The sequence below is a fragment of the Mesorhizobium sp. M0037 genome (assembly GCF_040323635.1).
Classification (GTDB): domain Bacteria; phylum Pseudomonadota; class Alphaproteobacteria; order Rhizobiales; family Rhizobiaceae; genus Mesorhizobium.
On the sequence record NZ_JAMYVB010000004.1, the window covers coordinates 169944 to 226783 of the forward strand.

The 56840-nt window shown below is 62.7% G+C and carries 49 protein-coding genes, 1 tRNA gene, 1 other RNA gene and 1 pseudogene (2 of these 52 cut by a window edge); 23 read left to right on the forward strand and 29 right to left on the reverse strand.

The window, feature by feature from the left end; genetic code table 11:
- The 4 genes in view from NKJ78_RS09340 to NKJ78_RS09355 are tightly spaced (at most 59 nt apart) and all read right to left on the reverse strand, a layout consistent with a single transcriptional unit that may run on beyond the window.
- Nucleotides 1-167, reverse strand: partial view of a di-heme oxidoreductase family protein gene (locus tag NKJ78_RS09340; protein ID WP_352562423.1) — the 5' portion only. Its footprint begins 1423 nt before the window's first position; only the first 167 of its 1590 coding nucleotides appear in the window; it begins with the start codon at nucleotides 165-167; its stop codon lies off the left edge, out of view.
- Nucleotides 168-179: 12 nt separating this feature from the next.
- Nucleotides 180-665: a bacterioferritin gene (gene bfr, locus NKJ78_RS09345; protein ID WP_023669537.1), complete on the reverse strand. Its 486-nt coding sequence runs from the start codon at nucleotides 663-665 to the stop codon at nucleotides 180-182.
- Complete coding sequence (locus NKJ78_RS09350) at nucleotides 631-942, reverse strand: (2Fe-2S)-binding protein (RefSeq protein ID WP_023751927.1); 312 nt, start codon at nucleotides 940-942, stop codon at nucleotides 631-633. Before NKJ78_RS09350 ends, bfr begins: the two co-directional genes overlap by 35 nt.
- Before the next feature lie 59 nt (nucleotides 943-1001).
- Entirely contained in the window at nucleotides 1002-2294 is a 1293-nt protein-coding gene (locus NKJ78_RS09355) for an imelysin family protein (protein WP_352459202.1), read from the reverse strand.
- 490 nt (nucleotides 2295-2784) lie between these two features.
- On the opposite strand from NKJ78_RS09355, the gene NKJ78_RS09360 reads away from it, so the two are divergent.
- Complete coding sequence (locus NKJ78_RS09360) at nucleotides 2785-4038, forward strand: NAD(P)/FAD-dependent oxidoreductase (protein ID WP_023696740.1); 1254 nt, start codon at nucleotides 2785-2787, stop codon at nucleotides 4036-4038.
- Nucleotides 4039-4160: 122 nt separating this feature from the next.
- Here NKJ78_RS09360 and NKJ78_RS09365 read toward each other — a convergent pair whose 3' ends face one another.
- A complete protein-coding gene (locus tag NKJ78_RS09365) occupies nucleotides 4161-5438 on the reverse strand; it encodes a 4-aminobutyrate--2-oxoglutarate transaminase (protein WP_023738174.1) in 1278 nt (425 codons plus the stop codon).
- A gap of 195 nt (nucleotides 5439-5633) precedes the next feature.
- Here NKJ78_RS09365 and NKJ78_RS09370 point away from each other — a divergent pair.
- A pseudogene (locus NKJ78_RS09370) lies at nucleotides 5634-6417 on the forward strand (efflux RND transporter permease subunit); the annotation flags it as partial.
- Nucleotides 6418-6603: 186 nt separating this feature from the next.
- Here NKJ78_RS09370 and NKJ78_RS09375 read toward each other — a convergent pair.
- From NKJ78_RS09375 to ffs, 12 genes are all read right to left on the reverse strand, one after another.
- Entirely contained in the window at nucleotides 6604-6768 is a 165-nt protein-coding gene (locus NKJ78_RS09375; protein ID WP_023749158.1) for a hypothetical protein, read from the reverse strand.
- A 38-nt stretch (nucleotides 6769-6806) separates the two neighbouring features.
- Complete coding sequence (locus NKJ78_RS09380) at nucleotides 6807-7556, reverse strand: ABC transporter ATP-binding protein (protein WP_023669527.1); 750 nt, start codon at nucleotides 7554-7556, stop codon at nucleotides 6807-6809.
- Entirely contained in the window at nucleotides 7553-8389 is an 837-nt protein-coding gene (locus NKJ78_RS09385) for an ABC transporter ATP-binding protein (RefSeq protein ID WP_023669526.1), read from the reverse strand. Before NKJ78_RS09385 ends, NKJ78_RS09380 begins: the two co-directional genes overlap by 4 nt.
- Before the next feature lie 10 nt (nucleotides 8390-8399).
- Nucleotides 8400-9320, reverse strand: coding sequence for a nickel transporter permease (gene nikC / locus NKJ78_RS09390; RefSeq protein WP_023738173.1), 921 nt, complete (start codon nucleotides 9318-9320; stop codon nucleotides 8400-8402).
- Nucleotides 9317-10384, reverse strand: a complete 1068-nt coding sequence (locus NKJ78_RS09395) for an ABC transporter permease (protein ID WP_023738172.1) — start codon at nucleotides 10382-10384, stop codon at nucleotides 9317-9319. The genes nikC and NKJ78_RS09395 overlap by 4 nt, the downstream gene beginning before the upstream one ends.
- 19 nt (nucleotides 10385-10403) lie before the next feature.
- On the reverse strand, nucleotides 10404-12047 hold the full coding sequence (locus NKJ78_RS09400; protein ID WP_023738171.1) for an ABC transporter substrate-binding protein: 1644 nt from the start codon (nucleotides 12045-12047) through the stop codon (nucleotides 10404-10406).
- 262 nt (nucleotides 12048-12309) lie between these two features.
- Nucleotides 12310-13587, reverse strand: a complete 1278-nt coding sequence (locus NKJ78_RS09405) for a lytic murein transglycosylase (protein ID WP_352562424.1) — start codon at nucleotides 13585-13587, stop codon at nucleotides 12310-12312.
- Between the two features lie 194 nt (nucleotides 13588-13781).
- Complete coding sequence (recR, locus tag NKJ78_RS09410; RefSeq protein WP_023696745.1) at nucleotides 13782-14387, reverse strand: recombination mediator RecR; 606 nt, start codon at nucleotides 14385-14387, stop codon at nucleotides 13782-13784.
- A 97-nt stretch (nucleotides 14388-14484) separates the two neighbouring features.
- On the reverse strand, nucleotides 14485-15453 hold the full coding sequence (locus NKJ78_RS09415; RefSeq protein WP_023688761.1) for a cell wall hydrolase: 969 nt from the start codon (nucleotides 15451-15453) through the stop codon (nucleotides 14485-14487).
- Between the two features lie 218 nt (nucleotides 15454-15671).
- Complete coding sequence (locus tag NKJ78_RS09420) at nucleotides 15672-15995, reverse strand: YbaB/EbfC family nucleoid-associated protein (RefSeq protein WP_023682030.1); 324 nt, start codon at nucleotides 15993-15995, stop codon at nucleotides 15672-15674.
- Nucleotides 15996-16026: 31 nt separating this feature from the next.
- Complete coding sequence (locus NKJ78_RS09425) at nucleotides 16027-17838, reverse strand: DNA polymerase III subunit gamma/tau (protein WP_352459203.1); 1812 nt, start codon at nucleotides 17836-17838, stop codon at nucleotides 16027-16029.
- Between the two features lie 204 nt (nucleotides 17839-18042).
- Nucleotides 18043-18139: signal recognition particle sRNA small type (gene ffs / locus NKJ78_RS09430), an RNA gene on the reverse strand.
- A 157-nt stretch (nucleotides 18140-18296) separates the two neighbouring features.
- Here ffs and NKJ78_RS09435 point away from each other — a divergent pair.
- From NKJ78_RS09435 to NKJ78_RS09445, 3 genes are all read left to right on the forward strand, one after another.
- Entirely contained in the window at nucleotides 18297-18716 is a 420-nt protein-coding gene (locus NKJ78_RS09435; RefSeq protein ID WP_023669517.1) for an HIT domain-containing protein, read from the forward strand.
- Nucleotides 18717-18751: 35 nt separating this feature from the next.
- The gene (gene nudC / locus NKJ78_RS09440) at nucleotides 18752-19693 is read left to right on the forward strand and encodes an NAD(+) diphosphatase (RefSeq protein WP_023751922.1); all 942 of its coding nucleotides are present in this window, start codon (nucleotides 18752-18754) and stop codon (nucleotides 19691-19693) included.
- A gap of 74 nt (nucleotides 19694-19767) precedes the next feature.
- On the forward strand, nucleotides 19768-20073 hold the full coding sequence (locus NKJ78_RS09445) for a Dabb family protein (protein WP_023669515.1): 306 nt from the start codon (nucleotides 19768-19770) through the stop codon (nucleotides 20071-20073).
- Nucleotides 20074-20080: 7 nt separating this feature from the next.
- Here NKJ78_RS09445 and NKJ78_RS09450 read toward each other — a convergent pair whose 3' ends face one another.
- The gene (locus tag NKJ78_RS09450; protein ID WP_352459204.1) at nucleotides 20081-20944 is read right to left on the reverse strand and encodes a prephenate dehydratase; all 864 of its coding nucleotides are present in this window, start codon (nucleotides 20942-20944) and stop codon (nucleotides 20081-20083) included.
- A 23-nt stretch (nucleotides 20945-20967) separates the two neighbouring features.
- Complete coding sequence (locus tag NKJ78_RS09455; RefSeq protein WP_023669513.1) at nucleotides 20968-21693, reverse strand: 3-deoxy-manno-octulosonate cytidylyltransferase; 726 nt, start codon at nucleotides 21691-21693, stop codon at nucleotides 20968-20970.
- Between the two features lie 192 nt (nucleotides 21694-21885).
- On the opposite strand from NKJ78_RS09455, the gene NKJ78_RS09460 reads away from it, so the two are divergent.
- From NKJ78_RS09460 to NKJ78_RS09490, 7 genes are all read left to right on the forward strand, one after another.
- Nucleotides 21886-22551 (forward strand): c-type cytochrome, encoded by a 666-nt coding sequence (locus NKJ78_RS09460; RefSeq protein ID WP_023669512.1) that lies wholly within the window; start codon nucleotides 21886-21888, stop codon nucleotides 22549-22551.
- Between the two features lie 151 nt (nucleotides 22552-22702).
- Nucleotides 22703-24580 (forward strand): extracellular solute-binding protein, encoded by a 1878-nt coding sequence (locus NKJ78_RS09465; protein ID WP_352459206.1) that lies wholly within the window; start codon nucleotides 22703-22705, stop codon nucleotides 24578-24580.
- The gene (locus NKJ78_RS09470; protein WP_352459207.1) at nucleotides 24580-26448 is read left to right on the forward strand and encodes an extracellular solute-binding protein; all 1869 of its coding nucleotides are present in this window, start codon (nucleotides 24580-24582) and stop codon (nucleotides 26446-26448) included. Before NKJ78_RS09465 ends, NKJ78_RS09470 begins: the two co-directional genes overlap by 1 nt.
- Before the next feature lie 174 nt (nucleotides 26449-26622).
- Nucleotides 26623-27720 carry a microcin C ABC transporter permease YejB gene (locus NKJ78_RS09475; protein ID WP_023688770.1) on the forward strand — a complete coding sequence of 366 codons (1098 nt, stop codon included), beginning with the start codon at nucleotides 26623-26625 and terminating at the stop codon, nucleotides 27718-27720.
- A complete protein-coding gene (locus NKJ78_RS09480) occupies nucleotides 27720-28859 on the forward strand; it encodes an ABC transporter permease (RefSeq protein ID WP_023682037.1) in 1140 nt (379 codons plus the stop codon). Before NKJ78_RS09475 ends, NKJ78_RS09480 begins: the two co-directional genes overlap by 1 nt.
- Nucleotides 28856-30487, forward strand: coding sequence for an ABC transporter ATP-binding protein (locus NKJ78_RS09485; protein ID WP_023826839.1), 1632 nt, complete (start codon nucleotides 28856-28858; stop codon nucleotides 30485-30487). The genes NKJ78_RS09480 and NKJ78_RS09485 overlap by 4 nt, the downstream gene beginning before the upstream one ends.
- A gap of 19 nt (nucleotides 30488-30506) precedes the next feature.
- On the forward strand, nucleotides 30507-31448 hold the full coding sequence (locus NKJ78_RS09490; protein WP_023669506.1) for a 2-hydroxyacid dehydrogenase: 942 nt from the start codon (nucleotides 30507-30509) through the stop codon (nucleotides 31446-31448).
- A 12-nt stretch (nucleotides 31449-31460) separates the two neighbouring features.
- Here NKJ78_RS09490 and NKJ78_RS09495 read toward each other — a convergent pair whose 3' ends face one another.
- Complete coding sequence (locus tag NKJ78_RS09495; protein WP_023669505.1) at nucleotides 31461-31820, reverse strand: hypothetical protein; 360 nt, start codon at nucleotides 31818-31820, stop codon at nucleotides 31461-31463.
- Nucleotides 31821-31924: 104 nt separating this feature from the next.
- Nucleotides 31925-32857 (reverse strand): class I SAM-dependent DNA methyltransferase, encoded by a 933-nt coding sequence (locus tag NKJ78_RS09500; protein ID WP_023669504.1) that lies wholly within the window; start codon nucleotides 32855-32857, stop codon nucleotides 31925-31927.
- Between the two features lie 105 nt (nucleotides 32858-32962).
- Here NKJ78_RS09500 and NKJ78_RS09505 point away from each other — a divergent pair, with 105 nt between their 5' ends.
- Together NKJ78_RS09505 and NKJ78_RS09510 are read left to right on the forward strand one after the other, a co-directional pair.
- Complete coding sequence (locus tag NKJ78_RS09505; RefSeq protein ID WP_023712591.1) at nucleotides 32963-33973, forward strand: ligase-associated DNA damage response exonuclease; 1011 nt, start codon at nucleotides 32963-32965, stop codon at nucleotides 33971-33973.
- Nucleotides 33974-34217: 244 nt separating this feature from the next.
- Nucleotides 34218-35816, forward strand: a complete 1599-nt coding sequence (locus NKJ78_RS09510) for a cisplatin damage response ATP-dependent DNA ligase (protein WP_023738162.1) — start codon at nucleotides 34218-34220, stop codon at nucleotides 35814-35816.
- Nucleotides 35817-35823: 7 nt separating this feature from the next.
- Here NKJ78_RS09510 and NKJ78_RS09515 read toward each other — a convergent pair whose 3' ends face one another.
- On the reverse strand, nucleotides 35824-37029 hold the full coding sequence (locus NKJ78_RS09515; RefSeq protein WP_023738161.1) for a hypothetical protein: 1206 nt from the start codon (nucleotides 37027-37029) through the stop codon (nucleotides 35824-35826).
- 351 nt (nucleotides 37030-37380) lie between these two features.
- Here NKJ78_RS09515 and NKJ78_RS09520 point away from each other — a divergent pair.
- The 5 genes from NKJ78_RS09520 (at nucleotide 37381) to NKJ78_RS09540 (ending at nucleotide 43264) form a co-directional block, all read left to right on the forward strand.
- Nucleotides 37381-37456 (forward strand) — tRNA-Thr (locus NKJ78_RS09520).
- A gap of 678 nt (nucleotides 37457-38134) precedes the next feature.
- Entirely contained in the window at nucleotides 38135-39316 is a 1182-nt protein-coding gene (locus tag NKJ78_RS09525) for an acyltransferase family protein (RefSeq protein WP_023738160.1), read from the forward strand.
- Nucleotides 39313-40425: a glycosyltransferase family 2 protein gene (locus NKJ78_RS09530; protein WP_023682047.1), complete on the forward strand. Its 1113-nt coding sequence runs from the start codon at nucleotides 39313-39315 to the stop codon at nucleotides 40423-40425. The genes NKJ78_RS09525 and NKJ78_RS09530 overlap by 4 nt, the downstream gene beginning before the upstream one ends.
- Nucleotides 40422-41468, forward strand: a complete 1047-nt coding sequence (locus NKJ78_RS09535; RefSeq protein ID WP_023738159.1) for a glycosyltransferase family 2 protein — start codon at nucleotides 40422-40424, stop codon at nucleotides 41466-41468. Before NKJ78_RS09530 ends, NKJ78_RS09535 begins: the two co-directional genes overlap by 4 nt.
- Complete coding sequence (locus tag NKJ78_RS09540; protein ID WP_352459229.1) at nucleotides 41468-43264, forward strand: ABC transporter ATP-binding protein; 1797 nt, start codon at nucleotides 41468-41470, stop codon at nucleotides 43262-43264. The genes NKJ78_RS09535 and NKJ78_RS09540 overlap by 1 nt, the downstream gene beginning before the upstream one ends.
- 124 nt (nucleotides 43265-43388) lie before the next feature.
- Here the strand turns inward: NKJ78_RS09540 and NKJ78_RS09545 are convergent, their stop codons facing one another.
- From NKJ78_RS09545 to NKJ78_RS09565, 5 genes are read right to left on the reverse strand one after another with little or no spacing between them, the layout of a single operon-like run.
- Nucleotides 43389-44219, reverse strand: a complete 831-nt coding sequence (locus NKJ78_RS09545; protein WP_023682050.1) for a dipeptide ABC transporter ATP-binding protein — start codon at nucleotides 44217-44219, stop codon at nucleotides 43389-43391.
- On the reverse strand, nucleotides 44219-45064 hold the full coding sequence (locus tag NKJ78_RS09550) for an ABC transporter ATP-binding protein (protein ID WP_023738158.1): 846 nt from the start codon (nucleotides 45062-45064) through the stop codon (nucleotides 44219-44221). Before NKJ78_RS09550 ends, NKJ78_RS09545 begins: the two co-directional genes overlap by 1 nt.
- Nucleotides 45064-45948 carry an ABC transporter permease subunit gene (locus NKJ78_RS09555; protein WP_050485757.1) on the reverse strand — a complete coding sequence of 295 codons (885 nt, stop codon included), beginning with the start codon at nucleotides 45946-45948 and terminating at the stop codon, nucleotides 45064-45066. The genes NKJ78_RS09550 and NKJ78_RS09555 overlap by 1 nt, the downstream gene beginning before the upstream one ends.
- Nucleotides 45949-45974: 26 nt before the next feature.
- Nucleotides 45975-46982: an ABC transporter permease subunit gene (locus tag NKJ78_RS09560; protein ID WP_023703511.1), complete on the reverse strand. Its 1008-nt coding sequence runs from the start codon at nucleotides 46980-46982 to the stop codon at nucleotides 45975-45977.
- Nucleotides 46983-47029: 47 nt separating this feature from the next.
- Nucleotides 47030-48628, reverse strand: coding sequence for an ABC transporter substrate-binding protein (locus NKJ78_RS09565; protein ID WP_023669491.1), 1599 nt, complete (start codon nucleotides 48626-48628; stop codon nucleotides 47030-47032).
- Between the two features lie 477 nt (nucleotides 48629-49105).
- Here NKJ78_RS09565 and NKJ78_RS09570 point away from each other — a divergent pair, with 477 nt between their 5' ends.
- Together NKJ78_RS09570 and NKJ78_RS09575 are read left to right on the forward strand one after the other, a co-directional pair.
- Nucleotides 49106-51097 carry a long-chain fatty acid--CoA ligase gene (locus NKJ78_RS09570; RefSeq protein ID WP_023738157.1) on the forward strand — a complete coding sequence of 664 codons (1992 nt, stop codon included), beginning with the start codon at nucleotides 49106-49108 and terminating at the stop codon, nucleotides 51095-51097.
- 29 nt (nucleotides 51098-51126) lie between these two features.
- Nucleotides 51127-51864, forward strand: coding sequence for a class I SAM-dependent methyltransferase (locus NKJ78_RS09575; protein ID WP_050593122.1), 738 nt, complete (start codon nucleotides 51127-51129; stop codon nucleotides 51862-51864).
- Nucleotides 51865-52211: 347 nt separating this feature from the next.
- On the opposite strand, the gene NKJ78_RS09580 is transcribed toward NKJ78_RS09575, so the two are convergent.
- Together NKJ78_RS09580 and pgi are read right to left on the reverse strand one after the other, a co-directional pair.
- Nucleotides 52212-52943 carry an HAD family hydrolase gene (locus NKJ78_RS09580; RefSeq protein ID WP_023709202.1) on the reverse strand — a complete coding sequence of 244 codons (732 nt, stop codon included), beginning with the start codon at nucleotides 52941-52943 and terminating at the stop codon, nucleotides 52212-52214.
- Complete coding sequence (pgi, locus tag NKJ78_RS09585) at nucleotides 52940-54583, reverse strand: glucose-6-phosphate isomerase (RefSeq protein ID WP_502896811.1); 1644 nt, start codon at nucleotides 54581-54583, stop codon at nucleotides 52940-52942. Before pgi ends, NKJ78_RS09580 begins: the two co-directional genes overlap by 4 nt.
- A 427-nt stretch (nucleotides 54584-55010) precedes the next feature.
- Between pgi and pdxR the strand changes: the two genes are divergently transcribed.
- Nucleotides 55011-56504, forward strand: a complete 1494-nt coding sequence (gene pdxR / locus NKJ78_RS09590) for a MocR-like pyridoxine biosynthesis transcription factor PdxR (protein WP_023669484.1) — start codon at nucleotides 55011-55013, stop codon at nucleotides 56502-56504.
- Between the two features lie 207 nt (nucleotides 56505-56711).
- Nucleotides 56712-56840, forward strand: the 5' end (the start) of a protein-coding gene (locus NKJ78_RS09595; RefSeq protein WP_023696769.1) for a trimethylamine methyltransferase family protein. It continues 1476 nt past the right edge of the window; 129 of the gene's 1605 nt are visible here — the first part of the coding sequence; its start codon is at nucleotides 56712-56714; the stop codon falls past the right edge of the window.

The following is a 56840-nucleotide window of genomic DNA, read 5'->3' on the forward strand; positions in this document are numbered from 1 at the left end:
CTCGTGGCGAGGCCGACCGGTTCCGACGATCCGGCCAGGGCCGGGGCCAAAATTGCCGCCAGGGTTACAACCGAAAGCCCGCGAAAGGCCTGATATCGCGGGTTTTTGAGGAGCAGCGGGCCGGCGGCCCGCCGCAAGCGGCGCAGAATATCTAGGGGGCGCCGCATTCCTGCATGGTCCTATTCCGCCTCGTCCGCCGATGCGGCGTTGAGCTGGCCGTATTTTTCCTCACCGATCGAGGCAAGGAGGTCGAGCTGCGTCTCGAGGAAGTCGATGTGACCTTCCTCATCCGCCAGCAATTCCTCGAACAGCTTCATCGTCACGTAGTCGCCGGCTTCGTTGCAGATCTCGCGCGAACGCTTGTAGGCGGTGCGTGCGTCATATTCGCCGGCGAGATCGGATTCGAGCACTTCCTTGACGTTCTGGCCGATGCGCAACGGCGCCACGGACTGCAAATTGGGATGCCCTTCGAGGAAGATGATACGGGCCACCAGCCGGTCGGCATGGTGCATCTCCTCGATCGATTCGGCGCGTTCCTTCTTTGCCAGCTTGGCATATCCCCAATCTTCGAGCAGGCGGAAATGCACCCAGTATTGATTGACGGCGCCAAGCTCCAGGAACAGAGCCTCGTTAAGCCGCTCGATGATCTGCGGTTCGCCTTTCATGGATTCTGCTCCCATATTGGACGCGCAGGCCTCTGACGCGATCCAGGTGTGAAACGATGTCCACGCCGCTCGCCTCCGAACGGGCGTGGTAATTTTCGGTGACCCGAATGATCGTTTCGACCACATTTGGGAAGCAGCCGCAACAGCGACCGCGCTTTTGCATCGTGTGATAGACCTTCGCCGGCACGATCAGTTGCCAGGGGTCCTGATCCAGCAGATCGACGATCGTCTGCTCAATCTCCTTTTCGGTGATGATGTTGCAATGGCAGATCAGCATGGATTGGCTCTGGCTGACGGCGCCCCTCCGCGCCGTTTGGCTGGTGGTTGGTTGGGGTGCTACTTGAACACCTTGTCCGGTGCGTCGAGGCTGTCGGACCCCTCGAAGGCTATGTTGTTCAGCTTCAGCGCGCCGACGGCGCGTTCGATCGACTTGGTCTGGTCGACCAGCGCGTCGATTGCCGCCTGCACGGTAGCATTGCCTTCGGTGTTGCCCTCGGCGATCTGCTGGTCATAGGCCTCGCCGGCCACTCCCCGCGCCTTGATCGCCTCCATCTTGGCGACCGAGACGTCGAGCTTGTCGGACAGTTCCTTGTCGATCGCCGGATCGGCCGCCTTGACCATATCGTGCACCGACGGGCCTGAAACGACGGTGCCGTCCAAGCGCGTGTAGCTGGCGAGATAGGCGGCGCGGATGCCGATGGCGTCATAGAGATGCGAGTTGTAGGTATTATCCGAGAAGCAGTCGTGCTCCTCTTCGGGATCGTGCAGCAGCAGGCCGAGTTTCATGCGCTCCCCGGCCAGTTCGCCGTAGGACAGCGAGCCCATGCCGTTGAAGATCACCGAGATAGCGGTGTTCGGCTGGCCATCGACGAGGTTCTTGCGGGCGGCGCCGTCTTCCTTCCAGTTGCCGACCATCTCCTGCAGGTCGGAGACCAGAAGATCGCTGGCCGACTTCAGATACTCGGCCCGGCGATCGCAATTGCCGCCGGTGCAGTTCTTGAGGTCGTAGTCGGTGTACGGACGCTCGCCGGCGCCCGGGCCGGTGCCGTGCAAATCCTGGCCCCAGAGCAGGAATTCGATGGCGTGATAACCGGTGGCGACATTGGCCTCGATGCCGCCGGCCTCCTGCAGCGTGCCGGCGAGGAACTCCGGCGAAAGCTTCGAGGCGTCGACCTTCTTGCCGTCGATCTCGATGTCCTTGTTAGCGATGACATTGGCGGTGTAGAGCGCGTTGGCGTCGGACTCGGTGCCGTAGCTCTTGGCGACGTAGTCGATCAGGCCTTCGTCGAGCGGCCAGGAGTTCACCTTGCCTTCCCAGTCGTCGACGATCTTGTTGCCGAAGCGGTAGACCTCGGTCTGCTGGTAGGGCACGCGCGACGCCTTCCAGGCATCGCGGGCGGCATTCAGCGTGTCCGCCGACGGGTTGGCAAGCAGCGCGTCGACAGCCTTGTCGAGCGCCTGCGCCGTGGTCAGCGAATCCTCGTACTTGGCCAGCGCGATGTCGGAATAGGTCTTGATGACCGCCTTGGCATCGATCTCCGCCGCCTTGGCCGGCAGGATGAAAACCGCCGCCGTCAACATAGCCGTGGCACCGATCGCAGCCAGTCTGCCGCCATATCGCGCTGTCATCATCAGTCTCCAGTTCAAAGGGGATTCGGTAAAAGGCGCGCGTGCCAAACGGTGCCGGGACATAGGCATGCCGTAGGACACCACAGATGCCGCGCCGCTCTGCGGCTCACGGGAGAAAGACACCAAATGCCTCCAATCGAACGGGTTCAAGGCCCAAACATCAAAGGGATGCGCTGACGCGCGAGCCTCCATAAAACGATGGCGAGGCCGGAAGTCAACTGGTGAACCCTAGAAAATTCAATTGAAACAACAGTTTAGAATTATTCTAAACTAGCACTATCAACTTTAAATCGTAGCCAGCAGCCAAGGTGAGAGACGCCGCGATTGACAAGCGACCGTTCCGGGTGCGACCCGGACCGGGGCTCTTGCGACGGCGGCAGACAATCGCCATCTGGCGGAACGGCTCACAATCAAAGCATGATGTCGTCCGAAAACCGCTTCACACTTTTCGGCATCATGCTCCAGATTTGAAACAGGAATTCGGGTTGCGATGAAGAACGGGGTCGTCATTGTCGGTGCGGGTCATGCGGGCGTGCAAGCGGCCGCCAGCCTGCGCGAGGAAGGCTATGACGGGCCTGTCATACTGATCGGCGACGAAACCGATCTGCCCTATCACAAGCCGCCGCTGTCGAAGACCTTCATCAAGGACGCCGATGCCAAGCCGCAACCCTTGCGCGGCGAGGCCTTTTACACCGGCAGCGCCATCGACTTCAGGCCGGGCGTCCGAATCGACAGCATCGATACGGCAGGCCGCAAGCTGGACATAGCGGGCGGCGGCGTGCTGCCGTTCGACCGGCTCATCCTGGCCACCGGTTCGCGGCCGCGGCTTCTGCCGCTGCCGGGCGCCGACCTCTCGGGCGTGCTGTCGCTGCGCTCGATCGCCGATGCGCGGCTGATCCGCGCGCTCAGCGCCCAAAGCGAAGACGTGGTCATCCTCGGCGGCGGCTTCATCGGGCTGGAGATCGCGGCAACGCTGAGGGCCGCCGGCCGCAACGTCACCCTGGTCGAGGCTGTCGACCGGCTGCTTGGCCGCGCCGTGGCGCCGGTGGTGGCGAGCCATGTCCGCCAACGGCTGGAGGCGATCGGCGTGCGTATCCTCACCGGCACCACCATTGCCAGGCTGGAAGGGGAAAACCGCCATGTCTGCGCTGCCATCACCTCCACCGGCGAAAGGCTGCCCGCGCGCATGGTCATCGTCGGCATCGGCGCCGTGCCGAATGTCGAACTTGCGCAGGCTGCCGGACTGACTGTCGCCAATGGCATCCGCGTCGACCAACAGATGCGCACCTCAGTGCCTGATATTCTGGCCATCGGCGACGCCGCTTCCTACCGCCACTGGTCGACCGGCGGCGACGTGCGGCTGGAATCGGTGCAGAACGCCACCGACCAGGCGCGGCTTGCCGCACGCACGATCACCGGCCATACGGACGCCTATGCGGCGGTGCCGTGGTTCTGGTCTGACATCGGCGACATGAAACTGCAGATGGTCGGGCTGACCTCGGGCGGCGACAGCCATGTCGTGCTGGGCGACCTCGCTGAGAACAAGTTCTCGATCTACCACTATGCTGGAAGCCGGCTGCTCGGCATCGAATCCGTCAACAGGCCGGGCGACCATATGCTGGGCCGCAAGATGCTCGGGGCCGGGTTTTCGCCGATGGCGCAGACGATTGCTGAGGGACCTGACGGGCTGAAGGCTGCACTGGCAGCGTTCCAGCAGGATGAGCCGGCACGGGCTGCGGGCTAGACGCACTTACCCTCCCCCTTGTGGGGAGGGTCGCTGCGAAGCAGCGGGGTTGGGGTCGGCGCGAGGCCCCCCACCCGGACCTGCGGTCCGACCTCCCCACAAGGGGGAGGTAGGGTTTTGCGCTAGGCAGCGCAGACTTCGCGGATCGAGCTTTCCAGAATGTCGAGCGCCTCGTTCATGACATTGTCCTGGATGGTGATCGGAGCCAGGAAACGGATGACGTTGCCGTAGACGCCGCAGGTCAGCAGGATCAGCCCCTTGTCGAGCGCCTTCAGCCGGATCGCATTGGCGATCTCGGCCGACGGCAGGCCCCTCTTGACGTCGTTGAGCTCGACCGCGTTCATGAAGCCGAGACCCCTGATGTCGACAATCTCGGGCACATCGTCGCGGATCGACTGCAGCCGCTGTTTCAGCCGGGCGCCCAGCGTATTGGCGCGGTCGCACAGCTTTTCGTCCTCGATTACGTCGAGCACGGCGTGTGCTGCGGCGACACCGATCGGGCTGCCGCCATAGGTGCCGCCGAGCCCGCCAGGACCGGGCGCATCCATGATCTCGGCGCGGCCGGTGACCGCCGCCAGCGGGAAGCCGCCGGCCAGGCTTTTCGCCATGGTGGTAATGTCGGCCGCGACCTCATGATGATCCATGGCGAACATCTTGCCGGTGCGGGCAAAGCCGGTCTGCACCTCATCGGCGATCAGCAGCATGCCGTGCTGGTCGCAGAGCTTGCGCAGCGCCGTCAGGAATTCGCGCGGCGCGTCGTAGAAGCCGCCCTCGCCCTGGACCGGCTCGATGATGATGGCGGCAACGCGAGCCGGATCGACATCGGCCTTGAACAGTTTGTCGAGTGCGACCAGCGAATCGGCTGTAGACACGCCGTGCAGCGGCACCGGAAACGGCGCGTGGTAGACGTCGCCCGGCATGGCGCCGAAGCCGACCTTGTAGGGCACGACCTTGCCGGTCAGCGCCATGCCCATGAAGGTGCGGCCGTGGAAGCCGCCGGCAAAGGCGATGACGGCTTGGCGGCCAGTGGCGTTGCGGGCGATCTTGATGGCGTTCTCGACCGCTTCAGCACCCGTAGTGACGAAGATGGTCTTCTTCTCGAACTTGCCGGGCAGCATGCCGTTCAGCCGTTCGGCCAGCCTGACATAGCTCTCATAGGGCACGACCTGGTGGCAGGTATGGGTGAAGCGGTCGAGCTGTGCCTTGACCGCCTCGATCACCCTGGGATGGCGGTGGCCGGTGTTGACGACGGCGATACCGGAGGAGAAATCGATGTATCGGCGGCCTTCTACATCCCAGATCTCCGAATTCTCGGCGCGGTCGGCATAGATCTGCGTCGTCATGCCGACGCCGCGCGAGATCGACTGGTTCTTGCGCTCAGAAATGGCTGCGTTCTTCATTTCGTCCCTCATCGGGCCGACGCCCGTTCTCGTTAGATGAATGCCAAGGCCTCTTCTGACCTTATTTCACGTTTTCCTCAAGTTGGCACCGCCGCCGGGCGATTGGGCCTGTCGTCGATGCGGGCCACTTCGACAGACCGGTCTTAACCAGCCGACCGATACACGTACGGGGCAGTCCGTGACAGCTCACCCGTCACCGGGAACGGCGAAGCGATCCCGCTCGCCGCGGTGGCGAACTTCCGCTACGACCTCGAACAGCCGACGGTGTGGCGGCGCAACCGCATCCCGACGATCACCGTTCGCGCAGGCCTCGTTGGCGACGTGCTGCCGGCCACCGTCGTCAACGAATTGAAGCCGTCGGTCGACGCCTTCATCGCCAAACTGCCGCCCGGCTATTCCGTTGCAACCGCCGGCTCGGTCGAGGAAAGCGCCAAAAGCCAGGGACCGATCGCAGCGGTGGTGCCGCTGATGCTGTTCGTGATGGCGACCATCCTGATGATCCAGTTGCAAAGTTTTCAGCGCCTGTTCCTGGTCGTGGCGGTGGCGCCGCTCGGCCTGATCGGCGTGGGCGCGCCCGTGGGGCCGAGCGGCGCACCGCTCGGCTTCGTCGCCATTCTGGGCGTCCTGGCGCTGATCGGCATCCTGATCCGCAACTCAGGTGATCCTGATCGTGCAGATCGAGGATCTGGTGGCCGAGGGCCAAGACCGCTGGGAAGCCGTGATCGAAGCGACCGAGCACCGCATGCGGCCGATCGCGCTGACGGCCGCGGCCGCCAGCCTAGCGCTGATCCCGATCGCGCGCGAAGTGTTCTGGGGCCCGATGGCCTACGCCATGATGGGCGGCATCATCGCCGGCACGGCGATCACGCTGCTGTTCCTGCCGGCGCTTTATGTGACGTGGTTCAGGATCAAGGAGCCTAAGCAGGGGGACGAACCATCTGTTCCGGAGAACGGCGAACTGGCGCAAGACCCCGCTTAAGGCTTTGCCGGATCATTCGTTATCGTTAGAGGGTTCGGGGCGCGATTTCGCTCGCTGCCATGGCGATGATTTTGACGTCCGCCAAGCATGCCAGCCTTTTGGCAAGTCGGCCAATGCCAGGATGCTTTCATCCTGCTGCACCACCTCTTGCAGGCCAACGAGCATTATCTCGCGTTCATCCCAATCTCAAGAGTCGCTGCTATAGAATTGCCAACTGCCCCCTTCATCGTTGTAGTTCTCGTCATCGTCAGCTTCATGCACAACGTATGCGATCCAGTCGCCCCGTTTGAATATGCTCTTGTCCGATAGCACCGCGACATTGGGCGGATCTGCAAACTTCCATTCTTCCATGGAATTCCCCAAGCGATTATTCTGCGGAACAAACTAGTTCACGCCGTCCGAACAAACCCCTCGCTCGCCCTAAGCAAATTGCGTGTGTAATCCTTCTCCACGCGGTGCCCGATCAGCTGGCCCGCCGTCAGGTTCTCCACCGCTTCGCCATTCTGCATCACCATCAGGCGCTCGCACATATGGGTGATGATGGCGAGGTCGTGGCTGACCATCAGGAAGGTCAGCTTGCGCCGACGGCGAACCTCTTCCAGCAGGTTGAGCACTTCCGCCTGCACCGAAGCGTCGAGCGCCGAGGTTGGTTCGTCGAGCAGCAGGATCGACGGTTCGAGGATGAGCGCCCGCGCGATCGCCACGCGCTGACGCTGACCGCCGGAGAGCTGGTGCGCGTAGCGGAAACGGAAACCGTTGCCTAATCCGACCTCGTCGAGGGCGCGCTGGATGCGTTGCTCGCCATCGGCAAAGCCGTGAATGGCGAGCGGCTCCTGTAGCAGGCGGTCGACGGTCTGACGCGGGTGCAGCGAACCATAGGGGTCCTGGAAGACCATCTGCACTTCGCGATAAAAAGCCTTGTCGCGGCGCGCTCCCAGCGTCTTGCCATTGACCGTGATAGTACCGGATGCGACAGGCACCAGGCCGGCAATGGCTTTGAGCAGCGTCGACTTGCCGGAACCGCTCTCGCCGACCAGGCCGAAGGATTCGCCGGACTTCACCTCGAGGTTCGCCCCTTTCAGCGCGCGAAAACGGTCGAACACCACCTCCAGCCCTTCAATCGAAATGGCTGGCGTCATGCCGCCCACTCCGGCTTGCGGTCGAGCACCGGCAGCGGGTGGCGTTCGTAACCGATCCTGGGCATGCAGTTGAGCAGGCCGCGCGTGTAGGGATGCTGGGCGTCGCGCAGCTCCGACGCCTTGAGCTGCTCGACCACCTTGCCGGCATACATGACGATGACGCGGTCGCAGAAGGAGGCGACCAGCCGCAGATCGTGCGAGATGAAGATCAGACCCATGCCGCGCTCACTGACCAAGCGGTCGAGGATGCCGAGCACATCGAGCTGAACGGTGACGTCGAGCGCCGAGGTCGGCTCGTCGGCGATCATCAGTTCCGGTCCGGCGATCAGCATCATTGCGATCATGGCGCGCTGGCCCATCCCGCCGGACACCTCGTGCGGATGCAGGTCGAAGACACGCGAGGGATCGCGGATCTGCACAGCTTCCAGCATGGCCAGCGCCCGCTCGCGCGCTTCGGCCTTGGAGACCTTTTCATGCGTGCGCAGCGTCTCGACGATCTGGCGGCCGATGCTCATCACCGGGTCGAGCGAATATTTCGGATCCTGCAGGATCATGGCGATGCGTTTGCCGCGCAGCGCCCGGCGCTGGCGGGCGGGTATGTCCAAAAGATCGATGCCGTCCAAGGCGAGCTTCTTGGCCGAAACCAGAGCCTGCGGCGGCGTCAGCCCCATGATGGCGCGGCCGGTCTGCGACTTGCCGGAGCCGCTTTCGCCGACAATGCCCAGCCGCTCTCGGCCGAGCGAGAAGGTGACGCCGCGCACCGCCTGGATGAGGCCGGTCCGAGTCGGGAAGGTGACGCGCAGGTCGTCGACATCGAGAAGTGCACCGCTCATTGGTCACCACTCATTGGTCGCCACTCCGGGGATCGAGCGCATCGCGCAGGCCGTCGCCCAGCAGGTTGAAGCCGAGACTGACGATCAGGATGGCGAAGCCGGGCGCGCCGGCCACCCACCATTGGTCGAGCACGAAGCGACGGCCGGACGCGATCATGGTGCCCCATTCCGGCAGCGGCGGCTGCGCGCCGAGGCCAAGGAAACCGAGGCCGGCGGCGGTGAGGATGATGCCGGCCATATCGAGCGTCACCCGGATGATCAGCGAAGAGATGCAGAGCGGCATGATGTGGCGCAGCACGATGCGGAACGGCGAGGCGCCCATCAATTGCACCGCCTTGATGTAATCGGAATTGCGCACGGTCATCGTCTCGGCCCGCGCAATTCGGGCGTAAGGCGGCCACGAGGTGATGGCGATGGCCAGCACCGCGTTTTCGATGCCGGGGCCAAGGGCCGCGACAAAGGCCAGTGCCAGGATCAGCTTGGGGAAGGCGAGGAAGATGTCGGTAATGCGCATCAGAATGGCATCGGTCCAGCCGCCGGCATAGCCGGCGACGGTGCCGACCAAAAGGCCGATGGGGGCTGCGATGACAGCGACAAGAATGACGACATAGAGGGTCCAGCGCGAGCCAAAAAGAATGCGCGAATAGATATCGCGGCCGAGATCGTCGGTGCCGAACCAATGCGCCGCACTCGGCGCCAAAAGCCGGGCATTCTTGAGTTCGCCGATGGTCGGCGAATAGGGCGCCAGCACATCGGCAAAGGCTGCGACCAGCAGCAGCGCGATGATGATGAGCAGGCCGAGAAACGCCAGCCGGTTGGCGGAAAAGCGCCGCCAAGCGACGTAGGCGCGGCCGAGCCGTGCCTGCATGCGCGAGGCCGGCCGATCGCTGAGCAGCCAATCGCGGCGCGTTTGGATTGCTTCGGCGCTCATCCTGTCTTCGTCCTCGGATCGAGCACCTTGTAGAGAACATCGGACAGGAGATTGATGCCGATGAACACCGAACCGATGACGATGGTGCCGCCGAGCACGGCGTTCATGTCGGCGTTCTGCAGCGAATTGGTGATGTAGAGGCCGATGCCGGGCCAGGAGAACACCGTCTCGGTCAGCACCGAACCTTCGAGCAGCCCGGCATAGGACAGCGCGATCACCGTGACCATCGGCACCGCGGCGTTGCGCAGCGCATGGCCCCAGATGATTCGCGTTTCAGACAGGCCCTTGGCGCGCGCGGCGACGATGTATTCCTGCGACAGCTCGTTCAGCATGAAGGAGCGCGTCATCCGGCTGATATAGGCGAGCGAGAAATAGCCCAGCAGCCCTGCCGGCAGGATGATGTGGCGGTAAGCGTCGTAGAAGACATCCCACTGGCCCTGCAGCGCGGCGTCGAGCAGGTAGAAGCCGGTGATCGGTGTGAATGTGTACTCGTAGACGATGTCGAGGCGGCCGGGAAAAGCCACCCATTGGAGCTTGGCGTAGAACAGGACAAGCCCCAAAAGCCCGATCCAGAAGATAGGCACGGAATAGCCGATCAGGCCGACAATGCGAACGATCTGGTCGATGAGACTGCCACGTTTTACCGCTGCCAGCACGCCGAGCGGCACGCCGAGCAACGAGCCTATCAGTGTGCCCAGCGTCGCCAGTTCGATGGTTGCCGGAAAGGCGCGGCGTATGTCGGTCATCACCGGATTGGTGGTCAGCACCGAGGTGCCGAAATCGCCGTTCAGCGCATGTTTGAGATAGATATAGAATTGCTCGATCAACGGCAGGTCGAGCCCCATCTCGCGGCGCGTGCGCTCGACGACATTGGCCGGTGCGCGGTCGCCGAGCACCGCCAGCACCGGATCGATCGGGATGACGCGGCCGATGAAAAAGGTCACCGCGAGCAGGCCGAGATAGGTGGTGACGGCGATGACCAGGAAGCGGCCGATCGCCAACAAGATAGCGACGGCGCGGGCGCTTCCCTGCCCCGCCGTCGCCTGGTTTTCAATCGCGCTCATCAGGGCGCGTCCGCCGGCGCTATTCCTTGGAGACCGGGCCGACAAAGTTGGTGTCGAAGCTCGGGCCGAGCGCAAAGCCTTTCAGGTTTTTGCGCAGGCCTGCCACTTCCAATTGCTGGTGGATGATGACGAAGGGGCTGGTGTCGAGGATCGTCTTTTCAAGGCTCTTGTACATATCGGCGCGCTTGCCGGCATCCTTCTCCAGCAAGGCTGCTTCGGTCTGCTTTGTCAGGTCCGGAATGTCCCAGGCATTGCGCCAGGCCAGCGTCTTCGTCTTGCCTTCATCCGAATTGTCCGGGTTTGAGGCAAAGGTCTGGGCGTTGGAGTTCGGATCGAAATAATCCTGGCCCCACTGGCCGATATAGATGTCGTGATTGCGGGCGCGGTATTTGGTCAGCGTCTGCTTGCCGTCGCCGGGGATGATTTCCAGCTTGATGCCGGCCTGGCCAAGCGTCTGCTGGATCGATTCTGCCATGCCCGTTGTCGGCTGTCCCGTGCGTACATCCATGGTTACGCTGAAGCCGTCGGCCAGGCCGGCCTTGGTCAGCAGTTCCTTGGCCTTGGCGACGTCGAACTTGAACGGATTTTCGTCCAGTTCGCCCAGCACGCCCTTGGGCAGGAAGGTCTGGTGGATCTCGCCAATGCCCTTGAGGATGGTCGTGCTCAGCGCATCGTAGTCGACCAGATATTTGAACGCCTGGCGAACCTCGGGCTTGGCGAGGTTCGGATTCTTCTGGTTGAGACTGATGTAAAAGACCGTGCCCTTCGGCGCGCTGGTCGTGGTGAGATCGGCATTCTTGGCGATGGCGTCGAGATCGTTCGGCTCGAGGTTGCGGGCAACGTCGATGTCGCCTGCTTCGAGCGCCAGGCGCTGCGCCGAGCTCTCCTTCATGTTGCGGTAGATGACGCGGGCGAGCTTGGCCTTCTCGCCATTGTAATTGTCGTTGCGCTCGAGCACGACGACCTCATTGGCCCGCCATTCGCGCAGCTTGTAGGCGCCGGAGCCGGCATAACCGGTCTTCAGGAAGGCGTTGCCGAAATCGTTGTCCCATTTGTAGTCGGCACTCGGTGTCACCGCGGCGACATGTTCCTTGACCAGCTTTGCGTCGACGACCGAAGCGACCGTTGCCGACAGGCAGTTTAACACGAAGCTCGGCGCATAGGCTTTGTCGACGGTGAATTGGAAGGTGGTATCGTCGACGGCCTTGGCCTTGTCGGCAACATTGTCGCCGTTGATGCCGAACTGGTTGATGATGAATGCCGGCGGCTTGTCCAGCTTGATGGCGCGCTCGAAGGAATAGGCGACATCGGCCGCGGTCAGTGGATTGCCCGAAGCGAACTTTAGGCCGGGCTTGAGCTTGAACGTATAGACCAGACCGTCGTCGGAAACGGTCCAGCTCTCGGCAAGGTCGCCCTTGACCTTGGAGGTGTCGCTGAGGTCGAGGCGGACCAGTAGATCATAGGTGTTGCCGGTGACTTCGGCGGTCGACAGTTCGAACGCCTCGCCCGGATCCATGGAGATGATGTCGTCGATGGCGAAACCTTCGACCAGCGTGTCGGCGGGCGTCACGGCGAAGGCGGGCGCAACGCCAATGAGCAGAGCGGACATGGCAGCACCTGCGAGCCAGACGCGCGAACGTAGAGCAAACTTTTCCATCATCATGATGATTGTTCCCTGTTTTGTTGATTGTTGACCCCGAGTTCCCGGCTCAGGGCTGCAGTAATTTTTTTCGCGGCCGGAGGACGACCGTTAGACCCATACCGTGTTGATTTTTTTCCAGTTGGTCAACACCCTATCCGGCAGCCCTCCAACCGGCAACGGGCATTTTGCGAGCCGGCATACTGGACCGGAATATGCTGTGCGCGTCGAAGCATGGGCGAGCCAATTGCAGCCGCCGATGGGGAAAAATCTGCTCTTTTCGGTGTTACTTGATGGCAGCAACCAGATCGGCGTCGGGGAAGCAGGTGGCGGGGCGGCCATTCTTTTCCTGCCAGCTGCCGATCGAGCGGCGGGTCTTGAAGCCGGGCAGGCCGTCGGCGCTGCCGATATCGTAGCCCTTGGCCTCCAGCGCCCGTTGCAGCGCGGCGATGTCGGAACGATGCAGGCCGCCAACCGCACCCCAGCTGCCGACGAAATCAGCATCGCCATGGGCGATGCGGTCAGCGCCATGGCCGATGAACAGGGCGTACAGGTCGCTGGTGTTGTACTGTTTCAGCACGTAGAAATTGGGCGTGGCGATGAAGGCGGGGCCGCTGCGTCCGGCCGGCATCAAAAGGAATCCTTCCGCTTTCAGTTCGCCGGCCGGAAAGGCTTTGCCGCCGACGCGGCTGATTCCCATCGCCGCCCAGGCTGAGATTTTCTTGCCCTGGTCGGGACCTTCGAGCGAGCAGGAAACGCTTTCCGGCACCGTCACCTCGAAGCCCCAGCCACGCCCCTTCACCCAGCCATAGTGGACGAGATAGTTGGCGATCGAGGCCAGCACATCCGGCGTCGAATTCCAGATGTCGGGGTGGCCGTCACCGTCGTAGTCGACGGCGTGCTTCAGGAACGAGGTCGGCATGAATTGCGGCTGGCCGAGCGCGCCGGCCCAGGACGATTTCATGGCGCCGACCGGCGCCAACCCATGCTCGACGATCTCGAGCGCCGCCAGCACCTCGGTGCGGGAGAAGTCCTTCTTGGTCGACATGAATGCCTTGGTGCCGAGCACCTCGAAGGCGTCGTAGGGCATTTTCGCCGCGCCGAAGCCGGTCTCGCGGCCCCAGATCGCCAACAGTATCTCGCCCGGGACACCGTAGCGCTTTTCGATCGCAGCCAGCGTCTTGGCGTTGGCCGCCTCGCGCGTGCGCCCACCTGACGTGACGGCGCGCACCGTCTTTTCGGCGAAATAGGCGCCGGGCGAACCGAACTCCGCCTGATGCTGCTTCTGCGGCGTGTTGGGCTTTTCGCCGGGCAGGACGAGGTCGGGCAGTTTGAGGTTCGGCTTCACGCCGTCGAAAGCGGCGTCGAAGGTGGATTTGGAGATGCCTTTGGTCTGGGCTTGCGGCCAGAGACCGGTTTGCAGCCAGGCGCGGAACTGGTCGTCGATTTTGGCGGCGGAGGCGGGGGCTACGAAAAGCAGGGCAACAAGGGATGCGAGGAGCGCAACGAGCGCCAATCCGAAAGATCCGCGTTCTGTCGCGCCCCCCTCTGTCCTGCCGGACATCTCCCCCTCAACGGGGGAGATTGGCTGTCGCTTCGGTTTTCGCCAACCACCAGCGTTGAAAGAAGAATGCCGCCCGAGAAGCTGCTGATCTCCCCCCTTGAGGGGGAGATGTCCGGCAGGACAGAGGGGGGTGTTTGGCGCAAACCTCGAAGAATGCGAAGCTTTCATGTCGCACATCCTGCCCGCCAATTGCGTCAAAACGCCGTCCGCGAGCGCAAGGCCGCCGCCAGCGTCCCCTCATCCAGATAGTCGAGTTCGCCGCCGACCGGCACGCCATGCGCAAGCCTGGTGACCTTGATCTCGAAACCCGAGAGCTGGTCGGTGAGATAATGCGCCGTCGTCTGGCCCTCGACCGTGGCGTTGACGGCGAGGATCACCTCCTTCACCTCGCCGCCGGCGACGCGGTCGACCAGCGAGCGGACATTGAGCTGGTCGGGGCCGATGCCGTCGAGCGGCGATAGCGTGCCGCCGAGCACGTGGTAGCGCACATTCATGGCCGCCGCCCGCTCCAGCGCCCAGAGGTCGGAGACATCCTCGACGACGATCAGCGTCGAGGCATCGCGGCGCGGATCGGTGCAGATCATGCAAGGGTCGGAGGTATCGACATTGCCGCAGGTCGTGCAGATGCGCACCTTGTCGGCGGCTTCAGCCATGGCGGCGGCGAGCGGCGACAAAAGCTGCTCCTTCTTCTTGATGAGGTGCAGTGCCGCACGCCTGGCCGAACGCGGCCCTAGTCCCGGGACCTTGGCCAGGAGCTGGATCAGGCGTTCGATCTCGGGACCGGCGATTCGCTTCGACATCGCACTGATCTAGGATTTTTCCGCGCGCTTTGAAACATGCCGCATACGCACCGAGCCCGCCATGCTGCCATGGCGGGCTCGGAAAATGTTCTGGGCGTCAGTAGGCTGAGAGCGGCCGGGTTTGATCGACGATCATTGCGCCGATAGCGTCGGTGTTCTCAGGCGTCGACTGGAAGCCCATCGACGCTTCCTGCGTCGCCGATGGAACCGAGGTGATGTAGCGGGCGTTCAGCGTGCCGCCGAAACGCGAGGCATCCGGCTCGGCCATCGGCTCCTGCATCGCCACCTCCGTCTGCTTGGCGGCGACGCGGGCGCTCTTGGCGGGCGCCGCGAAAGCCGTCACATAGGTCTGCTCGGCCGGGGCACGTGTCGCCTTGGCTGCGCGAACCGCCGCGGCCTGCTTGGCAGGATCTGGACGGACAATGGTCTTCACCACCGGCTCGGCGTAGGCAACCTGCACCGGCGCTTCAGGCACAGGCGCGCGCGGCGTCCCCGAGGCAACCATGGTCGTGGATTCATCCGGCAGCGGCTGCCAGTTGCGGCCGCGCTTCTCGTAGAAGGCGTTGCCGCCGGCAACCATGGTGTAATGCATGTTCTTGTAGGGGAACCTCAGGCCGGCGGTGTGGAAGTACATCGTGTTCTTCAGCTTGGCCTTGCGCTCGCCCTTGAGCACCGCATCGGCGGCCTCCTCGACATCGGGCATCGCTTTCGAATTCATCGCCCGCGTCATCACGCCGGGCGCGAACTGGCCCGGTTCGCCAACCACTTGGCAAATGGTGCTGCCATGATTGCCGGAGCGCAGCCGGTTCATCACCACCGTGCCGACGGCGATCATGCCGTCACGGCTCGAGCGGTTGGACTCGAAGAACATCGCCCGCTCCAGGCATTCCTTCTCCTTCGGCGTGTTGCGGTAGGCGCGCGTCGAAAGGAAGCTGGGCGTGATGGCGTCGGTCAGGCTGGCGACCGACAGGCCGTGCGAAGACGTGGTCTGGCTGCAACCGGCCAGGAACATAGGAGAGAAGATGATGCCGAGCAAAAGCGGCGTCTTCCATCGCGTCGCGATCAACAAAAATGCCTCATTGTCCAGATGCCAGCCCGCCCCGAGATGTGGCAAGAATGAGACTCTTAAAGGCAAAAAGATGGCTAAAGGATTAGCTTTCGTGCAGCATAGGTAAAACTTTATAAATGCCCGGATATGTCCGCGTGAGCAAAGCCGGAGAAAGTCTTAACAACAGCCTCCGCAGCCGATTTCCCTTCATAATCAATTAACTGGTTGGAGCCGGCTCAGAACGGCAATTTCATTCCGGGCGGGATCGGCAAGCCTGCCGTCAGCGCCTTGGTCTTCTCCTGCATAATCTGCTCGACCTTATTTTTGGCGTCATTGTGAGCGGCCAGCAGCAGGTCTTCGAGAATCTCGACCTCGTCCTCCTTGAACAGCGACGGATCGATCTTCAGCGACTTCATTTCGAACTTGCCGGTCAGCGTGACATTGACCAGCCCGCCGCCCGCCTGCCCGCTTGCTTCAATCGTCGCGATCTCGTCCTGCATGGCCTGGAACTTGGCCTGCATTTCCTTCGCCTTGCCCATCAGGCTGAGAAGATCTTTCATGGTCGGGTCCTTTGCGGATTCGTGGCTATGGTCAGGTTTCGTCGTCGTCGGACGGCGGCTCGACCGGCGCTTCGGCCTTGTCGGTGTCGACTTCCGGCGCGTCGGGAATGCGCACGTCGATGATCTTGGCGCCGGGAAAGCGCGCGAGGATGGCGGCCACCGCCGGATCGCTTTTCGCGTCGGAGAAAGCGGTCTCGCGCCTGGTCGATTCCATCTCGGCTAACGTCTGGCCGCCCTCTTCCTTCGACAATGACACCAGCCAGTTGCGGCCGGTCCAGGCCCGCAGCTTCGTCGTCAAGTCGTTGAGCAGCATCTTGGGCGCATCGGCGGTCAGGCCGACGTCGATACGGCCGGGCTCGATGCGCACCAGGCGAATACAGCTCTTGACCAGCACCTTGAAGGCGATGTCACGCTGCGCGTCGGCAAGAGCGACAATATCGGCCAGCGATTTCAGCGGCGGCGATTGCGGCTCGACGACCGGCTGCGGAGGCGCGACAAAGGCGACCGGGGGCGCGTCGACCAATCGCATGGTTTGCGCACCGGCTGGCCCGGACGGCATCCGGGTCTGCGCTACCGCGCTGGCGCCGCCGCCATTGCCGGCATTTACCGGCGCACCATTCGGGCGTGAAACACCACCGGACGCCGGAGCGCCGCTCTCTAGAGATTTCAGCGCCTCGTCCAGCGTCGGCAGGTCGGCGGCATGCGCCAGCCGGATCAGCACCATCTCGCCGGCGCTGACCGGTCGGTTGGATGACTGCACCTCGGGAATGCCTTTCAAGAGCATCTGCCAGGTTCGCGACAGAACCTTGACCGACAGCGTGCTGGCGAAGTCGGCGCCGCGGCGGCGCTCATCCTCGGACAGGGAAGCGTCGTCGGCAGCCGTCGGCACGAAGCGCAGCCGGGTGACGAGGTGGTTGAATTCGGCCAGATCGGTCAGCACGGCAGTCGGATCGGCGCCGGTGTCGTACTGGTTGCGGAATTCGGCAAGGGCGGCCGCCACATCGCCCTTCATGACATGTTCGAACAGGTCGACGATGCGGGCGCGGTCGGCGAGACCCAGCATGGCGCGCACCGCTTCGGCGCTGACGGCGCCGCCGCCATGGGCGATCGCCTGGTCGAGGATGGAGAGCGAATCGCGGGCCGAGCCTTCGGCGGCGCGCGCGATCATCGCCAGCGCGTCGTCGTCGACCGATATGCCTTCCTTGCCGGCAATCGAGGAGAGGTGCGCGACCAGTGCGCCGGCATCGATGCGTCTCAGGTCGAAACGCTGGCAGCGCGACAGCACGGTGATCGGCACTTTGCGGATTTCGGTGGTGGCAAAGATGAATTTGACGTGCGGCGGCGGTTCTTCCAGCGTCTTCAACAGGCCGTTGAAGGCCTGGGTGGAGAGCATGTGCACTTCGTCGATGATGTAGACTTTGTAGCGCGCCGACACCGGGGCATAGCGCACGCGCTCGATAATGTCCCTGATGTCGTCGATGCCGGTATGCGACGCGGCGTCCATCTCGATGACGTCGACATGGCGGCCTTCCATGATCGCCTGGCAGTGCTCGCCCAGGAGGGCGAGGTCGACCGAGGGATGGTCGACCGTCGGCGTCTTGTAGTTGAGCGCCCGCGCCAGGATGCGCGCCGTCGTGGTCTTACCGACGCCGCGCACGCCGGTCAGCATCCAGGCCTGGGCGATGCGGCCTGTGGAGAAAGCGTTGGTCAAAGTGCGGACCATCGGCTCCTGGCCGATCAGTTCGGAGAAATTCGACGGACGATATTTGCGCGCCAGCACGCGATAGGCGACGGCCTTTTGCTTCTCCAGGTTTTCGGGGTCCGAATTTCCGGCTTCGCTCATTCGCCCGTAAAGCTCCAAAAGGCCGCGTCTCAGCGTAGCCGATTCCTGCTAGATCGTTTCACCGTTTTCTGAAACGGCAAACCGCTCTACCCTTTGCTTTAACGCAATTCCGGACGGGAAACCGCTCACACTTTCCCTGGAATTGCTCCAATAGTCTCGCCCGCGCTGCAATGCGTCGTCAATGTCGCGAGAGGGGCCGATGAGGTGGGAGGCTGGAACAATGACCCGTTCCGGGCTCGTTAGGGCTGCTTCCTTCCGGACCTGACCCGGTTGGCGAGTGGATCGTCCACCACCAACCTCCCGCGTTCCATATCGGCAATTCAGCGATCAAATGCAAGGGTGCATTGAGAATCGGATGCCCGTGAACTCCGCCGCTCAATGAATCGCTTGCAGCCCCCGTGCAGCCGCTCTAGCGTGATGAGTTTGGGAATAATGCGAGAAGCGCAAGGGAAACGCCAATGCTACCGGGCCTCAAGGCCGGATTCACGCTCGACTCCAGGCTGGAGGCGGATAGCGAGCAGCTGATGTGGCTCGGCCTGTGCGAGCTCAGGGTGATGAACGATAGCCGCTGGCCATGGCTGGTCCTGGTGCCGCAGCGGCCGGGGGCCGAAGAAATCCACGACATGACGCCGCTCGACCAGGCGATGTTGACCTTCGAAACCAACATGGTGGCGCAGGCGCTGAAAAGAACCACGAGCTGCACCAAGATCAACACCGGCGCGCTCGGCAACATCGTTCGGCAATTGCATGTCCACGTCATCGCCCGCTCGGAAGGCGATCCGGGCTGGCCGGGGCCGGTGTGGGGGCACGGCATGCGCGAGCCCTATGAGCGTTCAGGCATCCGCCAGTTTGCGCAACAGATCAAGGCGGCGCTATAAGCCGCCTGTGTCCATCCCTAGACGTTCGAGCTTCCATGACCCTTCGCCTTTTTGACGCGCCCTTGCGCGAACCGAGCCAGTTCGTCGGCTTCGCCGGAAACACGATTGATCGGCAATCCGAGAACCGCGCCGACGATTCCGTCGAAAGGGCGTTGGCCGATCCCTCGGCACGTCTTCTGCCGATGCATGGCGGACGGCTGTATCTGAAATTGCACGATGGCAGCTTCGACCCTTGGTTCGATCTGGCTGAGAGCCAGAAGCTGCAGCCATCACTCGCACAAGGCGTGCTGCTTGGCTTTGCCGAGAGCGGCCCGGTACTTGCCGTGCCGGTCGGCCTCGATCCCGAACAGCTGCCGGAGACCATGAAGGCGATCGATTATCGCTCGGTCTATATGCAGGGGCTGATCGACGAGGCGGCAGCGGGCGCGCTGGCGCAAGGCGCCGCCCTGCTTGCCTGGCATGCCACCCATCGCTTCTGCAGCAAATGCGGCCATGAATCGCAAATGCGGGCCGGCGGCTACAAGCGCCATTGCCCAAATTGCGGCACCGAGCACTTTCCACGCACCGATCCGGTGGCGATTATGCTGACGGCGACGCGGGAAAAATGCCTGCTCGGCCGCGGCCGGCATTTCGGGCCCGGCATGTACTCGGCGCTTGCCGGCTTCATCGAGCCGGGCGAGACGATCGAGGCGGCGGTGCGCCGCGAAACGCTGGAGGAAGCCGGCATCCGGCTCGGCCGCGTTGTCTACCATGCCAGCCAACCCTGGCCGTTCCCCTATTCGCTGATGATCGGCTGTTTCGGCGAACCGCTCAGTGACGACATCCAGGCCGATCTCAACGAGTTGGAAGATTGCCGCTGGTTTTTTCGCGACGAGGTGCGTTCCATGCTGGAGAGGACGCACAAGGACAATCTGGTCACGCCGCCGAAAGGCGCGATCGCGCATCATCTGATCCGCGCCTGGGTCGACAGCGAATAAGAGTTGTTATTTTACGCAATTCCGGACGGAAAACCGCTTCACACTTTTCCTGGAATGCTTAACGGGAGCAAAAAATGATCCGTCACACCGTGGTTTTCACCCTGAAGCACCCGCAGTACTCGCTGGAGGAAAAGCGGTTCCTCTCCGATGCCAAGCGCATCCTCAGCGCAATCAAGGGCGTCACCCATTTCGAGCCGCTGCGGCAAGTCAGCCCGAAGAACGACTATCACTTCGGCTTCTCGATGGAGTTCGTCGATCAGGCCGCCTACACCAGATACAATGAGCACCCGGACCACGTCGCCTTCGTGCGTGACCGCTGGATCCCGGAAGTCGAAACCTTCATGGAAATCGACTATGTGCCGCTGACCCTGCTGGTTTAGGGGAACCTTAGTCCGCGACCTTCCACTGCTCGCGCGACTCACTGGCGGGATAGACGCCCAGAATGCGCACTTCGCGCGAGAAGAAGCGCAGTTCGTCCAGCGCCAGCTTGACCAGCGGATCGTCGGGATGGCCCTCGATATCGGCGTAGAACAGCGTCGCGGTGAAGGCGCCCAACTGATAGCTCTCCAGCTTCGTCATGTTGACGCCGTTCGTGGCGAAACCGCCCATTGCCTTGTAGAGCGCAGCCGGCACGTTGCGGACACGGAACATGAAGGTCGTCATCATCTTGGTGTCGGCCGAGGGCCGTTCGGCCAATCGCTTGTCCTTGGTCAGGACGACGAAGCGGGTGACATTCGAGTCCGTGTCCTCGACATTCTTCTCGATGATGTCGAGGCCATAGAGTTCTGCGGCGAGCGCAGGCGCCAGCGAGGCCATGCTGCGGTCCTTGAGCTCGGAAACCAGCTTCGCCGAACCCGCCGTGTCGCCGGCAATCACCGGCTTCCAGCCATTCTTGCGGATGTATTTGCGGCACTGTCCCAGCGCATGGATATGGCTGTGCACGGTCTTGATCTCTTCGCGTTTGACGCCGGGCAGCACCATCAGTTGGAAATGGATCGGCAGGAAATATTCGCCGACGATGTGGAGTTTCGATTCCGGCAAGAGATGATGGATGTCGGCGACGCGGCCGGCGATGGTGTTTTCGATCGGGATCATGGCGAGGTCGGCCTTGTTGGTCTCGACCGCGTTGAAGGCATCCTCGAAGGTGGGGCACGGCAACGGCTCCATCGAAGGGAACATGTTGCGGCTGGCGGTGTCGGAATTGGCGCCCGGTTCGCCCTGGAAGGATATTCTGTTGGTCTTGTCAGGCATGCCGATATCTCAGGTTGAAGGTCTCAGGAAAGAATTTGTCGGGCGCGTTCGAGGTCTTCCGGCGTGTCGACGCCGAGCGGCAGCGATTGCACGATCTCGGCATCGATGCGCATACCGGCCTCCACCGCCCGCAACTGCTCCAGCCGCTCGCGCCGTTCGAGCGGCGACGGTTTTAGCGCGACGAAGCGTTCGAGGGCTGAGCGCCGATAGGCGTAGAGGCCGACATGGTGATAGAGCGGCCCCTCGCCCCAGGGCGCGGTGGCGCGGGTGAAATAGAGCGCCTTCAGCCGCGTCGCCGACAACGGCGAACCGACGATCTTGACGACGTTGGGGTTGGCCTTTTCCTCGTCGCGGACGATCTCGACGCCGAGCGTGGCGATGTCGACCGCAGCGTCCTCGAACGGTTTCAGCGCCGCACCAATGATCTTGGGATCGATGGTCGGCAGGTCGCCCTGCACATTGACGATGGTTTCGACCTTGCGGTCGGGGTCGAGCGCGGTCAGCGCCTCGAAGATACGGTCGGAGCCGGATTCATGGTCGGTGCGCGTCATCACCGCCTCGAAACCGTGCGCGCGCACCGCTTCGGCCACGTTGCGCGTGTCGGTTGCCACCACCACCCGACCAAGCCCAGCCTCAGCGGCGCGGCGGGCGACATGGACGATCATCGGCGCGCCGGCTATGTCGGCCAGCGGCTTGCCCGGCAGGCGCGTCGAGGCCATGCGGGCCGGGATCAGGATGAGCGTGGACATCGAGGTGCAACGCGTTCGAAAGAGGATGGGGAAAGTGGCAAAAGGTCTCACTGGAAGCGCCCTTATAGGTGTTGCAACGCCCAAGCAAAAGACCTAGTTTCCGCCCGATTTGACCGGCTCGACGGGGTGGGTCACGATACCGACGGACGGAGTGGACGGAGAGGTCCGCCGGAAAAGGGAGCCCTGGGGCGTATGGATTCCAACGAAGTCAACAAACTGCTCGCCGGGTTGCTTGGAACCTGTTTCGTCGTCTTCTCGGTCGGTTTGGTGTCCGACGCCCTGTTTGCCTCGCCGGCGCCGGAAAAGCCCGGCTTCGCCATCGAGGCGACGGAGCCTGCCGAAGGCGGCGCCGCCGGACCCGCGGCAGAGGCCAAGCCGATCGCCGACCTTTTGGCCACCGCCAATGTCGAGCAAGGTGCGGCCGTCTTCAAGAAATGCCAGGCCTGCCATTCCGGCGAAAAAGGCGGCCCCAACAAGGTCGGCCCGGATCTCTGGGACATCGTCGACCGCCCCGTCGCCGAGCATGAGGGCTTTGCCTATTCGGCCGGCATGAAAGAGTTTTCCAAGGGCGGCGCCGAGAAGTGGACCTATGACAATCTCAACCACTTCATCACCTCGCCGAAGAAATTCGTGAAGGGCACGGCGATGGGCTTTGCCGGCCTGCCGAAGGACGAGGACCGCGCCAACGTCATTGCCTATCTGCGCACGCTGTCGGATAGCCCGAAGCCGCTGCCGACGCCAGGTGCCGCCGCCGATGCAACGGCGCCGGCCAAGCCGGCCGAGGGTGCCGCTCCGGCCAAGCCGGCTGAAGGTGCAGCTCCCGCCCCTGCGACGCCGGCACCGGCGCCCGCCAAATAACCGAATTGTCATCTCCATGACCTCAAAAAAGCCGGGTTCAGCCCGGCTTTTTGTTAGGAAAATCGCATATGCGGCGACAAAGCCGCCGCATGGCGGTTTTCACCGGCGTCAAATCATTTAGGATTGCCGGGCATCGCGACGAGGAGAACGCATGACGGTTGGCCGAACGCTTCTGAGGTCCTTTCTGGTTGTGGGCGCCCTCGCAGGCGGCCTGCAGGCAGCCTTCCCCCAGGAATGGCACACCACCTCTTCGCTGATCGGCCCCTCCAAATATGGCGAGAACTTCCAGCGCTACGATTATGTGAATCCGGATGCACCGAAGGGCGGTACCTACAATTCGGTCGTTTCCGGCACGTTCGACAGCTTCAATCCCTATATCGTTCAGGGATCGCCGGCGGCCGGCCTGCAGCCATTTGGCGGCGGCCTGCTCTACGACACGCTGATGGACCAGGCGACTGACGAAGGTAGCGTCAGCCACCCGCTCGTCGCCGATGCCTACAAGTACCCGACCGACTATTCCTCGGCCACCTACCGGCTCGACCCGCGGGCGAAATGGCATGACGGACAGCCGATCACAGTCGACGACGTGATCTGGTCGTTCCAGGTGCTGAAGGCCAACAGCCCGATGTACAGCCGCTATTTCGAAAACGTCACCGACGCCGTCGCTGTCTCGGACCGTGAGGTCGAGTTCCACTTCGACCAGAAGGGCAATCGCGAACTGCCCAAGATCCTCGGCGACCTTGTCGTGCTGCCCAAGCATTGGTGGGAAGGCACCGACGCCAATGGCAAGAAGCGCGACATCACCAAGGGGACGCTGGAGCCGCCGCTGGGCTCGGCTGCATACAAGATCGCCAGCTTCAAGGCGGGGTCGGAAATCGTCTGGCAGCGCGTCCCCGACTATTGGGGCGCCAAGCTGGCTGTGAAGATCGGTCGGGAGAATTTCGACACGCAGCACTTTACCTACATTCTTGACGACAACGCCTCCTGGGAGGCGTTCAAGAAAGGTGGCCTCGACGATATCAAGCCGGAAAACAGCTCGAAGCGCTGGGCGACATTTTATGATTTCGCGGCGATCAAGGCCGGCGATGTGATCAAGCAGGAGTTCAAGACCACCTCGCCCGAGCCGATGCAGGCTTTCATGCTCAACCAGAGACATAGGTTGTTTGCCGATCGTCTGGTCAGGGCCGCGCTCACCTACCCGTTCGATTTCGAATCGATGAACCGCACGCTGTTCTTCGGTTTCAACACTCGCACCCACAGCTATTTCCAGGGCACGGACCTAGCCTCTAGCGGCTTGCCGCAAGGCAAGGAATTGGAGATCCTGGAGAAGTACCGCGACAAGCTGCCGCCGGAAGTATTCACCCAGGAATTCAAGTTGCCGGTCTACGATTCGCCGCAGGCGGAGCGCAAATATCTGAAGCAGGCGGTCGACCTGTTCGCCCAGGCCGGCTGGGTGATCAAGGGCGGCAAGATGGTCAACGCCAAGACCGGCGAGCCATTCAAGTTTGAAATCCTAGGCTCGAATGAAACCGACCAGGTCATTTCCAGCCCCTGGATCGCCAATCTGCGCAAGATCGGCGTCGATGCGACACTGCGCATCGTCGACCCGAGCCAGTACACCAACCGCGTCAGAAATTTCGATTACGACGTCATCACAGGACAGCTCCAACAGTCGGAATCGCCCGGCAACGAGCAGCGCGATTTCTGGAGCTCCAAGGCCGCCGACACACCGGCATCGCGCAATTATTCCGGCATCAAGAACCCGGTCGTTGACGCCCTTGTCGACCGCATCATTTTTGCCACGGATCGCGATGACCTCGTCGCCACCACCCATGCGCTCGATCGCGTGCTGCTGTGGAATTACTATGTGGTGCCGCAATACTATCGCGCCGTTGTGTGGCTGGCTTACTGGAACAAGTTCGGCATCCCGGAAAAGCAGCCCGGCTACCGTGGCGCCGATATCGATTCCTGGTGGATCGATGCGGACAAGGAAAAGGCCCTGGCCGCCAAGTACAAGGGCAGCAATTGATGGCGGGGCTCCCTCGCCGCGATTTCCTGGCCCTCAGTGGCGCCGCGGCCGTTGCTGCGCTGCTGCCGGGCAAGGCTTTCGCCGCCAGCCCAACCGGCGTGAAACTGCATGGACTGTCGGCTTTCGGCGACCTCAAATACAAGCCGGACTTCACTCATTTCGACTATGTCAATGTCGATGCGCCGCAAGGTGGCGTCTTCAACTTCCTGCCGCGCAACTGGCTTGCCAACCAGACGCCGCTGACCTTCAACACGCTGAATTCGTTCGTTCCCAAAGGCGATTCGCCCCAGCGCACTGAGATGTGCTTCGATTCACTGATGGTGAGAGCGTACGACGAACCTGACGCCGTTTACGGGCTGATCGCTGACGGCGTGACGATTTCCGACGACCGCAACGACTTCACCTTCTCGCTGCGCCGGCAGGCCCGTTTCCATGACGGCACGCCGCTGACGGCTGAGGACGCCGCCTCTACCTTCAAGCTGCTGAAGGACAAGGGGCACCCGTACTATTCCCTGCCGCTAACGCATCTGGATGACGCGATTGCCGTGGATGCCCACACACTGCAGCTTAGGTTTTCCGGCAAGCAGACAAGCCGCACCATCCTCAACGTGGTCGAGTTCCCGGTCCTGTCGAAGGCGTTCTACACGGCCAACCCGTTCGATTCCTCGCAGATGAACCCGCCGTTGGGGTCAGCCGCCTACAAGGTCGGTCGCTGGTCGGCAGGGGCCTGGATCGAATATGAGCGTGTGGCTGATTATTGGGGCAACGACCTGCCGGTCAATCGCGGCCAGAACAATTTTCAGCGGATCCGCGTTGAGTTCTATCAGGACCGTAGCGTTGCCTTCGAAGCGTTCAAGAAGGGAGAAATCCTCTACAGGGAGGAATTCACCTCGCGCGTCTGGGCGACCGGCTACGACTTCCCAGCCTTCACTGCCGGCAAGGTGGTGAAGCACGAATTCCCGGCCGAAACGGTGCCTTCGATGCAGGGCACCGCCGTCAACCAGCGGCGCGAGCAGTTTCGCGACTCGCGCGTGCGGCAGGCGATCGGGCTCTGCTTCGACTTCGAATGGACGCGGCGCAATTTCTTCTACGGTTCCTATGAGCGCTCGCAATCCTGCTTCGAGAAATCCGAATTTCGCGCCGAGGGCAGACCGTCGCCACAAGAATTGGCTCTTCTTGAGCCGCTGCGTGAGCAGATTCCCGCCGAGGCTTTTGGCGAAGCCGTGATCCAGGACGCGTCGAACGGCTCCGGCCGCGACCGGCAGTTGCTTGGCAAGGCGGCCAAGCTTCTGGCCGAGGCCGGCTGGAAACGGTCCGGCAATTTCGTCGTGAACGACAAGGGTGGTCGGTTGTCCGCAGAGTTTCTTGTCGACGACGAAGTCTTCGAACAGGTCTACTCGCCCTGGGTCGAAAACATGAAGGCGGTCGGCATCGATGCCTCGATCCGGCTGGTGGATGCCGCGCAATATCAGCTGCGGCAGAATTCGTTCGACTACGACCTCGTCTCGGTCGCGGCCTCGTTTCCGGCGACGCCAACCCGTGATGACCTCGAAACCATTTTCCATTCGCGAGCAGCTACCGTATCGGGCTCTCGCAATCTGCCGGGAACGTCGAGCCCGGCCATCGACGCCCTGGTTGACGCCGCAGGTGCCGCCGAGGGTCGCGAAAGCCTGACAATTGCCATGCGCGCGCTCGACCGGGTCTTGCGTGCACGGAGGGATTGGATTCCAAGTTGGTTCCTGGCGAATCATCGAAGCGCCTATTGGGACATGTTCGGTTTTCCCGAGCGGAAACCCGATTTCGACTTCCCGGTCGAAGCGCTGTGGTGGGTCGACAAGGGCAAGGCGGCAAAAATTGGCAAAGGGTAGGCTGTTGCGCGGCACTTTACCCTCCCCCTCGTGGGGAGGGTCGGTGAGCACTTCATGCGCAGCACGAATGGCGAACCGGGGTGGCGGTGTGACGGCGTACGCCGGATCGAGACTACCCCCACCCCGCTCCGCTTCGCGGATCGACCCTCCCCACAAGGGGGAGGGTGAAAGCTGATGGGCGCCTACATACTGCGCCGTATCCTGCTGATGATACCGACCCTGTTCGGCATCATGGCGGTTGCTTTCGTCGTCACTCAATTCGCACCGGGTGGACCGGTCGAGCAGGTCATTGCCAGCCTGACCAACCAGGGCGGCAACGATCGGCTCGGCAGTGGCGGCGGCGATGCAGGAGGTGGCGGCAATTTCGATGTGGCCGGCGATGTCGGTTCGAAGTACCGCGGCGCGCAAGGGCTCGATCCTGAATTCATCAAGAAGCTGGAAAAGCAGTTCGGCTTCGACAAACCGCCTCTCGAACGCTTCGGCATGATGCTGTGGAACTACGCGCGCTTCGATTTCGGCGACAGCTATTTCCGTGACATTTCGGTACTCAACCTGATCCTGGAAAAGATGCCGGTTTCAATCTCGCTCGGGCTGTGGATCACGCTGCTCTCCTATCTGATCTCGATTCCCCTTGGCATCCGCAAAGCGGTCAAGGACGGCTCCGCCTTCGACATCTGGACCAGCGGCGTGATCATCGTCGGCTATGCCATACCGGCCTTCCTGTTCGGCATATTGCTGATGGTGCTTTTCGCCGGCGGCTCGTTCTGGGACTGGTTCCCACTGCGCGGCATCGTCTCCGACAATTGGGACCAATTGTCGTGGCCTGACAAGATCGTCGATTATTTCTGGCACATGACCTTGCCGCTGACGGCGCTGGTGCTGTCGGCCTTCGCGACGACGACGCTGCTGACCAAGAACTCCTTCCTGGAAGAGATACGCAAACAGTATGTGGTGACGGCCCGTGCCAAGGGCCTGTCGGAGCGGCGGGTGCTTTACGGACATGTGTTCCGCAACGCAATGCTGATCGTCATTGCCGGCTTTCCAGCGGCCTTCATCTCGGCCTTTTTCACCGGCTCGCTTTTGATCGAGAACATCTTTTCCCTCGACGGTCTCGGGCTGCTCGGTTTCAGGTCCGTGTTGGCGCGCGACTATCCGGTCGTGTTCGCCAACCTCTATATATTTTCGCTACTTGGCCTGTTCGTGACGCTGTTGTCCGACCTGATCTACACATGGGTCGATCCGCGCATCGATTTCGAGCGGAGAGACGTCTGATGACGCAGGCTGCAGCCGAGATCACACCGACAAGGATCGCCCGCCCCTGGCTGTCGCCGCTCAACAAGCGGCGCTGGCAGAACTTCAAGGCCAACAGGCGCGGCTACTGGTCGTTGTGGATATTCCTCGCTCTGTTCGTGCTGTCGCTGTTTGCCGAACTGATCGCCAACGACAGACCGATCGTCGCCTACTACAAAGGCGAGATCCTGTTCCCGGTGGCGGTCGCCTACCCCGAGGAAAAATTCGGCGGCTTCTACGCCGTCACCGACTATCGCGACCCGGTCATCCGCGACGAGATCAACGCCAATGGCTGGATGATCTGGCCGCCAATCCGCTATTCCTACCGCACCGTCAACAATGCGATCCCCGACGCCGCTCCCGCAAAACCGTCATGGGAATACGACGCGCAGAGGCGATGCAGCCAATATCCGCAAGGCGCTGCCGATCCTGACTGCATTGTCGGCAACTGGAACTGGCTGGGTACCGACGACCAGGCGCGCGACGTGCTGGCGCGCATCATCTACGGGTTCAGGATTTCCGTGCTGTTCGGGTTGATCCTGACCGCGGGTTCGTCGGTTATCGGCGTCGCCGCCGGCGCGCTGCAAGGGTATTTCGGCGGCTGGACCGACCTTCTCTTTCAACGCTTCATAGAAATCTGGTCGGCGATACCGCTGCTGTATCTGCTGCTGATCGTCGCTGCCATCCTGCCGCCGGGCTTCTTCATCCTGCTCGGGCTGATGCTGCTCTTCTCCTGGACGTCGCTTGTCAGCGTGGTGCGCGCCGAATTCCTGCGCGCGCGCAACTTCGAATATGTCAACGCGGCCCGCGCGCTTGGTGTGTCCAACCGCACCATCATGCTGCGCCATCTTCTGCCCAATGCCATGGTGGCGACGCTGACCTTCATGCCTTTTCTGGTCAGCGCCTCGATCTCGACACTGACCTCGCTCGACTATCTCGGCTTCGGCCTGCCGCCCGGCACCGCGTCGCTCGGCGAACTGCTAAAACAGGCGCAGAGTAACCTCAATGCCCCCTGGCTCGGTATATCGGGCTTCATCGTCATCTCGCTGATGCTGTCGCTGTTGGTGTTCATCGGTGAAGCAACGCGCGATGCTTTCGACCCGCGCAAGGCGTTCCGATGAGCAGCGAACTCCTGCTCTCCGTCCGCGATCTCAGCGTTGCCTTCACCCAAGGCGGCAACGAGTCGACCGCCGTCGACCACATCTCCTTCGATCTCGCCAAGGGCGAGACGGTGGCGCTTGTGGGCGAATCCGGTTCCGGCAAATCGGTCTCGGCGCTGTCGGTGCTGAAGCTTCTGCCCTACCCGACGGCCAGCCATCCCTCGGGCAAGATCCTGTTCCAGGGCGCCGACCTTTTGGCGATGAACGAAAAGCAGTTGCGCAGCGTGCGCGGCAACAAGATCACCATGATCTTCCAGGAGCCGATGACCTCGCTCAATCCGCTGCACACGATCGAGCAGCAGATCGTCGAGATCCTGGCGCTGCATCAGGGCATGGGCGACCGCCAGGCCAAGGCGCGCACGCTGGCGCTGCTCAACGAGGTCGGCATTCGCGAACCGGAAAAGCGGCTCGACGCCTATCCGCACCAGCTGTCCGGCGGCCAACGCCAGCGCGTCATGATCGCCATGGCGCTGGCCAACGAGCCTGAACTGCTGATCGCCGACGAGCCGACGACGGCGCTCGACGTCACTGTCCAGGCGCAGATCCTCGAATTGCTGGCGGGGCTGAAGAGCCGCAAGGGCATGTCAATGCTGTTCATCACCCATGATCTCGGCATTGTCAGAAAGATCGCCGACCGCGTCTGCGTGATGACCAAAGGCAAGATCGTCGAGACCGGGCCGACCAGGGACATCTTCGCCAACCCGCAGCACGCTTATACCAAGCACCTCCTGGCCGCCGAGCCGAAGGGCAAGCCGCCGGCCGCCAACGACGCCGCCAAACCGGTTATGACCGGCAAGGACATCAAGGTTTGGTTCCCGATCAAAAAGGGTTTCTTTCGCACCACCGTCGACAATGTGAAGGCTGTTGACGGAATCGACGTCACCGTACGCGCCGGCCAGACGCTAGGCGTCGTCGGCGAATCCGGCTCCGGCAAGACGACGCTCGGGCTGGCGCTGGCGCGGATGATCTCATCGACCGGCACCATCCAGTTCAATGGCAGCGACATCAACCAGCTTTCCTTCAACGCCATGCGGCCGCTGCGCCGCGAGTTGCAGATCGTTTTCCAGGACCCGTTCGGCTCGCTCAGCCCGCGTATGTCGGTCTCGGAGATCATCGAGGAAGGCTTGAAGATCCACGAGCCGAAGCTGTCGCCCGACCAACGCGACGACAAGGTCGTCGCCGTGCTGAAGGAGGTCGGGCTCGATCCGGCGACCAGGAACCGCTATCCGCATGAATTCTCCGGCGGCCAGCGCCAGCGCGTCGCCATTGCGCGCGCCATGGTGCTCAATCCGCGCTTCGTCATGCTGGACGAACCGACCTCGGCGCTCGACATGAGCGTGCAGGCACAGGTGGTCGACCTCTTGCGCAATCTGCAGGCCAAGCACGACCTTGCCTATCTGTTCATCAGCCACGATCTGAAAGTCATTCGCGCCCTTGCCAATGACGTCATCGTCATGCGCAATGGCAAGATCGTCGAAGCCGGCCCTTCCGAACAGATTTTCGAGCGCCCGCAGACCGACTATACGAAGGCGCTGATCTCGGCCGCGTTCAAGATCGAGACGGCGCCAGTCGGTATCGTCAGCGAATAACAGGGAATACAATCCGCAAATGGAAAAAGGCAAAATCCTGCTTGCCGTCACCGGCTTTCATCCGCAGCGCTGGCGCGAGCTGCTGTCGGCCGAGCGCGAAGTGGTGCTGGAGCCGGACGGCGCCTCTGACCCGTCGATCACCTATGCGGTGGTGTGGAAGCAGAAGCCGAACCTCTTGAAATCGCTGCCGAATCTACGCGCAATCTTCTCGATCGGGGCCGGCGTCGACCATATCTTCGCCGATCCCGGCCTGCCCGATGTGCCGATCGTCAAAGTGGTCGCTGACAACCTGACGCAGTACATGACCGAATATGTCGTCTGGCGCGTGCTCGACCATCACCGCCAGGGCATGCTCTATCGTGCGCAGCAGCCGAAGAAGACCTGGCACGAACCGCCGCAGCGGCCGGCCGGTGACATCTCGGTCGGCATTATGGGGCTCGGCAATCTCGGCCGCGCCGCGGCGTCGGTGCTGTTGTCGCTCGGCTTTGCCGTAAATGGCTGGTCGCGCAGCGACAAGGCCATGAAAGGCGTTGCGACCTATGCCGGAGAGGCCGGGCTGATCCCCTTCCTCAACGCCACCGACATACTGGTGGTGCTGTTGCCGCTGACGCCGGACACGCACGGCATCATCAATTACGGCGTGCTGAAGGAATTGCGCAAGCGAAACGGCCTCGGCGGCTCGGTGCTGATCAATGCCGGGCGCGGCCGGCTGCAGAAGGACGCCGACATCTTGCGAGCGCTGGACGACGGCACGCTGAAGGAGGCGAGCCTCGACGTGTTCGAGGTCGAGCCGCTGCCGAAGACCAGTCCGCTTTGGAGTCACCCGAAAGTGTTCGTGACGCCGCACGCGGCGGCGACCTCCGACCCTGTCCACCTGGCGCCGAGCATGTTGCGGCAGATGGATGCCTTCGAGCGCGGCGAAAAGCTTGATAACGTGGTCGACCGCAAGGCGGGGTACTGAGGAAGTTCAGGTTCAGCTCGGCAGGGTGAACTTCTTCTGCTTGTTGGGCTTGCCGCAGTCGCGGCGGACGATCGAGCGGTTCATGGCGTCGATCTTGCCACTTGCCAGATCAGTATCGCGCTTGCTTTTGGAGCGCATATCCGGCGTGAACGGGCCGAAGCCCATCGCTGGATTGGAGAAGCTCGGCTTGGCGTCCGTCGATAGATGGTATTGCTGCGCCAGTTCGTTGCGCTGCGCCAGCAACTGGTCGCAAGGCACGTTGTCATATTGCAGCGACGATTGCACGTCCTGGTCCTGCCGCTCCGACATCGAACTGCCCATGCAGCCGGTCATTGCCAGGCAAGACACCAAGACCATCATGTTCCAGCGCATGTGTTCCTCCTCAATGCCTGCCGAGGGCTTTTCCCGGCTTGTATCCTACCTGATGCCGCGCCAGCCGCAAAAATCCTATTCACGTTTTCGAACAAGACGAGACATCAACCCTTGGACGAAGGCACCGCCAGCGCGGCAAGCCCGTCGACCGGCTGGCGGCGATCCCAGCGGATGACGGTCGGCTGCATCGACAGCACCGACAGGCCGTTTGCGGCAAGCACCCGCTCGACATAGGCTTGAGAATGGGCGTAGCGACGAGACGGCTGCAGCGCGAAACCGGCGTCGCCGCCCGCCCCGCCCTTGGCTGGCTTTTCGACGGAAAAGGCAAACAGGCCATTGGTGGCCAGAATGCCCGCGACGGTCTTCATCACGCGATCGAGCGCGCCGACGTAGATGAACACGTCGGCCGCCACCACCAGATCGGCTTTCGGTCCGGCATAGGCGAAATGCTGCAGATCGGCCTTGGCGAGCAGATCGTAGACGCCTTTGGCGCGGGCCTTTTTCAGCATGGCGGTGGAGATGTCGTAGCCCTCCAGCCGTTCGGCGACCGGCCGCAGTTTCTCGCCCATCAGACCGGTGCCGCAACCAAGGTCGAGCGCCAGCGAAAAGCGGCCCGGTCTTGCCGCGCGAATGGCGCGATCGAGAAACTCCGGCAGCCGGTAGCCGAGCTTGTCGACCAGCGAGTCCTCGAAAGTCTCGGCATAGTGGTCGAACAGCGTCTCGACGAAGGCGCTGGGTGGCGCTGCGGCAGCCGGCGCCTTGCCGATCAGCTGCAGCTTCAGCGCAGCACCCAGGCGATCCGCCGGGTCCAGTTTCAGCGCCGTCGCCCAGGCCTGCGTCGCCAGGTCGAGCAGCCCCGTTGCCTCCTGCATCTCGCCCAGGCGGAACCAGCCCGCCGCCCATTGCGGCGCCAGTTCCAGCGCGCCGAGCAGCAGCTCCGCCGCTGCCGCGTGCTCGCCCGAGCCGAAAAGCATCTCGGCATAGTCGGCGCGACGGTCGGCGGTCAGGTCGCCGGACAAGATTTTCAGCGGTTGCATGGCGATGGCCCCGCCGGCTGATGCGGCCGGTGGCTGGCTGTAGGCCGAGTCAGCAGTCTCTTGCAACAGGCTTCCCGCGCTGGAATTAGCCACTATCTTGACTGGATGCGCGCCAGCGACCTGCTCCATCCCCGGCCTGAAGGCCTTTATTGCCCATGCGGCGATTTCTTCATCGACCCGGTGCGGCCAGTCAACCGGGCGTTGATCACGCATGGCCATTCCGACCATGCCCGATCCGGCCATCGTTCGGTGCTGGCGACGCAGCAGACGCTCGACATTATGGGGTTGCGTTATGGCGAGGATTTTGCCGGGACAACGCAAGCGGCCGTGCTTGGCGAAGCTATGGCGCTGAACGATGTCAGCGTCACCTTCCATCCGGCCGGCCATGTGCTGGGCTCGGCGCAGATCGCGGTCGAGCACAAGGGCAGGCGCATCGTCGCCTCCGGCGACTACAAGCGCCAGAAGGACGCGACCTGCGCACCGTTCGAACCGGTCCAATGCGACGTCTTCATCACCGAGGCGACCTTCGGCCTGCCGGTGTTTCACCATCCGCCCGACACGGAGGAGATCGCCCGGCTGCTCAAATCGGCGGCGCAGTTTCCCGAGCGATCGCATCTGGTCGGCGCCTATGCGCTGGGCAAGGCACAGCGGGTGATGCGGCTGCTGCGCGATGCCGGTTATGACAGGCCGATCTATATCCACGGCGCGCTGGCCAAGCTCAGCGAATATTACCAGAGCCAGGGCATCGACCTCGGCACGCTGGAGCCGGCAACCGTCGACAGCGGCGGCAAGCAGGATTTCACTGGGGTCATCGTTGTCGGCCCTCCATCGGCCTTCGCCGACCGCTGGGCGCGGCGCTTTCCCGACCCGATCTCGTGCTTCGCCTCGGGCTGGATGCGCATCCGCCAGCGCGCCAAGCAAGGCGGCGTCGAACTGCCGCTGATCATTTCCGACCACGCCGACTGGGACGAACTGACCGCCACCGTCAAGGAGACGGGCGCCGGCGAAATCTGGGTGACGCATGGCCGCGAGGAAGCGCTGGTGCGCTGGTGCGAGCTGGAAGGCATCGCCGCCAGGCCACTGCACCTTGTGGGCTATGAGGACGAGGGCGATTGATGGTGATTTTTGATCCAGAAATCGCCGGCGCGGCGATCCTTCCCACCCCCCTCTGGCCTGCCGGCCATCTCCCCCGCAAGGGGGGAGATCAGATGTCACCTCCGCTTTCGCCAATCGCCAACCTCGCAAGATGGGCGGCAAGATCAAGGCTGCCAATCTCCCCCCTTGCGGGGGAGATGTCCAGCAGGACAGAGGGGGGTGTGCCAGAGCGCAAACCTCTGCCGTCAACGCGGTCCTTGCATCCATGAACCGCTTTGCCGAACTCCTCGACCGCTTGGTGCTGACGCCGTCGCGCAATGGCAAGCTGACGCTGCTCGTCGACTATTTCCGCAGCGTCGAGGACCCCGACCGCGGGCTGGCGCTGGCGGCGATCACCGGCGACCTCAACATTGCGGCGGTCAAGCCGGCGATGCTGCGCACGCTGGTCACCGAGCGCATGGATCCGGTGCTGTTCGGCTATTCCTACGACTATGTCGGCGACCTCGCTGAAACCGTGTCGCTGGTCTGGCCGCAAACGCCGGGACATATCCCCAACCGGGAGCCGACGCTTGGCGACGTCGTGACAAAGCTGCAGGCGGCGAGCCGCTCGGACGGACCCAAGGTGCTGGCCGGGCTGCTCGACAGCGCCGGCATTTCGGCGCGCTTTGCCATCATCAAGCTGGTCACCGGCGGCTTGCGCATCGGCGTTTCGGCGCGGCTGGCCAAACAGGCGCTGGCCGATTTCGGCAAGGTCGATGTCGCCGAGATCGAGGAGCTGTGGCACGGGCTGACGCCGCCCTATATCTCGCTGTTCGCGTGGCTGGAAGGCAAGGCCGAGAAGCCGAAGCGGACCGCACTTGCCCTGTTCAGTCCGGTGATGCTGTCGAACCCAGTCGGCGACGGCGACCTCGAAAAGCTCGATCCGGCCGCCTATGCCGCGGAATGGAAATGGGACGGCATCCGCGTTCAGGCGGTGTGCGAGGGCGGCGTGCGCCGGCTCTATTCGCGCACCGGCGACGATGTGTCCGGCGCATTCCCCGATCTCGCCCAGGCGATGAATTTTTCCGCCGCGCTCGACGGCGAATTGCTGGTCGGCGAGCCCGCGGCGACCGGCACGTTTTCGGACCTGCAACAGCGGCTCAATCGCAAGAGCGTGGCCCCGAAGATACAGCAGCAATACCCGGCCTTCATGCGCTGCTACGATGCGCTGCAGATCAACGGCGAAGATTTGCGCGCGCTACCTTTCCGCGAGCGGCGGGCCCGTCTTGAGGCCTTCATCACAACGCTGGACCCGCACCGTTTCGATCTGTCGCCATTCGTCGAATTCCGGGATTGGCAAACGCTGGAGGAACTGCGCCGCGCGCCGCCGCACCCGATTATCGAAGGCGTGATGCTGAAGCGCTGGGATTCGCCCTATCTCGCGGGACGGCCGAAAGGGCCGTGGTTCAAGTGGAAGCGCGATCCGCACACGGTCGATGCTGTGCTGATGTATGCGCAGCGCGGCCATGGCAAGCGGTCGAGCTTTTATTCCGACTATACGTTCGGCGTCTGGTCGGGGCCGGAAGGCGCGGAGGAATTGGTGCCGGTCGGCAAGGCCTATTTCGGCTTCACCGACGAGGAGTTGAAGCAGATCGACAAATTTGTCCGCGACAATACGGTCGAGCGTTTCGGCCCGGTGCGCTCGGTGCGCGCCGACCGCAGCCAAGGCCTGGTGCTGGAGGTGGCGTTCGAAGGTCTCAACCGTTCGACCCGCCACAAATCCGGCGTTGCGATGCGATTTCCCCGCATCTCACGGCTGCGCTGGGACAAGCCGACCGCCGAAGCCGACCGCATCGAGACGCTGCAGGCGCTGCTTGATCGCTAGGCGGCGCTTACGGTTCGATCGAAACGCGGATCTCGTAGATGTCGACCGCCTTGCCCTGCTTGTCGAAGTCGGAGTTGATGGCGATGCTGCCGGCCGCGCCCGGGGGCTTGTCGGGGAATTTCACGTCGAACAGATATTCGTTACGCTGCTGGCCGACCGCATAGCGCTTGCGGCCGCAGTCGCCGAGATCGCCGAAATTGCAGTCGACGGAGATCTGCGTGTCCTTGCCGTCCTCGGCGCGGGCGACGATGTCGAACACGGCATGTTTGCCGGCAAGCTTCTCCAGCACGCCCTGCCCGACATCGAAGCTGATGGCCGAGCCGGAAGCACCGGAGCGGATGCGCAGGAAGGAGCCGGTGTCGTCCTGCACGACATCGGCCTTGGCGTCGGACGGGGTCGCCACATGCGTTGGATCGGTGGGTGTAAACACGTTGATCCAGTCGCGCGTCTGTTCGGCGACACCAGGCTGCTGCGGCTCAGTTGTATCGGCAGGCGGCGTGAAGTCGTCATCGTCGACGGTCGGCGGCGCTTCGGGCGGCGCCGTGTCGAGCTGCGCCGGCGTCTTGAAGACCCCGGTCTGCACGGCGAAATAGAGGCCGATGCCGGCGGCGGCGAGCAACGTCACGCCAAAGAAGATCGCCGTCAGCGGCAGGCGGCGGCCCCTTATCCGCCTTTCATCACGGTCAGGCGCCACTTCCGCCGCGGCCTCGGCCGGCGCGGAATCGGCCATATCGATCGCCGGGGCGCCGGGCAGCGTGGCGTCAGGCATGATGTCGGGGACGACCGGCAGCACGCGCGAACGCGGCGCGTCGGATGCCTCGGGCTGAACCGGTTCATCAACGACGATCGCCGGCGACGGTCCGGCCGCGACACCTGTCGGGGCATCGACCGCGGGCGCTTCGGCGGCGCCCTGTACGGCGTCTTGCGGCTGCGCAACGCGTTGCGTCAGCGCGGTATCTTGTGTCTGCGCAGCGCTCTGCGTCTGCGCGGCGACATCGGGGACCGCGGGCAGGAATTCGGATTCGATCTCGGCGATCTTTTCCTGCACCGCCTTACGGCGCTTGATGGCGGCTTCCACCGTCACGCCGGGATTGGCCTGGAGCACGCGGTCGAGCGCCGCGAAAGCCGACCGATAGACCCGCTCGCGAAATGCCCGGTCCTCGGCGTTGCCTTTCTCGAAGGCGTTGCGGATCGCTTTTTCGATCGCGTCCAAGCGAATTCCCCTGTCCGTTCGCTTACATTGCCATGATCGTTAGCCGCAGGCGACCAATCAATCAACGGGCGAGCGCCCGCATTCTGCCTTACAGGCCTGTTCAACGCCCATTTCGATGCCTTTTAGCAATAAAATCAGTCCGTTTGCCGCCTTGCCGGGCGATTTGCGCGCAGTCCGGCGCGACGTCTCCGCGTAATCGAAAAAGCAAACGAGGCGATGGCTTATTCCGCGCCAATGGAAAATGACGGGACGAATTGCCGGATCCAGCCTTGAAATCACGGTTGCCCATCTTGAATTAGCGGCCGGTTGAGTCTATCACCCAGCCGATCCTGGAGGCTTCGCGCTTCCTGGGCCGCTTTAGCTCAGTTGGTAGAGCACATCATTCGTAATGATGGGGTCAGGTGTTCGAGTCACCTAAGCGGCACCAGTTCTCCATCCGACGCAAGCGTGACGGCAGGTGCAAGGCTAATGCACGTCACTCCCTACGCCAACACCGGCACTTCCTGTCTGCCTCGTCGACATGCGCCATATGGCCGCCGCCACAGGATTGCGTCGTCAGACGCTTGACCATCGACTATGCTGCATCGCGCAAGATCGACAGCCTAGAGAACCCGACAATACAAGCATAATTTATAAGATACAAAACCACTATCTTAGAATAATCTTCGTCAATTTTGACCTATATCAGACACTCCGGATTATAGTTGTGTAATTAAACCGTGCCTTTCTGACATGGTACTACTGCTCATGCAGCATTGCGGACGTGAAAAACCCTCAGCGACGCAACGCACTCGCAAATCATACCCATTTTTAGCACTAACTCACACAAATATTACAGCTCGATAGATATTTTGTGTTGCACTGCACCATTGCCCGGTTGCACCATTTCTTGGGGGATTGGTACTGGGAAGTGCGCCGTGGAGGATTCCGCCAAGTTGATCAGCTTGAATTTTTCGCTGGCCAGCACCGATTTCGAGGCTGCCCCGCGCACAAGGCGCGGGTTTGATGTTGTCGGCGCACTCTCGACGCTGGCAGGCCTCGACCTGAGGCCCGGAATGCAGGGCCGCTGGCTTCATCGGAGATTTCAGACCGGCGGAAATGGCTGATGGCGGTCGCGCGTGACAATCAGTTGGACGCTCTGCGCGCCATCGCTGTCACGATGGTTCTCTATTCCCATTTCCTTGCACCCAACGGGTCCTCCTTTTGGGGCCACATCGGGGTGCGGCTTTTTTTTGTGCTGAGCGGCTTCCTGATCACACGACTGCTGCTCGAAGCGCGCGCCGCGGCCGAATTCAAAGCCGGCCCTGCATTGAGTTCCTTCTACATCAGGCGCGCGCTGCGCATATTCCCGCCCTATTTCGCCGTGCTTGGGTTCGTCTGGCTGACCGATCTGGAGCAGTCCAGTGGATCGCTCGTCTGGCATGCGCTTTACCTGTCGAATTTTTGGTACGCGCTGCGCAACGAATGGACGCCCTGGCTACTCTGCCATTTCTGGAGCCTGAGCATCGAGGAGCAGTTCTATATCGCCTGGCCGCTGGTCGTGCTTCTCGCACCCCGCCGGCGGGTGGAAGCGATCACTATCGGCGTCATCCTGTTGTCGCTGGCCTATCGCTTCTACTGGCCGATCACCGCCACCCCGGCGCTAGCGCGCGACCTGCTGCCGCCAGCATCGATGGACGCGCTGGCGTTTGGTGCTTTGCTTGCCTGCCGGCGGACCAGAGGCGCCGGCCTGCCGCAATGGATGCGGCTAGGCTGGCCAGCCCTTGCGGCTGTCTTCCTGGCGATTGAGTGGCTTATCCCTGCGCCGGCCGATCCTATGCTGGAATGGGCCCGCTGGGCGTTACTGCAGATCCTGCCCCTAGTGCCGCTGGTGGCCGTTGTCGCCGCCTGTTCAGCCGGCGTTGGCGGCGTCCTCGGCAGGGTTTTCGAACTGCCACCGCTGCTGTCACTGGGCCGCATCAGCTACGGCGTCTATCTTTACCATCCGATCCTTCTGTCGCTCGCCGTCAAGTCACAGCCCTGGATCCCGCTCAATGTCTCGGAGCAGGGGCCAGGGCGTTTCCTGGTCGCGAGCGCCGCCACGATCGCCGTCGCTTCGATCTCGTGGACGGCTTTCGAAAAGCCGCTCAACGGCCTCAAGCGCCGCTTCCCCTATGTAGCGCGCCGCCGCTCCCAGGCACGCTCTGGCGATGCCGGCTGGCTCGGCAGGGCGGCGGACGCCTATCCCGGCGGATCCCCCGATGGCCGCGCCGCACTCGAACTCCGGCGAACGGATGCGCAGAGATGACCACCGCGCCGCTCGTCTCCGTCCTGCTGCCGGTCTACAATGCCGGGCCTTATCTCACCGCTGCGCTGGAGAGCATTCTGCGGCAAGACTACGATCGCCTGGAGGTCATCGCTATCGATGACGGATCGACTGACAACTCGCTCGAGATTCTCGAACGATACCGCCGGGCAGACAATCGCGTTTCTGTCATCTCGCGTGAGAACCGCGGCCTCGTCGCCACCCTCAATGAAGGGCTACGACTGGCCCAGGGCGAGCTTGTTGCGCGAATGGATGCGGACGATGTCGCCTATCCCCGGCGCCTCTCGCGCCAGGTCGCACTGTTCGAGCGGCGGCCCGATCTCGGCTTCTGCGGCGCCTGCGTCGATACCTTGCTTCACGGCCGTATCGCCAAAGGCAGGCTAGACCCGGTGTTCCGGCTCGGCCGGCTCGACATATTGTCGATGTTCTTTACGATATTCTTACATCCGACGGTGATCTATAACAGGAAGGTTATTGGGAACAACGATCTCTATTACGATCCAAAATATAGGCATGCCGAGGATTTCGATCTCTTCAGACGGCTTGCCGGCCGTTTCCCGGCGACCATATTGCCCGATAGCCTGCTCGTCTATCGCATCCACGCGGGAAGCGTGACCATGCGGCATGCCAAGGAAATGCGCAGGACGCATTTGCGGATCGTGGCCGAAAATCTCGAGCGTGAGGGGCTTGCGGAAACCACAGCGGATCTGCGCGACATCGGCGAGGCCGTCTCTTTCGACACGGTTTCGCGCGCAGCCGATTTCATCCGTGCGCTCGAAGAGCGGATTTCCGAGCTGCCGACCGACACACGGCCAAGCTTCGAGGCAGGCGCGCTGAACCTGTTCTATTTCCTCTACCAACTCGTCGGCGACGAAGGAGAACCGCCGCTGACCCACGAATTGCTCACGCGGACGGCGAGATGGAATTTCATCCGGCGCCGCGAACAATATGCGCTGCGTCCCGGCGTCTGGGCGCCTTGGCTCAGCCTGCTCTCGATAAGGGCCGGAAAGCGGGCGGACGCGGTGGCGTACTTCTTCAAAACCACGCCGGCCGAAGCGGTGCTTGCGCGTTATCAGCGGGGACTGGTATGACCGACAGGCCCCACCCGCTCCTGCGCGATCACCAGTTTGCGAGTGCACCTGTCCCGACATCTCCCCGATCGGAGCGGCCGTCGCTCGAGGTCAGTTTCATCGTCTGCACGCGCGACCGCGCCGCTGTGCTGGAGGCTTGCATAGCCTCGATCCAGGCCGCATGCCGGGTGCACGCCACCTTCGCGGCAGAGTTGGTGGTGGTCGATAATGGTTCACGGGACGGCACGTCAAAGCGGCTGGCCGCTATCGCCGAAACTTCCGACATCCCAGTCACAGCCGTCTCGGAGACTCGCCCCGGACTAGCCGCTGCCCGCAATGCCGGATTGGCGCGAGCGCGAGGCCGCGTGCTGGTCTTCGTCGACGACGACTGCAAGCTCGACCGCGACTATCTCCGCGATCTGGAGCGGCACTACCGGAGTGGCGAGAAGTGGCTGATCCGCGGCGGCCGGGTCGAGCTCGGTGATGCCCGGGACCTGCCCTTCACCATAAAGCTCCGCGAGGCAAGCGAGCGGCTGACCCCGGCGGTCCACCCCGGCGGCTTCGTGCTCGGCTGCAACATGACCATGCACCGCGACGTCGCGGCCCGCATCGGCTCGTTCGACGAACGCTTCGGCGCTGGCGGCCCGCTACGCTCGGCTGAAGATACTGATTATCTCGTGCGGGCGATGCTGCTCGGCATGCCGGTCGAGTACGTGCCCGACATGACGGTCTTGCATCATCACGGCCGGCGAGACCGCAAGTCGATCGACAGGCTGCACCGCGACTATAGCCTCGGTAATGGTGCGCTGTGCCTGAAACATGTCCGCCACGCCCCTTGGCTGCTTCGCCATGTCTATTGGTCTGCGCGGGCCGCGTTCAGGGAACTGGCGGGCCGTCCTCGCTTTGACCGCGACCTCGATCTGTCGCACTGGCCTATTGTCGTTATGAATCTGGCAGGTGCCGCCAGATTTGCGCTGCTCGTCATGATGGGATGGCCAAAACGGCTGCCGCTGCGCCACGACCGACAAGCCAGCGAAGCCAATGCGGAGGCCAGAGCGCGATAATGTCACTGATTCCGTCAGCCCTGCCAATGCTGCGCCGCGCGCTTGGTGGCAGGCTGTTGCGGCTCGTTCCCGTCGTGGTGGGGCTCGGGCTTGCGGGCGCCGCGCTGGAAGGCCTCGGCATCGGTCTCATCATTCCGCTGCTTGGCATCATTATGGGACGTGGCGAAACATCAGGCATGGCCGGTTTCTCCGCCCTCCTCCAGCAGGTTGGAGCGGACCTCGGCGAGCGCCAGCGGCTGATCGCCATTTCGGCCGCGATCCTCGGTTCGATCGTACTGAAAAATGTCTTTGCCTTCGCCAACACTCTGCTGACCAGCTACATCTACGGCAAGGCAGGTTATTCGATCCGTAGCGCACTGTCGGAGCAGTTGCTCAGGGTCGGCTACCCCTTTTTCCTGCAGCAAAGCCCCGGGCGGCTGCTCAACATCATCTCCAACGAATCCTGGCGAGCATCCGACGCTATCCAGGCCCTGCTCGGCGCGATCGTCAGTGCCTCGGCCGCCGTCATCCTGCTCGCCTTCCTCCTGCTCCTCTCTTGGCAGATGACGCTGCTGGTGACTCTAGGGCTGGCGCTTGTCCAGGTGGCGCACGGGGTTTTGTCGTCCAATCTGAAGGCGCCGAGCCGCAGCGTCGTCTCGCGCAACAGCGCACTGGCGTCGCAGATGCTGCATCTGGTGCATGCCGGGCGCCTGATTCGCATCTTCGGGCAGGAGAACCGCGAAAAGGCGGTCTTCGCCAAAGCGTCCGACGGGGTGCGGCGGGCGGCTTTCGTGCTTTCAATCCGCCAGGGCGTCTTGCCGCCACTGACCGAGGTATTGCACGCAATGCTGTTCCTGGCGGTGGTGATCGGAGCCTGGCTGGCGAATGTAAGCTTCCCGCTGACCGTCGCCTTCCTCATCCTGCTCTACCGACTGCAGCCGCATATGCGGGCCTTGCAGATGTCCTGGAGTCAGTTGCAAGGCATGAGCGGCTCGCTGGAGGAGGTACAATGGCTGCTCGATCCTTCCGACAAGCCCGAGGCGCCGCAGGGCAGCCTGCCGTTCGACGGCTTGCGCCAAGGGATCAGCTTCGATGATGTGAGCTTCGCCTATTCCGGTCCCCTGTCAGGCCCCGACGCGCGCGAGGCGGTGCTGCATAAGGCGGTGTTCGATATCCGCAGCGGCCGCTCGACGGCGCTGATCGGCCGCTCGGGCGCCGGCAAGACGACGATCGTCAATCTCCTGTGCCGCTTCGTCAAACCCGACAGCGGCAGGATCCTCGTCGATGGGGCACCGCTCGATGAAGTGGACCCAAGCCAGTGGCGGCGGAACATTGCCCTGGCCAGTCAGGAGCTGGAACTGGTCGATGGCACCATTTTTGAAAACATTATCTACGGCTACGACACGGCGTCGGCCAGCGACGCCATGCGCGCCGCAAGGCTGGCCGAGGCACATCAATTCATCGAGCACCTGCCGCAGGGCTACGCGACACTGGTCGGATACCGGGGCATCAACCTGTCAGCCGGACAAAGGCAAAGGATCGCCCTGGCGCGGGCGCTGGTGCGCGATCCCGATATTCTCATCCTCGACGAAGCCACCAGTGCGGTGGATGGGTTGTCAGAAGCCGCTATTGTCGAGACGCTGAAATCGCGGGCCGGCCGCCGCACCACCATTGTCATCAGTCATCATTACAGCACCATATCGTTCTGCGACGACGTGGTGATCTTGAGCCGCGGTCGGGTGAAAAAACAGGCCCCCTTCGCAACCCTGGCAATGCTCAGCATGGACGAGCTTTACCAGCACGGAGCGGGTGAGTGATGGGGGCGCACCCCAACCTGCGACGCGGCTTGCGCCCGGCAGCTCGCAGATCGCGATCAATCCTGCCGGCAAACCACCGCCGCGACGCATTTCCGATTGTTCAAAAACAATTCTCGGTGGGAGGTCAGGCGGCCTTCTTCTTCGCCAGCCGCGCCTTGATCGAGGCGACGTCGGCGCGCGGCGTCGCGGCGAACAGCGTCCTGGTGTAGTTGTGCTTGGGGTCGGCGAAGACCTCCTCGCGCGAGCCGTATTCGACGGCTTCGCCGAAATACATCACCATCACATCGTCGGCGATGTAGCGCACGACCGACAGATCGTGGCTGATGAAGACATAGGTCAGCTGGAATTCGTCCTGCAGGTCGGCGAGCAGGTTGAGCACCTGCGCCTGCACCGAAAGATCGAGCGCAGAGACCGGTTCGTCAAGCACCAGCAGGCTCGGGTTCAGCATCAGCGCGCGGGCAATGGCGATGCGCTGGCGCTGGCCGCCCGAGAACATGTGAGGATAGCGATTGTAGTGCTCGGTTCCGAGGCCGACTTTCTTCAGCATCCTCATGGCGAGGTCGCGCCGCTCTTCGGCCGGCTTGTCGGTGTTGATGAGCAGCGGCTCGCCCAGCACATCTCCGATCTTTTGGCGCGGATTGAGCGATCCGTAAGGGTTCTGGAAGACGATCTGCACCTTGCGGCGCATCTCCCTGGTCAGGCCGTTCCTTGCGATGTCGACCTTGTTGCCGTCGATGAACAGTTCGCCCGACGTTGCCGGATCGATCAGCGTGATGATGCGCGCCAGCGTTGACTTGCCGCAGCCCGATTCACCGACGATGGCCAGCGTCTTGCCCTTGTCGACGCTGAACGAGACGCCCTTGACCGCATGCACGGTGCGCGCGCCGCGAAACAGGCCGCCGCCGACGTGATAGTCGCGCACGATGTCCTTGCCTTCGACGACCTTGATGCTCATCAGACGCCCCCGGCAGCCGGTTCGAACAGCATGTCCGCGACGGTCGGTAGCCGGTCGCCGACGGCATTTTCCGGCAGCGCCGACAAAAGCGCGCGGGTGTAATTGCTCTTCGGCGATTCAAACAGCGACAGCACGTCGGCCTCTTCCATCTTGCGGCCCTTGTACTGGACGATGACGCGGTCGGCGGTCTCGGCGACGACGCCCATGTTGTGGGTGATCATGATCAGGCCCATGCCGTATTTGACCTGCAGCGAGACCAGCAGGTCGAGGATCTGCTTCTGGATGGTAACGTCGAGCGCGGTGGTCGGCTCGTCGGCGATCAGAAGCTTGGGATTGCAGGCGATGGCGATGGCGATCATCACCCGCTGGCACTGGCCGCCCGACATCTGGTGCGGGAACGAGTTCAGCCGTTCGGCCGGCTCGGCAATGCCGACCTGCGTCAGCAATTCGATGGCGCGCTCGCGACGCTGGGCCTTGTCCATGCCCATATGGAAGCGCAGCACTTCCTCGATCTGGAAGCCGACGGTGAAGCACGGATTGAGACTGGCCATCGGCTCCTGGAAGATCATCGACATGTCCTTGCCGACGATCTTGCGACGGTCGGCCGGGCTCATCTTCAGAAGATCGCGACCGTTGAAGCTCATCTGGTCGGCAGTGACCGTCGCCGTCCACGGCAACAGTCCCATCACAGCCAGCATCGACACCGACTTGCCGGAGCCGGATTCGCCGACGATGGCCAGCACTTCACGTTCGTTCACATGGAGCGAGACGCCATCGACCGCGCGGAACGGGCCGGATGCGGTCTGGAACTCGACGACGAGATTGCGGATGTCGAGCAGCGCCATTACGACCTCCTCAGCTTCGGATCGAGCGCATCGCGCAGACCGTCGCCGATCAGGTTGATGGCAAGCACGGTGATGAGGATGGCCAGACCGGGGAAGGTCACCACCCACCAGGCGCGCAGGATGAATTCACGCGCCGAGGCGAGCATGGTTCCCCATTCCGGTGTCGGCGGCTGGGCGCCAAGGCCGAGAAAGCCGAGAGCGGCCGCCTCCAGGATGGCGTTGGAGAAGGACAGCGTGCCCTGCACGATCAGCGGCGCCAGGCAGTTGGGCAGGATGGTGCGCAGCATAAGCCTTATATGGCCGGCGCCGGCGACCTTGGCGGCGACCACATATTCGCGGCTCTTTTCGGCCATGACGGCAGCGCGCACCAGACGGGCAAAGTGGGGTTGCAGGACAAGCGCGATGGCCAGCATGGCGTTGAACAGGCCGGGGCCGAGGATGGTGACCAGAACCAGCGCCAAGAGCAGCGACGGGAAGGACAGGATCAGATCCATGACCCGCATGATCGCCACGTCGACCCAGCCCCGGAAATAGCCAGCCAAAAGGCCGAGCGTGATGCCGCCGACAAGCGCCAGCGTGACCACGACGGCGCCGATGAGCAGCGAGAAACGCGCGCCATAGAGCAGGCGCGAGAGCATGTCGCGGCCGACCGCGTCGGTGCCAAGCAGATATTCCATGCTGCCGCCTGCCTGCCAGGCCGGCGGACGCAAGAAAGCGGTCTTGTCCTGGATGTCGGGCGCATAGGGCGCGAGCAGCGGTGCAAAGAGCGCGGCCAGCACCAAAAGGATGAAGACGAACAGGCCGATGACGGCGCCGCGGTTTACCGAGAAATAGTGCCAGAAAGTCCTGAAGCCGGTCAGTCGGTCAGGGTTGCCGGCGGCCATCGGGGCGATTTCGGTCGACTGGCTCATCACGCCGCCCTGATGCGCGGGTTGATGACGGCATAAAGCACGTCGACGATCAGGTTCACCGCCATGACGATAAGGGCGATCAGCAGCAAGCCTGACTGCACGACGACATAGTCGCGCTTGGATATGGATTCGACCATCCACTTGCCGATGCCCGGCCAGGCGAAGATGGTTTCTGTGAGAATGGCGCCGGCGAGCAGGGTACTGACCTGCAGGCCGATGGTGGTGACCACCGGGATCAGCGCATTGCGCAGCGCATGCACGCCGATGACGCGGGACGACGACAGGCCCTTGGCGCGGGCGGTCCGCACATAGTCTTCGCCCAGCACTTCGAGCATGGCCGAGCGCGTCTGGCGCGCGATCACCGCCAGCGGGATGGTGCCGAGCACAATTGTCGGCAGCACCAGGTGACTCAATGCCGAGCGGAAAGCATCCCATTTGCCGTAGAGCAGGCTGTCGAGGGTCAAGAAGCCGGTGATCGGCTTGATAAAGAACTGAAGGCCGATGCGGCCTGAAACCGGGGTCCAGCCGAGATAGCCGGAGAAAAAGATGATCAGCAGCAGGCCCCACCAGAAGATCGGCATGGAATAGCCGACGAGGGCGGTGCCCATAAGCCCCTGGTCGAACCAGGAGCCGCGTTTGACCGCAGCAATGATGCCGGCCGGTATGGCCAGCACCATGGCGAAGATCATGGCGAAGACGGAGAGCTCGATGGTTGCCGGGAACAGCGTCATGAAATCTTCGATGACCGGCCGCTTGGACGAAATCGACACGCCGAAATTACCGGTCGCGGCATCGCGGACATAATGCGCGTATTGCTCCCAGATCGGCAAATTGTAGCCGAACTGTTCCTTCAGTTCCGCGTAACGCTCGGGCGACACGCCATGCTCGCCGGCCATGGCAAGAATGGGATCGCCGGGCAGCAGCCTGACGAAAGCGAAGGCGCAGATGGTGATGCCGATCAGCGTCGGCAGCACCAAGACGATTTTGTTTAGGAGATATCGGAGCATCTTGAAAAGCGGGCGGCGCCTGATTGCGCGCCGCCCGCCTAACAGTTCTATTCGGCCTTGTCGACGCCGTCGAAGCGATGAATGCCGAGCGGGTCCATCATGAAGCCGCTGACATTCTTGCGCACGACTGCGTAGACTTGGCTGTGTGCCATGAGGAAGGCCGGAGCCTGCTTCTGGAAGACAACCTGCGCCTCTTCATAGAGCTTGGTACGTTCGGCCTGGTCGCTGGTCTTCTTGGCCTTCTGGATCAGATCCTCGAAGTCCTTGTCGCACCAGCTGGAGTAGTTCGACACGCCGATGGCCGAGCAGGCGAACAGCGTGGCGAAGAAATTGTCCGGATCGCCATTGTCACCGGTCCAGCCGATCTGGAAGGCGCCCGGTCGTTCCTTCTTCTTGCCTTCTTCGCGGTACTTCGTCCACTCGTAGCTGACGATTTCCGCCTTGACGCCGACCTTGGCCCAGTCAGCCTGGATCAGTTCGGCGGCGCGCTGGAAGTTCGGGTTGTAGGGACGGACGCGGTCGGAGGCCCAAAGCTGGATCTCCTTCAATCCGGCATCGGCCAGCACCTTCTTGGCTGCTTCCGGATCATAGGCGTCGGACTTCACGTCCTTGTTCCACGACCACATGGTCGGCGGGATCAGGTTTACGGCCGGCGTGGCGCCGGCGTCCTGGAACAGCGACTTGATGAGCGATTCCCGATCGATCGCCTGGTTGAGCGCATGGCGCACTTCAGGCTTGTCGAGCGGCGGGATGGTGGTGTTGTAGCTCATATAGCCGATGTTGAGGCCAGCCTGATCCATCAGGGTCACGTCGGCGTTGGCCTTGATCGTGCCGATGTCGGCAGGATTCGGATAGGGCGCGATATCGCATTCGCCGGCGAGCACCTTCTGGATGCGGGCGGTGGCGTCAGGCGTGATCGCGAAGACGAGATCGTCGATCTTCTCCTTGCCCTTGAAGTAGTCCGGGTTGGCCGCATAGCGGATGACCGAATCCAGCTGGTAGTCGACGAACTGGAACGGACCTGTACCGACCGGCTTGGTCGAGAAGTCGGCCATCTTGCCGTCTTTTTCCAGCTGGTCGGCATATTCCTTCGACACGATCGAGGCGAAGTCCATGCCGAGATTGGCCAGCATCGGCGCGTTCGGCTCGGTCAGCGTCAGCTTCACGGTCAGGTCATCGACCTTTTCCCACTTGGCTACGTATTTCGGCATGTCCATGCCGGTGTAGTAGTCCCAGGTCAGGTTCGGCAGGTACTTCTCGCCGTTCCAGGGGTTTTCCTTGTTGAACTGGCGATCGAACGAAAAGACGACGTCGTCGGCATTGAAATCACGCGTCGGCTTGAAGAAATCCGTCGTCTGGAACTTCACGCCCGGATGCAGGTGGAAAGTATAGACCAGGCCGTCGTCCGAAATCTCCCATTTGTCGGCGAGACCGGGCACAACTTCGGTGCCGCCATGCTTGAACTCGACCAGGCGCGAATAGACGGTGCGCGACGAGGCGTCGAAGTCGTTGCCGCCCGTCGTGGTACCCGGGTCGAAGTTGGCCGGCGAGGCCTCCGAGCAATAGACCAGCGTCTTGGCATTGGCCACACCGCCGAGGACGCTTGCAGCCAGCAACGCGGCTGCAAAAGTCAGTTTCTTTTTCATTGAGCACTCCCTGATGTTCTTCCAAGCCCCTCTATAGGCTCGCGAAGCGCGCATATAAGCACCGTTTTTCCGGCTTTGGAACACCCTGTTTGCCTACCCCACCGTAAGCAGAAAATATTTCTCGGTCTTTGACGAACTACAGAAAGAAATAGCAAAATCTGCTAATCACGGGATTGTTAACGACCGCATTTTTTCATTGATCGCAGCAATCGTAAGCCAAAAATCCACAAGCCTGGGTTTCGCCACCGAGATGACAGGACGGCATTGCCTGAGCTGGCATCGCGGGAAGGATTTCGACGGCAAATCTTTGCCGTCCTGCCGCTGGGGCAAGACTTGCACGCCCGCCGATAGTCGCAATAGATAGATGACACGCTGGATTTTCCGGGAATCCGCGACATCGCTGCAGCGGAGGACGCCTCACCACATCGAGGCGGCGCAGCATGGAGCAGGCAACAGAACGACTGAGGGAGGCTAGAGGTGGCGAAAGCAACAAAGACAACGGCCCCGGCGAAAGCAAAAGCGGCGAAAGCTTCAAAACCGGCCGCCGCTGCCTTCAAGTCGAAAGCGCCACCGGCCAAAGCCACTCCCGCCGTCAAGCCAACGGCAATCTCGACGCCGGCGAAGGCAAGCGCCAAGCCGGCGGCGAAACCTGCGGTCAAGCGCGCGGCGAAGACAGCACCCGCTGCAAAGCCCGCCCAGCCGCCAGCCGCCAAGACAGCCGCGGCGAAGCCCGCCTCGAAGCCGTCGCCGGGCGCGGCCAAAAAACTGCCGAATACGCTGACGGCGCTTGCCGCGGGCTTGCCGGAAAAGCCATGGCTAAAAAGCTATTCGAAAGTCGTGCCGGCGGAGATCGGCGCCCTGCCCTACAGTTCGATCGGCGACTTCCTCGTCGGCGCCTGCAAGCAGTTTTCCGGCCAGCCGGCATACGTCTGCATGGGCAAGTCGATCTCCTATGCCGAACTCGAGCGGCAATCGGCCGCCTTCGGCGCATATTTGCAATCGAAGGGCCTGCAGAAGGGTGCACGCGTGGCGCTGATGATGCCGAATGTGCTGCAATATCCGGTGGCAATGATGGCCGTGCTTCGCGCCGGCTATGTCGTGGTGAACATCAATCCGCTCTACACGCCGCGCGAGCTCGAACACCAGCTCAAGGATTCTGGCGCGCAGGCGATCGTCATTCTGGAGAATTTCGCCAGCACCCTGGACGCGGTGATTGCCAGGACGGCGGTCAAGCATGTGGTGGTCGCGGCGATGGGCGACATGCTCGGCGGCCTCAAGGGCACGATCGTCAACCTGGTCGTGCGCCGGGTGAAGAAGATGGTGCCGGCCTGGTCGCTGCCCGGCCATGTCAAGTTCAATGCGGCGGTGAAGGCCGGCGCCGGCATCGCCTTCAAACCGGCCAAGATGGAGGCCAGCGACGTCGCCTTCCTGCAATATACCGGCGGAACCACGGGGATTTCCAAAGGTGCTGTGCTGCTGCACTCCAATGTGCTGTCCAATGTCGCGCAGAACACGCTGTGGCTGCAGGACGCCTATGCGATCAAGCCGAAACCGGCGCATCTCAACTTCATCTGCGCGCTGCCGCTCTACCATATCTTCGCGCTGACGGTGAACGCGCTGATGGGCATGCAGCAGGGCGCCCAGAACGTGCTCGTTCCCAACCCGCGCGACATTCCCGGCTTCGTCAAGGAGCTGCAGAAATACCCGATGCACATTTTCCCCGGCCTCAACACGCTGTTCAACGCGCTGCTCAACAACGAGGATTTCCGCAAGCTCGACTTCAAGCCGCTGATCATGACGCTGGGTGGTGGCATGGCGGTACAGAAGGGGGTTGCCGAGCGCTGGAAGGCGCTGACCGGCAATTCGATCACCGAGGGCTACGGGCTGTCGGAGACCTCGCCGGTGGCCACCGCCAACAAGTTCAGCGACAGCAATTTCACCGGCACGATCGGCCTGCCGCTGCCGTCGACCGAGATCGTCATCCGCGACGATGACGGCAACAACCTGCCGCTCGGCGAGGTCGGCGAGATCTGCATTCGCGGGCCGCAGGTCATGGCCGGTTACTGGAACCGGCCGGACGAGACCGCCAAGGTGATGACCAAGGACGGGTTTTTCAAATCCGGCGACATGGGCTTCATGGACGAGCGCGGCTACACCAAGATCGTCGACCGCAAGAAGGACATGATCCTGGTCTCCGGCTTCAACGTCTATCCCAACGAACTCGAGGAAGTCGTCGCCCAGCATCCGGGCGTGCTCGAAGTGGCGGCGATCGGCGTGCCGGACGAGCATTCGGGCGAGGTGCCGAAGCTGTTCGTGGTCAAGAAGGACCCGGCGCTGACCGTCGAGGCACTGACCGCCTATTGCCGCGAGAACCTGACCGGCTACAAACGGCCGAAATACATCGAGTTCCGAACCGAACTGCCGAAGACGCCGGTGGGCAAGATTTTGCGCCGGGCGCTGCGGGAATAAATTTGAACGGCGAGCCTGGCGACGGCGGGATGGCGGACGATAGTCGGCGTGCCGATGCAGTAGTGTTCATCAGGGCGAACCTGCGGCTTGCGCCTGTTCCAGCACTTCCTGAAATCCAACTCTACACGGCTCATCCCGGCAGCGGCCTGAGGCGGCTTGTCGACCCGCACCAAGGCGCGGACGACGATGCGGTTGAGCCAGTCGACGACGCGCCTCAGCCACCGCCGCCCTACTGGGCCTATCCATGGGCCGGCGGGGCGGTGCTTGCGCGCTATATACTCGACCATCCGCAAAGCGTAGCCGGCCGACGCGTGCTCGATCTCGGCGCCGGCTCCGGCCTCGTCGGCATCGCCGCCGCCAAGGCCGGCGCCAGCGCGGTGATCGCGGCGGAGATCGACCGCAACGGCGTCGCCGCGATCGGCCTCAACGCGTTGGCCAACGGCGTCGAGATCACCATTGTCGACAAGGACATCACCACAGGCCCGCCGCCGGCCGTCGACCTCGTGCTTGCCGGCGACGTGTTCTACGGCCGCGAGGTTGCGATACGAGTTATTCCGTTCCTCGACCGCTGCCTGGCAGCCGGCATCGAAGTGCTGGTCGGCGACCCCCGCCGCGCCGATCTGCCGCTGTCGCGGCTTCGGTTGGTTGCGGAATATCAAGTGCCGGACTTCGGTGACGCGAAGGGCGCTGCGGGCAGGCTGAGCGGTGTGTTTTGGTTCGAGCCGGAAGATTTGCTAGCGCGACGCGGCAAAGCCCAGTCGCTCTGAATGGCCGGATTCTACTCATTGTGGACAAACCTCAAGGGGCAGAAAATAGATTCGATTAGCCGTTGATAGGAGAAGTCGAATGGCGTGGATTAAAGTTGTTCAACGTATCGGTTTCACAGTTTGCCCAAAGTGCGAAAATCGCGGCTTCGACCTTCAGCCGGGCGAAGACATCGATAACGCAAGCGCCAAGATCAGGTGCGGCAAATGCGGGTACGTTTGCTCTGCTGATGAGTGGCCCACTGTGTCCGAAAACAAACCAGAAGCTCCATAGTTTTCATGGGCTGCTTCGCCCAACGCGGCCATTGGCGGGAAATCTCGAGTCGAATTGAGTTTGCCCCAGGCCCCCTTCAGACCGTCTCCTTGACCCGCGCCGAGAGAAAGTCTGGCAAATCGGCGACCGAATCCAAAACGACATCGGCGATCGCCGACAGCGATTCACGCGTGCCGGTGCCGGAGAGCACGCCGACCGCCAGGCCGCAGCCGCCAGCACGCGCCATCTCCAGGTCGTGGCGGTTGTCGCCGACCATGGCGATCTCGGACGCCTTCAACCCGGTCAGGTCGCAAAAGGCGACGATCGTGTCCGGCGCCGGTTTCGGATTGGCGACCGCGTCATAGCCATAGGCGGCGGTGAACAGCTGGGCGACGCCGAGCGTGACCATGGTCTTTTCGGCACCGGCAGTCGAATCGTTGGTGGCGACGCCGAGCCGGTAGGATCGCTTGTGCAGAGCCGTCAGCGCCGCGACGATGCCGGGCAGGGCCACCGCCATCGATGAGCCTTGCACCGAGGTGATCTCGTTGAAGCGGGCGACGGCCAGCATCTGGTCCTCGTCGGACAGGCGCGGGAACCATAGTTCGACGACATCCATGTTGGTGCCCGAGGCGAAGATGGAATCCGGCTTGAAACGCTTGGCGACAAAATCGAAGCCCGCCGCCGAAAGCAGCCTGTCGGCTTTCCAGCGATCGCCCTCGGCGGCGTCCATGGCCATGAAATCGGCGATGCCGAGCCAGGTCGCGTTGAAATCGACAAGCGTGCCGTCCTTGTCGAACAAGATGCCCTTGATGTCGGCCGGATTTTTCATTGAGCCCCCCGCAGTTGCTGGATGCGCGCCACCAGCCCGGCCGTCGATGCGTCGCGCTTGTCGGCGCTCTCCTTGCCTTCCACGACTGGCAACAGGCCGGTCGCCAGCTCCTTGCCGAGCTCGACGCCCCATTGGTCGAAGGAATTGATGTTGAACAGAGTGCCTTCGACGAAGACGCGGTGCTCGTAAAGCGCGATCAGCCGGCCGAAGGTGCGCGGGTCGAGCTTGCGGTAGAGGATCGTCACCGACGGGCGGTTGCCGGAGAAGACACGGTGCGGGGCTATTCTGTCGACATCGGCCGGCTTCATGCCCTTGGCCAGCATCTGCGCGCGCGCCTCGTCCAGCGTGCGGCCCTTCATCAACGCTTCCGATTGGGCCAAGCAATTGGCAAGCAGTAGATCGTGCTGGTGCTTGAGATCAGGCTCATGGCCGACGGCAGCGGCAAGGAACTCGACCGGGATGAAATCGGTGCCCTGGTGCAGCAGCTGGAAGAAGGCGTGCTGGCCATTGGTGCCGGGCTCGCCCCAGACCAGCGGTCCGGTCGGCGTCGTCACCGGCGTGCCGTCGAGGGTGACGCCCTTGCCGTTCGATTCCATGTCGAGCTGCTGCAGATAGGCCGGCAGCCTGGAAAGGCGCTGGTCATAAGGGATGACCGCACGCGCCGGATAACCGCAGATCACGCGATGCCACCAGCCGACCAGCCCCAGCAGCGCCGGCAGGTTCTTCTGCAGGGGTGCGGTGCGGAAGTGCTCGTCCATCTCATGCGCGCCATCGAGGAAGGCGCGGAAGTTGCGCGGGCCGATGGCGATCATCACCGGCAGGCCGATGGCGCCCCACAGCGAATAGCGGCCGCCGACCCAGTCCCAGAAGCCGAACACGCGATCGGCCTCAATCCCAAATTTCGCCACCAGGTCGAGCGCGGTCGAGACGGCGGCGAATTGCTTGCCGACTGCTTCCTTGCCGAGCGCCTTCTGCACCCATTCGCGCGCCGTCTCGGCATTGGTCATCGTCTCGACCGTGGTGAAGGTCTTGGAGGCGATGATGAACAGAGTGGTTTCGGCCGACAGGCCCTTCAGCGTGTCGTGGATATGGGCGCCGTCGATGTTGGAGACGTAGTGCGCGCGCGGGCCGTCGTGATAGGGCGCCAGCGCCAGCGTCGCCATGGCCGGGCCGAGATCGGAGCCGCCAATGCCGATGTTGACGATGTCGGTGATTTTCTTGCCGGTGGCGCCGGCGGCCTTGCCGGAGCGAATGGCATCGGCGAAAGCGCCCATGGCGTCGAGCACGGACAGCACATCCGCCTTGACGTCCTGGCCATCGACCGTGACGCCCTTGCCCGAGAGGTTCCGTAGCGCCGTGTGCAGCACGGCGCGATCCTCGGTGATGTTGATCTTCTTGCCGGAAAACATTGCGGCCCGGCGACCTTCGAGATCGGCGGCGGCGGCGAGCTTCTCGAGCAGTTCCATCGTGCGCTGGTCGACCGCGCATTTCGACCAGTCGAGCAAAAGGTCGCCGTCGCTGGCCGAAAATGTCTCGAAGCGCTTGGGGTCCGCGGCAAACGCCTCGCGCATCGTGCCCGATGCCGCCGCGCGCGCAGCACGCAAGGCGACAAGCTGTTTGTCGAAGGAGGAATGATCCACTGCCGGCTCCTGATCGTTTTTCACGACATCTTATCAGACCGGATGTTTCCGGCGCGTGTCGTCGCGCTGATCTTATTGAGCCGAATTCCCCATGTTTCAATGCGTGGGGATGACGCAGTGCAGCATAGTGCGATGTGATGGAGCTACGACGCTGCGCGTCGCGCTGGATGATGTGATGGGAGTAGCGACGACGCTGCGCGTCGCGCTGGGGATAGTGAGGCGCGACGACGCTTCGCGTCGCGCGGGCGTCCGCGCTGCGGGATGACGCAAGCGTCACCCGGGGATGCGACGACGCTGCGCGTCGCGCATAGATCACTGGCATAAATCCCAGCGATCAGAAAAATTGATTGGCGCAACCCCTTGTGCCACGGTTACCTTCCGCTGGTCCAGCCAAGCAAAAAAGACTGGCCATCGAGGAACACCTTCCATGCCACAGCGTAACGACACGGCCATATGGTCCGGCCTGTTCCGGATTTCGGCGGAATCGGGCCAGACCCTGCAGGCGCAGATCCGTCAGGCGATCGTCGCCGCCATTCTCGACCGGCAGATCGCCGCTTCGATGCCGCTTCCGTCCTGCCGCATCCTGGCTGAAAAACTCGGCGTCGCACGCGGCACTGTGGTGCTGGCGTTCCAGCAATTGGTCGACCAAGGTTTCCTGGTGGCGCGCGAACGGCGCGGCCATTTCGTCAATCCGGATGTGCTGGCCACCCCCGCCAAGCCGCACCAGAAGGCGCCGGACCAGCAAAACGAGATCGACTGGAAGGCACGCCGGCAGATCGCTGCCAGCGACATGCCGCCGCCGGCCAAGCACGACAACTGGATCAAGTCGTCCTACCCCTTCGTCTACGGCCAGTTCGACCCGGCATTGTTCCCGACCGCCGAATGGCGTGAGTGCAATCGCATGGCGCTGGCCGTGCTTGAGATCCGCAACTGGGCCTCGGACATGGTCGACCGCGACGATCCGCTCTTGATCGAGCAGATCCAGGCGCGGCTGTTGCCGCGGCGCGGCATCTTCGCCAATCCGGACGAGATCATCGTCACGCTCGGCGCCCAGAACGCGCTCTATATGCTGGCGACACTGCTGATGACAAAGGGCTCCAAGGTCGCGATGGAAGACCCGGGATACCCCGACGCGCGCTCGATCTTCCGCCTGGCAGGCGCCGAAATCCAGCCGGTTCCGGTCGATCAGTCCGGCATCGTCACCTCGTCCATCCCCAACGATTCCGGCTTTGTCTTCGTCACCCCCAGCCACCATTGCCCGACCATGGTGCCGCTGTCGGCAGAGCGGCGGCAGGACCTTCTGGCGCGCGCCAACCGCCACAACCAGATCATCATCGAGGACGGCTATGACAGCCAGCTTCTCGACGAGGCGCCGCAGCAGGCGCTGAAGAGCCTCGATCGCTCGGGTCGCGTCGTCTATGTCGGCTCGATGTCGAAGACGCTGGCTCCGGGCCTGCGGCTTGGCTACATCGTCGCTTCGGCTGGACTAATCTCCGAGCTCAGGGCGCTGCGCCGCTTCATGCTCAGGCACCCGCCGGCCAACAATCAGCGCGCGGTAGCGCTGTTCCTGTCGCTCGGCCATCACGAGGCGCTGGTGCGGCGGCTGTCGTCGGCCTTCGACGAGCGGCGCAAGCGTCTGGTCCATGCGATTTCCGCATTCCTGCCGGAATGGCGCTCGACCGATTCAGCCGGCGGCACATCGCTCTGGCTGGAAGGCCCGCGCGGCACCGATTCACGTGGACTGGCCGAGGCCGCGGCCTCGCGCAGCGTCATCATCGAGCCGGGCGACCGCTTCTTCGATCGCACCGAAAAGCCGTCGCGTTTCATGCGCTTGGGCATTTCCTCGATCGCACTGCAGCACATCGAGCCGGGTATTCGCGAGCTCGCGACTGCAGCCGGACGCAGGCCCGCGGCAGCCTGATTTGCCTGTGCCGGAGCTTTGAACAGCCCCGGCCCTTGGCGTGATCACCAACATTCTGCATTAGCTCTCTGGCATACTCGGCTGCGTTGACTGGCCCATAGGCTGGGCCAATGGCAACGGCATAGTCGGCTGACAGAGGGACGAAGCAAGCCGACGGTGGACCAATCATCGCGTCGTGTTTCGCAAGCTAAAGGTGGAGTGCCCCCCATGTCAGTGGCTGTTGAGAAGCAGGATGCGGCTCCTAAAGATGCATCAGCCGACCAGCGTTCGCGCCGATCCGGCGGGCGCGAAGCGCGCCGCGCCATGCGGGCCGCACCGCTTGCCGACGATATCCGG

What these genes read in the sequence shown, in the direction of transcription:
- bfr (WP_023669537.1), bottom strand. Translation starts at nt 665, where the DNA reads ATGAAAGGCGAACCGCAGATCATCGAGCGGCTTAACGAGGCTCTGTTC.
- NKJ78_RS09350 (WP_023751927.1), bottom strand. Translation starts at nt 942, where the DNA reads ATGCTGATCTGCCATTGCAACATCATCACCGAAAAGGAGATTGAGCAG.
- NKJ78_RS09355 (WP_352459202.1), bottom strand. Translation starts at nt 2,294, where the DNA reads ATGACAGCGCGATATGGCGGCAGACTGGCTGCGATCGGTGCCACGGCT.
- NKJ78_RS09360 (WP_023696740.1), top strand. Translation starts at nt 2,785, where the DNA reads ATGAAGAACGGGGTCGTCATTGTCGGTGCGGGTCATGCGGGCGTGCAA.
- NKJ78_RS09365 (WP_023738174.1), bottom strand. Translation starts at nt 5,438, where the DNA reads ATGAAGAACGCAGCCATTTCTGAGCGCAAGAACCAGTCGATCTCGCGC.
- NKJ78_RS09375 (WP_023749158.1), bottom strand. Translation starts at nt 6,768, where the DNA reads ATGGAAGAATGGAAGTTTGCAGATCCGCCCAATGTCGCGGTGCTATCG.
- NKJ78_RS09380 (WP_023669527.1), bottom strand. Translation starts at nt 7,556, where the DNA reads ATGACGCCAGCCATTTCGATTGAAGGGCTGGAGGTGGTGTTCGACCGT.
- NKJ78_RS09385 (WP_023669526.1), bottom strand. Translation starts at nt 8,389, where the DNA reads ATGAGCGGTGCACTTCTCGATGTCGACGACCTGCGCGTCACCTTCCCG.
- nikC (WP_023738173.1), bottom strand. Translation starts at nt 9,320, where the DNA reads ATGAGCGCCGAAGCAATCCAAACGCGCCGCGATTGGCTGCTCAGCGAT.
- NKJ78_RS09395 (WP_023738172.1), bottom strand. Translation starts at nt 10,384, where the DNA reads ATGAGCGCGATTGAAAACCAGGCGACGGCGGGGCAGGGAAGCGCCCGC.
- NKJ78_RS09400 (WP_023738171.1), bottom strand. Translation starts at nt 12,047, where the DNA reads ATGATGATGGAAAAGTTTGCTCTACGTTCGCGCGTCTGGCTCGCAGGT.
- NKJ78_RS09405 (WP_352562424.1), bottom strand. Translation starts at nt 13,587, where the DNA reads ATGTCCGGCAGGACAGAGGGGGGCGCGACAGAACGCGGATCTTTCGGA.
- recR (WP_023696745.1), bottom strand. Translation starts at nt 14,387, where the DNA reads ATGTCGAAGCGAATCGCCGGTCCCGAGATCGAACGCCTGATCCAGCTC.
- NKJ78_RS09420 (WP_023682030.1), bottom strand. Translation starts at nt 15,995, where the DNA reads ATGAAAGATCTTCTCAGCCTGATGGGCAAGGCGAAGGAAATGCAGGCC.
- NKJ78_RS09425 (WP_352459203.1), bottom strand. Translation starts at nt 17,838, where the DNA reads ATGAGCGAAGCCGGAAATTCGGACCCCGAAAACCTGGAGAAGCAAAAG.
- NKJ78_RS09435 (WP_023669517.1), top strand. Translation starts at nt 18,297, where the DNA reads ATGCTACCGGGCCTCAAGGCCGGATTCACGCTCGACTCCAGGCTGGAG.
- nudC (WP_023751922.1), top strand. Translation starts at nt 18,752, where the DNA reads ATGACCCTTCGCCTTTTTGACGCGCCCTTGCGCGAACCGAGCCAGTTC.
- NKJ78_RS09445 (WP_023669515.1), top strand. Translation starts at nt 19,768, where the DNA reads ATGATCCGTCACACCGTGGTTTTCACCCTGAAGCACCCGCAGTACTCG.
- NKJ78_RS09450 (WP_352459204.1), bottom strand. Translation starts at nt 20,944, where the DNA reads ATGCCTGACAAGACCAACAGAATATCCTTCCAGGGCGAACCGGGCGCC.
- NKJ78_RS09455 (WP_023669513.1), bottom strand. Translation starts at nt 21,693, where the DNA reads ATGTCCACGCTCATCCTGATCCCGGCCCGCATGGCCTCGACGCGCCTG.
- NKJ78_RS09460 (WP_023669512.1), top strand. Translation starts at nt 21,886, where the DNA reads ATGGATTCCAACGAAGTCAACAAACTGCTCGCCGGGTTGCTTGGAACC.
- NKJ78_RS09465 (WP_352459206.1), top strand. Translation starts at nt 22,703, where the DNA reads ATGACGGTTGGCCGAACGCTTCTGAGGTCCTTTCTGGTTGTGGGCGCC.
- NKJ78_RS09470 (WP_352459207.1), top strand. Translation starts at nt 24,580, where the DNA reads ATGGCGGGGCTCCCTCGCCGCGATTTCCTGGCCCTCAGTGGCGCCGCG.
- NKJ78_RS09475 (WP_023688770.1), top strand. Translation starts at nt 26,623, where the DNA reads ATGGGCGCCTACATACTGCGCCGTATCCTGCTGATGATACCGACCCTG.
- NKJ78_RS09480 (WP_023682037.1), top strand. Translation starts at nt 27,720, where the DNA reads ATGACGCAGGCTGCAGCCGAGATCACACCGACAAGGATCGCCCGCCCC.
- NKJ78_RS09485 (WP_023826839.1), top strand. Translation starts at nt 28,856, where the DNA reads ATGAGCAGCGAACTCCTGCTCTCCGTCCGCGATCTCAGCGTTGCCTTC.
- NKJ78_RS09490 (WP_023669506.1), top strand. Translation starts at nt 30,507, where the DNA reads ATGGAAAAAGGCAAAATCCTGCTTGCCGTCACCGGCTTTCATCCGCAG.
- NKJ78_RS09495 (WP_023669505.1), bottom strand. Translation starts at nt 31,820, where the DNA reads ATGCGCTGGAACATGATGGTCTTGGTGTCTTGCCTGGCAATGACCGGC.
- NKJ78_RS09500 (WP_023669504.1), bottom strand. Translation starts at nt 32,857, where the DNA reads ATGCAACCGCTGAAAATCTTGTCCGGCGACCTGACCGCCGACCGTCGC.
- NKJ78_RS09505 (WP_023712591.1), top strand. Translation starts at nt 32,963, where the DNA reads ATGCGCGCCAGCGACCTGCTCCATCCCCGGCCTGAAGGCCTTTATTGC.
- NKJ78_RS09510 (WP_023738162.1), top strand. Translation starts at nt 34,218, where the DNA reads ATGAACCGCTTTGCCGAACTCCTCGACCGCTTGGTGCTGACGCCGTCG.
- NKJ78_RS09525 (WP_023738160.1), top strand. Translation starts at nt 38,135, where the DNA reads ATGGCGGTCGCGCGTGACAATCAGTTGGACGCTCTGCGCGCCATCGCT.
- NKJ78_RS09530 (WP_023682047.1), top strand. Translation starts at nt 39,313, where the DNA reads ATGACCACCGCGCCGCTCGTCTCCGTCCTGCTGCCGGTCTACAATGCC.
- NKJ78_RS09535 (WP_023738159.1), top strand. Translation starts at nt 40,422, where the DNA reads ATGACCGACAGGCCCCACCCGCTCCTGCGCGATCACCAGTTTGCGAGT.
- NKJ78_RS09540 (WP_352459229.1), top strand. Translation starts at nt 41,468, where the DNA reads ATGTCACTGATTCCGTCAGCCCTGCCAATGCTGCGCCGCGCGCTTGGT.
- NKJ78_RS09545 (WP_023682050.1), bottom strand. Translation starts at nt 44,219, where the DNA reads ATGAGCATCAAGGTCGTCGAAGGCAAGGACATCGTGCGCGACTATCAC.
- NKJ78_RS09550 (WP_023738158.1), bottom strand. Translation starts at nt 45,064, where the DNA reads ATGGCGCTGCTCGACATCCGCAATCTCGTCGTCGAGTTCCAGACCGCA.
- NKJ78_RS09555 (WP_050485757.1), bottom strand. Translation starts at nt 45,948, where the DNA reads ATGGCCGCCGGCAACCCTGACCGACTGACCGGCTTCAGGACTTTCTGG.
- NKJ78_RS09560 (WP_023703511.1), bottom strand. Translation starts at nt 46,982, where the DNA reads ATGCTCCGATATCTCCTAAACAAAATCGTCTTGGTGCTGCCGACGCTG.
- NKJ78_RS09565 (WP_023669491.1), bottom strand. Translation starts at nt 48,628, where the DNA reads ATGAAAAAGAAACTGACTTTTGCAGCCGCGTTGCTGGCTGCAAGCGTC.
- NKJ78_RS09575 (WP_050593122.1), top strand. Translation starts at nt 51,127, where the DNA reads ATGGCGGACGATAGTCGGCGTGCCGATGCAGTAGTGTTCATCAGGGCG.
- NKJ78_RS09580 (WP_023709202.1), bottom strand. Translation starts at nt 52,943, where the DNA reads ATGAAAAATCCGGCCGACATCAAGGGCATCTTGTTCGACAAGGACGGC.
- pdxR (WP_023669484.1), top strand. Translation starts at nt 55,011, where the DNA reads ATGCCACAGCGTAACGACACGGCCATATGGTCCGGCCTGTTCCGGATT.